This is a genomic window from Streptomyces sp. NPDC007991, assembly GCF_042958445.1.
Lineage (GTDB): Bacteria > Actinomycetota > Actinomycetes > Streptomycetales > Streptomycetaceae > Streptomyces.
The window spans coordinates 398,948-456,618 of sequence record NZ_JBIBJD010000002.1; the positions used below are offsets into that span (position 1 = coordinate 398,948).

General features: G+C 71.8%; 46 protein-coding genes, 3 tRNA genes and 1 pseudogene (1 of these 50 cut by a window edge). 22 read left to right on the plus strand and 28 right to left on the minus strand.

Annotation, left to right across the window (positions count from 1 at the left end; translation table 11 throughout):
* The first annotated feature begins 159 nt into the window (after positions 1–159).
* The 4 genes from ACFZDA_RS05945 to ACFZDA_RS05960 all read left to right on the plus strand — a co-directional run bounded on the left by ACFZDA_RS05945 (position 160) and on the right by ACFZDA_RS05960 (position 3,069).
* On the plus strand, positions 160–306 hold the full coding sequence (locus ACFZDA_RS05945; RefSeq protein WP_391075520.1) for a hypothetical protein: 147 nt from the start codon (positions 160–162) through the stop codon (positions 304–306).
* A 129-nt stretch (positions 307–435) separates the two neighbouring features.
* Positions 436–2,172: a polyprenyl diphosphate synthase gene (gene uppS, locus ACFZDA_RS05950; RefSeq protein WP_391075523.1), complete on the plus strand. Its 1,737-nt coding sequence runs from the start codon at positions 436–438 to the stop codon at positions 2,170–2,172.
* A 229-nt stretch (positions 2,173–2,401) separates the two neighbouring features.
* Positions 2,402–2,659 carry a type II toxin-antitoxin system VapB family antitoxin gene (locus ACFZDA_RS05955; RefSeq protein WP_391075526.1) on the plus strand — a complete coding sequence of 86 codons (258 nt, stop codon included), beginning with the start codon at positions 2,402–2,404 and terminating at the stop codon, positions 2,657–2,659.
* The gene (locus ACFZDA_RS05960; RefSeq protein WP_391075529.1) at positions 2,656–3,069 is read left to right on the plus strand and encodes a PIN domain-containing protein; all 414 of its coding nucleotides are present in this window, start codon (positions 2,656–2,658) and stop codon (positions 3,067–3,069) included. The genes ACFZDA_RS05955 and ACFZDA_RS05960 overlap by 4 nt, the downstream gene beginning before the upstream one ends.
* A gap of 396 nt (positions 3,070–3,465) precedes the next feature.
* On the opposite strand, the gene ACFZDA_RS05965 is transcribed toward ACFZDA_RS05960, so the two are convergent.
* From ACFZDA_RS05965 to ACFZDA_RS05975, 3 genes are all read right to left on the minus strand, one after another.
* Positions 3,466–5,148: an SWIM zinc finger family protein gene (locus tag ACFZDA_RS05965; RefSeq protein ID WP_391075532.1), complete on the minus strand. Its 1,683-nt coding sequence runs from the start codon at positions 5,146–5,148 to the stop codon at positions 3,466–3,468.
* A gap of 742 nt (positions 5,149–5,890) precedes the next feature.
* Entirely contained in the window at positions 5,891–6,067 is a 177-nt protein-coding gene (locus ACFZDA_RS05970; protein ID WP_391075534.1) for an AbfB domain-containing protein, read from the minus strand.
* A 27-nt stretch (positions 6,068–6,094) separates the two neighbouring features.
* Positions 6,095–7,660 (minus strand): sigma-70 family RNA polymerase sigma factor, encoded by a 1,566-nt coding sequence (locus ACFZDA_RS05975; RefSeq protein ID WP_391075537.1) that lies wholly within the window; start codon positions 7,658–7,660, stop codon positions 6,095–6,097.
* Positions 7,661–8,068: 408 nt separating this feature from the next.
* Between ACFZDA_RS05975 and ACFZDA_RS05980 the strand changes: the two genes are divergently transcribed.
* Both ACFZDA_RS05980 and ACFZDA_RS05985 read left to right on the plus strand, forming a co-directional pair.
* Entirely contained in the window at positions 8,069–9,502 is a 1,434-nt protein-coding gene (locus ACFZDA_RS05980; RefSeq protein ID WP_391075539.1) for an AbfB domain-containing protein, read from the plus strand.
* Between the two features lie 94 nt (positions 9,503–9,596).
* Complete coding sequence (locus ACFZDA_RS05985) at positions 9,597–11,090, plus strand: family 43 glycosylhydrolase (protein WP_391076778.1); 1,494 nt, start codon at positions 9,597–9,599, stop codon at positions 11,088–11,090.
* Positions 11,091–11,620: 530 nt separating this feature from the next.
* Here ACFZDA_RS05985 and ACFZDA_RS05990 read toward each other — a convergent pair.
* The gene (locus ACFZDA_RS05990) at positions 11,621–11,989 is read right to left on the minus strand and encodes an MmcQ/YjbR family DNA-binding protein (protein WP_391075542.1); all 369 of its coding nucleotides are present in this window, start codon (positions 11,987–11,989) and stop codon (positions 11,621–11,623) included.
* Positions 11,986–12,381, minus strand: a complete 396-nt coding sequence (locus ACFZDA_RS05995) for an MmcQ/YjbR family DNA-binding protein (protein WP_391075544.1) — start codon at positions 12,379–12,381, stop codon at positions 11,986–11,988. The genes ACFZDA_RS05990 and ACFZDA_RS05995 overlap by 4 nt, the downstream gene beginning before the upstream one ends.
* Before the next feature lie 236 nt (positions 12,382–12,617).
* Between ACFZDA_RS05995 and ACFZDA_RS06000 the strand changes: the two genes are divergently transcribed.
* Complete coding sequence (locus tag ACFZDA_RS06000; RefSeq protein WP_391075547.1) at positions 12,618–13,454, plus strand: helix-turn-helix domain-containing protein; 837 nt, start codon at positions 12,618–12,620, stop codon at positions 13,452–13,454.
* Positions 13,455–13,484: 30 nt separating this feature from the next.
* On the opposite strand, the pseudogene ACFZDA_RS06005 reads toward ACFZDA_RS06000, so the two are convergent.
* The 6 genes and pseudogenes from ACFZDA_RS06005 to ACFZDA_RS06030 form a co-directional block, all read right to left on the minus strand.
* Positions 13,485–14,531: pseudogene (locus ACFZDA_RS06005) on the minus strand (alpha/beta hydrolase fold domain-containing protein).
* A 135-nt stretch (positions 14,532–14,666) separates the two neighbouring features.
* Positions 14,667–15,689, minus strand: a complete 1,023-nt coding sequence (locus tag ACFZDA_RS06010) for an alcohol dehydrogenase catalytic domain-containing protein (RefSeq protein ID WP_391075550.1) — start codon at positions 15,687–15,689, stop codon at positions 14,667–14,669.
* 63 nt (positions 15,690–15,752) lie between these two features.
* Positions 15,753–17,189 carry a carboxylesterase family protein gene (locus ACFZDA_RS06015; RefSeq protein WP_391075553.1) on the minus strand — a complete coding sequence of 479 codons (1,437 nt, stop codon included), beginning with the start codon at positions 17,187–17,189 and terminating at the stop codon, positions 15,753–15,755.
* 710 nt (positions 17,190–17,899) lie between these two features.
* Positions 17,900–17,973, minus strand: a tRNA-Ile gene (locus ACFZDA_RS06020).
* Positions 17,974–18,161: 188 nt separating this feature from the next.
* A tRNA-Asn gene (locus ACFZDA_RS06025) sits at positions 18,162–18,234 on the minus strand.
* Between the two features lie 5 nt (positions 18,235–18,239).
* Positions 18,240–18,312 (minus strand) — tRNA-Asn (locus ACFZDA_RS06030).
* Between the two features lie 159 nt (positions 18,313–18,471).
* Here ACFZDA_RS06030 and ACFZDA_RS06035 point away from each other — a divergent pair.
* The 4 genes from ACFZDA_RS06035 (at position 18,472) to ACFZDA_RS06050 (ending at position 24,138) form a co-directional block, all read left to right on the plus strand.
* Positions 18,472–18,777 carry a YtxH domain-containing protein gene (locus tag ACFZDA_RS06035; protein WP_086560002.1) on the plus strand — a complete coding sequence of 102 codons (306 nt, stop codon included), beginning with the start codon at positions 18,472–18,474 and terminating at the stop codon, positions 18,775–18,777.
* 147 nt (positions 18,778–18,924) lie between these two features.
* Positions 18,925–20,373 carry an FGGY family carbohydrate kinase gene (locus tag ACFZDA_RS06040; RefSeq protein WP_391075556.1) on the plus strand — a complete coding sequence of 483 codons (1,449 nt, stop codon included), beginning with the start codon at positions 18,925–18,927 and terminating at the stop codon, positions 20,371–20,373.
* A 103-nt stretch (positions 20,374–20,476) separates the two neighbouring features.
* Positions 20,477–22,210: an ABC transporter transmembrane domain-containing protein gene (locus tag ACFZDA_RS06045; protein WP_391075559.1), complete on the plus strand. Its 1,734-nt coding sequence runs from the start codon at positions 20,477–20,479 to the stop codon at positions 22,208–22,210.
* Positions 22,210–24,138, plus strand: a complete 1,929-nt coding sequence (locus tag ACFZDA_RS06050) for an ABC transporter transmembrane domain-containing protein (protein ID WP_391075562.1) — start codon at positions 22,210–22,212, stop codon at positions 24,136–24,138. Before ACFZDA_RS06045 ends, ACFZDA_RS06050 begins: the two co-directional genes overlap by 1 nt.
* A gap of 157 nt (positions 24,139–24,295) precedes the next feature.
* Here ACFZDA_RS06050 and ACFZDA_RS06055 read toward each other — a convergent pair whose 3' ends face one another.
* The 5 genes from ACFZDA_RS06055 to ACFZDA_RS06075 all read right to left on the minus strand — a co-directional run bounded on the left by ACFZDA_RS06055 (position 24,296) and on the right by ACFZDA_RS06075 (position 31,280).
* Complete coding sequence (locus ACFZDA_RS06055) at positions 24,296–25,588, minus strand: sigma-70 family RNA polymerase sigma factor (RefSeq protein WP_391075565.1); 1,293 nt, start codon at positions 25,586–25,588, stop codon at positions 24,296–24,298.
* 86 nt (positions 25,589–25,674) lie between these two features.
* Positions 25,675–27,597 (minus strand): DNA primase, encoded by a 1,923-nt coding sequence (gene dnaG, locus ACFZDA_RS06060; protein ID WP_391075568.1) that lies wholly within the window; start codon positions 27,595–27,597, stop codon positions 25,675–25,677.
* 116 nt (positions 27,598–27,713) lie between these two features.
* Positions 27,714–28,979: an FAD-dependent oxidoreductase gene (locus tag ACFZDA_RS06065; protein WP_391075571.1), complete on the minus strand. Its 1,266-nt coding sequence runs from the start codon at positions 28,977–28,979 to the stop codon at positions 27,714–27,716.
* A gap of 165 nt (positions 28,980–29,144) precedes the next feature.
* Complete coding sequence (locus tag ACFZDA_RS06070; RefSeq protein WP_391075574.1) at positions 29,145–30,455, minus strand: deoxyguanosinetriphosphate triphosphohydrolase; 1,311 nt, start codon at positions 30,453–30,455, stop codon at positions 29,145–29,147.
* A gap of 54 nt (positions 30,456–30,509) precedes the next feature.
* Entirely contained in the window at positions 30,510–31,280 is a 771-nt protein-coding gene (locus ACFZDA_RS06075) for a CbiX/SirB N-terminal domain-containing protein (protein WP_391075577.1), read from the minus strand.
* Between the two features lie 215 nt (positions 31,281–31,495).
* Between ACFZDA_RS06075 and ACFZDA_RS06080 the strand changes: the two genes are divergently transcribed.
* Positions 31,496–32,185, plus strand: a complete 690-nt coding sequence (locus ACFZDA_RS06080; protein WP_391075580.1) for an ElyC/SanA/YdcF family protein — start codon at positions 31,496–31,498, stop codon at positions 32,183–32,185.
* 194 nt (positions 32,186–32,379) lie between these two features.
* On the opposite strand, the gene ACFZDA_RS06085 is transcribed toward ACFZDA_RS06080, so the two are convergent.
* From ACFZDA_RS06085 to ACFZDA_RS06095, 3 genes are read right to left on the minus strand one after another with little or no spacing between them, the layout of a single operon-like run.
* The gene (locus ACFZDA_RS06085; RefSeq protein WP_391075583.1) at positions 32,380–33,147 is read right to left on the minus strand and encodes an enoyl-CoA hydratase-related protein; all 768 of its coding nucleotides are present in this window, start codon (positions 33,145–33,147) and stop codon (positions 32,380–32,382) included.
* Positions 33,148–33,168: 21 nt separating this feature from the next.
* Complete coding sequence (locus ACFZDA_RS06090; protein ID WP_391075586.1) at positions 33,169–34,437, minus strand: hypothetical protein; 1,269 nt, start codon at positions 34,435–34,437, stop codon at positions 33,169–33,171.
* On the minus strand, positions 34,434–35,954 hold the full coding sequence (locus ACFZDA_RS06095) for an amino acid adenylation domain-containing protein (RefSeq protein WP_391075588.1): 1,521 nt from the start codon (positions 35,952–35,954) through the stop codon (positions 34,434–34,436). Before ACFZDA_RS06095 ends, ACFZDA_RS06090 begins: the two co-directional genes overlap by 4 nt.
* 373 nt (positions 35,955–36,327) lie before the next feature.
* Here ACFZDA_RS06095 and ACFZDA_RS06100 point away from each other — a divergent pair, with 373 nt between their 5' ends.
* Complete coding sequence (locus ACFZDA_RS06100; RefSeq protein ID WP_391075591.1) at positions 36,328–38,508, plus strand: molybdopterin-dependent oxidoreductase; 2,181 nt, start codon at positions 36,328–36,330, stop codon at positions 38,506–38,508.
* Here ACFZDA_RS06100 and ACFZDA_RS06105 read toward each other — a convergent pair.
* Genes ACFZDA_RS06105 through manD form a run of 5 tightly spaced genes read right to left on the minus strand, consistent with a single transcriptional unit; the run spans position 38,468 to position 43,974 of the window.
* Complete coding sequence (locus ACFZDA_RS06105; RefSeq protein WP_391075594.1) at positions 38,468–38,860, minus strand: PfkB family carbohydrate kinase; 393 nt, start codon at positions 38,858–38,860, stop codon at positions 38,468–38,470. The genes ACFZDA_RS06100 and ACFZDA_RS06105 overlap by 41 nt on opposite strands.
* A gap of 52 nt (positions 38,861–38,912) precedes the next feature.
* Positions 38,913–39,956 (minus strand): alcohol dehydrogenase catalytic domain-containing protein, encoded by a 1,044-nt coding sequence (locus ACFZDA_RS06110; protein ID WP_391075597.1) that lies wholly within the window; start codon positions 39,954–39,956, stop codon positions 38,913–38,915.
* Positions 39,953–41,347, minus strand: coding sequence for an MFS transporter (locus ACFZDA_RS06115; RefSeq protein ID WP_391075600.1), 1,395 nt, complete (start codon positions 41,345–41,347; stop codon positions 39,953–39,955). The genes ACFZDA_RS06110 and ACFZDA_RS06115 overlap by 4 nt, the downstream gene beginning before the upstream one ends.
* A gap of 48 nt (positions 41,348–41,395) precedes the next feature.
* Entirely contained in the window at positions 41,396–42,769 is a 1,374-nt protein-coding gene (locus ACFZDA_RS06120) for a mannitol dehydrogenase family protein (protein ID WP_391075603.1), read from the minus strand.
* Positions 42,766–43,974, minus strand: coding sequence for a D-mannonate dehydratase ManD (manD, locus tag ACFZDA_RS06125; protein WP_391075606.1), 1,209 nt, complete (start codon positions 43,972–43,974; stop codon positions 42,766–42,768). Before manD ends, ACFZDA_RS06120 begins: the two co-directional genes overlap by 4 nt.
* Before the next feature lie 134 nt (positions 43,975–44,108).
* Between manD and ACFZDA_RS06130 the strand changes: the two genes are divergently transcribed.
* Complete coding sequence (locus tag ACFZDA_RS06130) at positions 44,109–44,819, plus strand: GntR family transcriptional regulator (RefSeq protein ID WP_391075609.1); 711 nt, start codon at positions 44,109–44,111, stop codon at positions 44,817–44,819.
* Between the two features lie 46 nt (positions 44,820–44,865).
* Here ACFZDA_RS06130 and ACFZDA_RS06135 read toward each other — a convergent pair whose 3' ends face one another.
* A complete protein-coding gene (locus tag ACFZDA_RS06135; protein ID WP_391075612.1) occupies positions 44,866–46,512 on the minus strand; it encodes a M4 family metallopeptidase in 1,647 nt (548 codons plus the stop codon).
* Between the two features lie 139 nt (positions 46,513–46,651).
* Between ACFZDA_RS06135 and ACFZDA_RS06140 the strand changes: the two genes are divergently transcribed.
* The gene (locus ACFZDA_RS06140) at positions 46,652–47,068 is read left to right on the plus strand and encodes a gamma-glutamylcyclotransferase (protein ID WP_391075614.1); all 417 of its coding nucleotides are present in this window, start codon (positions 46,652–46,654) and stop codon (positions 47,066–47,068) included.
* A 29-nt stretch (positions 47,069–47,097) separates the two neighbouring features.
* Here the strand turns inward: ACFZDA_RS06140 and ACFZDA_RS06145 are convergent, their stop codons facing one another.
* Entirely contained in the window at positions 47,098–47,715 is a 618-nt protein-coding gene (locus ACFZDA_RS06145; RefSeq protein ID WP_391075617.1) for an NAD(P)H-dependent oxidoreductase, read from the minus strand.
* Positions 47,716–47,985: 270 nt separating this feature from the next.
* Between ACFZDA_RS06145 and ACFZDA_RS06150 the strand changes: the two genes are divergently transcribed.
* From ACFZDA_RS06150 to ACFZDA_RS06180, 7 genes are all read left to right on the plus strand, one after another.
* Positions 47,986–48,507 (plus strand): hypothetical protein, encoded by a 522-nt coding sequence (locus tag ACFZDA_RS06150; protein ID WP_391075620.1) that lies wholly within the window; start codon positions 47,986–47,988, stop codon positions 48,505–48,507.
* Between the two features lie 159 nt (positions 48,508–48,666).
* A complete protein-coding gene (locus tag ACFZDA_RS06155) occupies positions 48,667–49,353 on the plus strand; it encodes a class F sortase (protein WP_391075623.1) in 687 nt (228 codons plus the stop codon).
* Positions 49,354–49,560: 207 nt separating this feature from the next.
* Positions 49,561–50,778, plus strand: a complete 1,218-nt coding sequence (locus ACFZDA_RS06160) for an FAD-dependent oxidoreductase (RefSeq protein WP_391075626.1) — start codon at positions 49,561–49,563, stop codon at positions 50,776–50,778.
* Entirely contained in the window at positions 50,778–53,375 is a 2,598-nt protein-coding gene (nirB, locus tag ACFZDA_RS06165) for a nitrite reductase large subunit NirB (RefSeq protein WP_391075629.1), read from the plus strand. The genes ACFZDA_RS06160 and nirB overlap by 1 nt, the downstream gene beginning before the upstream one ends.
* On the plus strand, positions 53,372–53,722 hold the full coding sequence (gene nirD, locus ACFZDA_RS06170; protein ID WP_391075632.1) for a nitrite reductase small subunit NirD: 351 nt from the start codon (positions 53,372–53,374) through the stop codon (positions 53,720–53,722). The genes nirB and nirD overlap by 4 nt, the downstream gene beginning before the upstream one ends.
* A 90-nt stretch (positions 53,723–53,812) precedes the next feature.
* Positions 53,813–54,658, plus strand: a complete 846-nt coding sequence (locus tag ACFZDA_RS06175; protein WP_391075635.1) for a maleylpyruvate isomerase family mycothiol-dependent enzyme — start codon at positions 53,813–53,815, stop codon at positions 54,656–54,658.
* Between the two features lie 127 nt (positions 54,659–54,785).
* Positions 54,786–55,727 (plus strand): SMP-30/gluconolactonase/LRE family protein, encoded by a 942-nt coding sequence (locus ACFZDA_RS06180; protein ID WP_391075638.1) that lies wholly within the window; start codon positions 54,786–54,788, stop codon positions 55,725–55,727.
* A gap of 3 nt (positions 55,728–55,730) precedes the next feature.
* On the opposite strand, the gene ACFZDA_RS06185 is transcribed toward ACFZDA_RS06180, so the two are convergent.
* Positions 55,731–56,657, minus strand: coding sequence for an oxidoreductase (locus ACFZDA_RS06185; protein ID WP_391075641.1), 927 nt, complete (start codon positions 56,655–56,657; stop codon positions 55,731–55,733).
* A gap of 98 nt (positions 56,658–56,755) precedes the next feature.
* Positions 56,756–57,671, minus strand: partial view of a SulP family inorganic anion transporter gene (locus ACFZDA_RS06190; protein ID WP_391075643.1) — the 3' portion only. Its footprint extends 791 nt past the window's final position; 916 of the gene's 1,707 nt are visible here — the last part of the coding sequence; its start codon lies off the right edge, out of view; its stop codon occupies positions 56,756–56,758.

Genomic DNA, 57,671 nt, shown 5'->3' on the forward strand with positions numbered 1-57,671 from the left:
CGTCCCGCCCGCGCGGGGCCGCCCACCCTGGCCCGCCGCCCCACCCGGCCCGCCGCCCCGGCGCGGTGCACCGTGGCCCATCGGGGTACTCGGCTCCCCACGGCCGGAGCGCGGCGCGCGGCCGTTCCGGTTCCAGCGGCACCGGAGGGAGGCACCCCGATGAGCGACCACACCCCGTCCCAGGCCGAGGGCGAACGCGACGACCGGCAGGACACGCCCGACCGCACGACGCCGTCCCAGGCGGAGGGCGAGCGCGAGGACACCGACACCGACACCAACACCGAGGACGACGACACCGGCTCCTGACCGCGCCCCGACCCACATGCACCAGCCCGCTCGCGCGTCGCACAACCTGGACGTGCCGTCCTCGTTGTCAGCGATGTGCCTCGCGCGAACACACGACCGGCCGACCGACGAGCGACTTCCGCGCGGTCGGTGATCGGCGACGAACCGGCGCTGCGGGCGGCCTACGGGCTGTGCCGGCGCCGGACCAGGGAACAGGACCCGGCGGAGTACGCGCTGATCCAGCTCGTGCCCGCGACGCTGCGCCCGGCCTGCTGGGCGCTGTGGGCGGCGGCCAACGCACTCGACGACCTCGGCGACGACCGCACCGCGCCCGCCGAGCAGCGGGCCGCCCGGGTCGAGGAGTGGATCACCGCCCTGCACCGCGAACTGCCCGCCGGCACCAGCCCGGACCCGATCCGCCACGCCCTGGTCGACACCGCGGCACGCTGGCGCCTGGACCTGTCCGAACTGCACGGCGCCATGGTCCAGGTCCAGGACGACACCCACGGCAGGCACTTCACCGACTGGGCCGCGTGGCGCACCTGGGGCCGGGACAACCTGCTGCCCTGGTTCGGCCAGGTCCGTACGCTCTTCGACCGGGCGGGCGTCCCCGTGGCGCTCCGGCTGGACGCCCGGGAGAGCTACGAGGAGTTCCTCGACGGCGTCCGGCTCACGGACATCCTCACCGACCTGTCCGCCGACCTCGCCCAGGGCGACCTCCTCCTGCCCGACGAGGCCCTGCGGCCCTACCCGGGAGCCGCCGACGACCTGGCGCACCGGCGCTGGAGCCCCGCCGTCGCCGCCCTGGTCACGCAGCTGACCGACCTGGCCCGCCAGTGGGTGACCCAGGACGGCCTCAGCCGCGGCATGCACCCCGGACCGGCCACCGTCCTGCACACCATGGCCGCCCTGCTGCGCGCCCAGCTCGACGCGATCGGCTCCGCCGGCCCGGCCCTCCTGCGGCGCCCGCCCCGGCCCGCGCTGCGCACCCGGGCCCGCATCCTCGTCCCCGCCCGGGCCCGCGCCGCCCTGGCCTGGAGCCTCACTCCGCCGACGGTGCCGCCCCCACCGCCCGACGGCCACGGCAGCCCGCCCCCGGCCGGACGGACGACACGCACCCGGAGTTTCCGGCCCCCGCCACCGCACCCCGGCGGGCATCGGCCCCCGCACATCCCGCCGGACCGCCTCCCCGCCCATGTGGCCGTGATCATGGACGGCAACGGCCGCTGGGCCCAGCAGCGCGGCCTGCCCCGGCACGAGGGACACCGGGCCGGCGCCGCCGCCGTCCGCGAAGTGGTGCACGGCGCCCTGGACATCGGCCTGCGGCACCTGACGCTCTACACGTTCTCCACCGAGAACTGGCACCGCGACCCGCGGGAGGTCGACGCGATCCTGGACCTCCTGCGCCGCGAGGTCGTCGACGACCCCTTCCGCGACCTCGACGTCCGGCTGCGCTGGCACGGCCGCACCGGCCGGCTGCCGCCCGACCTGGCCGACCTGCTCCACCTGCGGGAGCGCACGACCCGGACACGCACCGGCCTGACCCTGACGATGTGCATCGACTACGGCGGCCGCGACGAACTCACCCGCGCCGCCGCGTCCCTCGCCCGCCGGGCCCGGGCCGGCCGGCTGGATCCCGACCTGATCGGCGAGGAGGACTTCGCACGACACCTGCCCCACCCGGACATGCCCGACGTCGACCTGCTCTGGCGCACCGGCAACGAGCAGCGCACGTCCAACTTCCTGCCCTGGCACACCGCCTACGCCGAGCTGTACTTCACGCCGGACCTCTGGCCCGACACCGACCGCCGCCACCTGTGGCAGGCGATCACCACGTACACCCACCGCCAACGCCGCCACGGCACCGCCCCGACGTCCACGCCCTGACCCGAACACCGATGAGGCCTCTGCCGAAGCCCTTTCACGTGCCAGGTGCTCGTAGGCGCGGTCCCCGTCGGCTCCTTCGACCGCTCTACCAGCCGCAGGTACACGCCGAGAGCCTCGGCCGGGCGCGTTTCGCCCGACAGATCGGCGAGCTGCTCCCACTGCCGGTCACCCCTATACAAAAGATCTTGTATCTTGATATACTCCAGTTGATATACACAGGAGGGCACCCATGAGTCGCACCGTGATCGACCTCGACGACGAGGCCTTGGAAGAAGCGGCCAAGGAACTCGGCACCACCACCAAGCGCGAGACCATCAACACCGCCCTGCGGGAAGTCACGGCCCGTTACCGGCGTCTGCGCGCGCTCGACGAAGCTCGCGAACTGGTGACCGACGGCGCGCTGGACATGGACCTTCTCCTGGACAAGAGCAAGTACCGGCCCACGAGCACAGCCGACGGCGCCTCCGGCACCGGAGCGCATGAGTGACCGTCGCCGATTACCTCATCGACACCTCCGCGCTCGCCCGCGTCCTGCTCCGCCAGAACACGGCCGACTGGGATGACAGGATCGGCGCCGGCCTCGTCGCGATCTGCGACATCACCGAACTCGAGGTCCTCTACTCAGCCCGTTCGGCCGCAGACCGTAGGCGTTTGAAGGCGGCGCTCGACGCCCACTACGTCTGGTGCCCCATGCCGGACGGCGTCTACCGCCGCTCCCGCGTCGTCCAGGAACAGCTGACCGCCAAGGGTGAGCACCGCAGCGCGGGCCCCGTCGACCTCCTGGTGGCTGCCGCCGCCGAGGAAGCGGGGCTCACACTGCTCCACTGCGACCACGACTTCGACACCATCGCCCGCACCACGGGACAGCCGGTCCGCACGATCGACCTCAGGCAGTAGAGCCTCCACAGCCGCACAGTTGACCGCAGGTCACAGCCCTGCACTGGTGGGGCGGGTGGGACTCGAACCCACTGCCGAAGGATTAGAGTCCTTCTTGGATCTTCCGATCTATGTCTGATCTTGCCTCGAACTTGCCATAATTGCAGGTCAGAGACCCTGCGCAGTTCTGGCTCCGCGTCGGCCTTCGTGATCCTTCCAGGTCCTTCCTCCCCTGCGTGTCCCCTGGCGGTCAACAGAGCCCCCCGCGAACAGGGGGCGTCGGGCGGCATCAGCCCAGGTCGAGTAACGGGGGCCCTCTTTCACCACCTCCGGCAGCGGAAATGCCTTCCGACGGGAAGAGCCGGCCCCTGTCCCTGTCGTTCTCCCCTCGCCGATGAGGTCTCTGCCCGAGCCCTTTCACAACCCGTGCCGGTCGAGGATGCTCATCAGCTTGCGTCGGCGTTTGAGTTCCGCCCGCAGGCCTGCGAGATACCCGGTGAACGCGTCCTCGGTCCCGAGCGCGCGATGGCAGTCACGGGCCGCCAGGAGCAACCCGGCCAGGTGCTCGTAGGCACGGTCCCCGGTCGGCTCCTTCGACCGCTCGACCAGCCGCAGGTACACGCCGAGCGCCTCAGCCGGACGTATCTCGCGCGACAGGTCGGCGAGTCGCTCCCACTGCCGGTCGTCCGCGCGGTCGGCCGCCTCGTGCCAGGCGGCGTCCAGGTCGCCGTCGTCGAGCAGCGCGTCGATCAGCACGGGCCCGCCGTACCGGCCGCCGCGCTCACGACGGGCGTCCTCCCTCAAGATGGCCAGCGCCGCCGCGCGTTCGCTCTCCCAGCAGTCTGCCGCCCGGGCGGCGGAGCGCAACTGCCGGTAGGCGGCGAGAGACCGCTCGACACGGAACCGGTCCCGGCGCACCGCGAACGCGTCCGCCACCCGCCCCGTCGTCGCGTACCGGCCGCACACATGGTCGACCAGACGGCTGTCGATGTGCGTCTCGGCGGCACAGTCCCGCAGTCCCCGCTCGGCCCAGGCGAGTGCCTCTTCCGTGCGGCCCGCCGTCTCCAGTTCCTCGGCGATGAGCAGATGGGTGGCACCGGACGGATCGAGGTCCTGCTCATACAGGGCGACCAGTGCGTCGACGTCGCCCTCCGCCTTGACCAGGCGCTCCATCAGATACCGCTCCGCCCAGCCGGACGACCCGCGCCTGAGTGCCTCAGCGGCCAGTTGCCGCATGCGGGCCAGCCCGCTCGGCCCCAGCACGTCGGCATAGTCGAGCGGATCCAGGTCCGTCACATCACTGTCGTCGGTGAGCAGACGTTCTACCAGCCACTCCGCCAGCCGCTCCGGATCGGGGCGCGCGACCCCGCAGGCCTCCAGATGGACCTCCGCCACTGCGGCGGCGGCCTCCCCGACCGCGCCGTCCGAGTCGTCGATCTCCCCGTACGTCTCTCTCAGCACCCGGAGCGCCTCCTCCGCCAGAGCGACCGCCTGCGCGGCCTCCCCGTCGGCGGTCAAGGCGCGCAGGGCACTCGCCGCCTCGGCGACCTGTCGTCCATACCCGGAGGCATCCGCGTACTCGATGTACCCGTACCGGGCGAACGGCCGCGGATCGATCAGCGAGATGATCCGGTCCCGGACCGTACCGAGGTCAGTGCGAGCAGCGGCTGCCCGCAGCTCCAAGCGTCGGCGCAGTTCCCGGTCCTCGGCGATCTGCTCCCGCACCAGCGCCAGGAGTTGATCGCGTGACAGCGCGGAAAGCCACGCTTCCAAGCCGGAGGACCGTGCCCGCGCCGCGGCGCGCTGCTGCGGAATCGTGTTCGCACGCCGCAGCACGGTCAACCCGACCGCCACACAGTGCTTGCAGAAGTTGCCCTCCTGCCCGTACGGGCAATCGCACCATCCTGAGATCCCGTCACCCCCGCCGAGGGTGAGCTCCACCTCGTAGACATCCGTACCGTGCACCACGGCGGTGACCGAGCCGTCCCCCACATCCAGACCACTCACCGCGTCCAGATACCCCAGCCCCCGCTCGAAGGACCGAGCCCCGGCCAGCGCCCTCAGATCGTCCTCGCCGAATCCCACCACTTTCCGTGCCACACCGTTCTATATCGCCGCAGGTCAGATCCTTGACATCGGCGCCCAGGACCCCCGTCGGCCGACATTCCCTCCGCCGCCTCGACGATGACACCGTACGAGCTGTCCCCGCGTAGGCGGGGACAGGTCGTAGTGATGCGCCCCGGAGACATCGATCACCGAGGTCAGAAGCCGACAGACGTGATCCTGCCTCCGGAGTTCAGGCTCGTGCGTCCCGCTGCTGGACTTCCTTGAGGGCTCCGGCCACCGTCGCGAAGTCATTGTCCATGTGGAACACCCCGGCGGCGATGTGTCCCTCCCAGGGGCGCCAACATTGCAGGAGGCCGAGGCGTTTCCATTCGGACCACTCCCGACATAGGACGGATCAGCGGGGCCTACTGCACCCCGACCGCCTAGTTGCTGGTCAGATCGATTCTTCTCGCGTAGCGAGTGCCCGTTCGTCGGCACGTCCGGCTCGTGCAGGCCGTACAGCGCCCCGGAGGCACCGCCGCGGAACGGTGCTGCCCAGGTCGACGGTAAGGGTGGGGTTGGCGGCCGCGAGGCGGGCGTCACTGTCGCTGTGGTGACGCCCGCCATGACGGTCAGCGGGAGCAGCGTCGTGGTGACGCCGCGCAGAAGGCAACGTCTTGTGGCCGAGCGTCTTTGCTTGTGCCCGTGCCGCCCGAGCCGGAGGAGCACGCGGTGCCGGCGACGGCCACGTCGGCCGACGACGGTGCCACGACAGGACCGAGCCAAGGTGCACGGGTCAGGCCCAGGGGCTGACCGCCCTGAAGGAACTGTCGGCGCGGAAGGTGGCGTCCTTGTTGAAGAGCGTCGTGCCGTTGCTCGCGTCGGCGCGGATCCGGAGGTCCTTGTGGCGCAGGTAGCGGCCGGAGGAGTCACGGAAGGAGTAGCAGCTGCCGTCGGCCAGACCCCACGTCACGGGGTCTTCTGGCAGGGCCCTTCCGTGTCAGGTCCAGGGCTCCACGAGGACAAAGGAGCGGCTGGCCCGGTACGCGGCCGTGTTCTCGGAAGGGTCGAGCCACAACTGGAGGTCGTCCCGGTGGCGGAGGTAGCGGCCGGGGTAGTTGTACGACTCCAGGGAGACCGAACCGGCCGTGGAACCGGAACGGGGGCAGAAGGTGGCGTCCTTCTGGAAGATGGCGGATCCGTCGTCGGGGTCCAGCCGAATGCGGAAGGCGTAGTGCCGCAGGTACCTGCCCGTGGCGTCCCTGAGTGAGTAGCAGCGGGGGTCGGCCAGGCCGGGAACGAAGGTGAAGGTGGCCGCCTGCCGGGCGGCCGCGGAGCTGGTGGCGCCGACCGGGCCCAGGATGCCGAGTCGGCCGGACTGGCTCACGTAGTCGCCGGGGTGGTCGACCGACCGTAGGGCATGCCGCCCCGAAACCCGCGCCTTGGCCGTCGTCGCCGGGGCTGCTGTCGGCGTCGATGTCGATGTCGGCGTCGATGTCGGTGAGGCGGACGTTCTCGGGGACGGCGGCACGGACGGGGCGGTCGGCGACAGCGGGGCCGCGACGGCAGGCCGCGGGGCCGGCTCGTGCGATCCCGTGGCGGTGTACCAGGCAACTGCGGCAGCCGCGAGCGTGACGGCACCTGCGGCTGCCGTCGCCACGGGCTTGGCGGCCAGCCTGCCGATCGTCCGCGCCGTACGGCCTGCACCGCTCGCCGTACGCGTGCCGGCGCCGCCGGTCGCCCCGGCCGAGCCCGCCCCCAGCGCCCTGGCCAGTACCAGTCCGGCCAGGCCGACGGGCACCGGCACCAGCGCGAGGCCGGCCAGCAGCCCCTCCGCCGGTATCAGGTCGGACGAGCTCAACAGGCACTGCGGACAGTCGCGGACATGGCGTGCCAGCCGCTTGCGCCACAGCCCGGACGGCCGCCCGTCCCACGAGGCGAGCACGGCGGCCAGGTCCGGGCAGCGCGGCGTGGCCGTCACGGCTCGTACGACGGTGCGCGCCGTCTCCAGCCGTTCCTTGACCCGCTGGACCCGGACCGCGGCATGCTGCGGTGTGAGGCCGCAGGCGGCCGCGAGCTCGCCGCGGGTCAGTTCACCGGCGCTCTCCATCCACCACAGCGCGAGTACCTCGCGTTCCTCGTCCTCCAGCCAGCGGGTCGCCTCCACCGCCTCACGCCGCTGGCCCGACAGCGCAAGCCGAAGAATCGCCAGGTCGGAGAAGTCGGCCTGCGCGACTGTGTCCTGGGCGGTCTCCTCAAGGGGCTCCGCGGTGAGCCAGGTGCGCCCTCTGCGCCACCGGTCGCGGATCTGTCGCACGGTGATGGCGACGAGCCAGGACCGGAACCGATCCGGTTGCTCCAGCTGGGGCAACCCGTCCAGGACCCGCATCATCGTTTCCTGGACCACGTCGTCGACGTCGCTGTGCCCGTCCAGCGCCCGCCCGACGATGTTGTAGACCAACGGCAGACAGTCCCGTATCAGCTGTTCCGAGGCCTGCCGGTCCCCGGCCCGCGCCGCCATGACGACGGCGATGTCCGGCCGTTCCTGCGTATCCTGCGAGCGCACCCCGCCTCACCTGTCCCGTCGCCTTGCCGATGTGTCGAGGGCGACAGTGTGTCAGGAGCGAATCCGGAGGATTTGCGTGGGTCGTTTCCCAGGTGCAGCCCCACGCCTCGTCCGTTCGGTGTTTTCCGTTATGCGCGACGCGCCGGTGCGTCTCCAGTGCGTACGACTCCTGCGGACGACCCCAGACCGAGGACAGACGGAGGCAACGTTGCTTCTCTTGGCTTCTCCCTCTTGACACCCGCTCTTACCCCCCTCTAACTTTTGGCCGATTTCACGAACAATGTTCGACATTTCGAACAGAGCGTGTGTTCGCCGGACCCTTTGGCTCGCCTCCGCTCCCGCTCCGCGGCGCGAAACAAGGATGTCTTTCACCCCGTCCCGGCACCCGAAGAAAGACAGGAAACCCACATGGCAAGGTTTCTCAAACGGCTCGCGGCGATATTGGTCGCCGTCGGCCTCTTCTTCACCTCCCAGTCCCTGACCACACCTCAGCAGGCAGCCGCCGCCGACCCGGGCTACCTGATGGTGCACTTCACCGGGGAGGGGTCGACCAACCAGCAGATGTACCTCTCGCACAGCACGGACGGCCTGCACTGGAACGACCTCAACGGCGGCGGCATGGTCCTGCGCTCCACGGTCGGCACGCAGGGAGTGCGCGACCCCGCATTCGTGAGATCCCCCGACGGCAGCAAGTACTGGATCATTGCCACCGACCTGTGCATCAGCTGCGGACAGAACTGGGACACCGCCATCAACAACGGCAGCCGCAACCTGGTGGTGTGGGAGTCCACCGACCTGGTCACCTGGTCGAAGCCGTGGCTGCTCAACGTCGCCGGCGCGATCCCCGACGGCCGCAACGCCTGGGCGCCGGAGGCCATCTGGGACCCCGAGACCAACGACTACGTCCTCTACTGGGCGACGAACGTGCCCCTCAACGGCGCAACGAAGCACCGCATCTTCTACGCCCGCACCAGCGACTTCCGCACCATCACCACCCCGCAGATCTACATCGACCGCCCCGGCAGCCAGGAAATCATCGACACCCAGATCATCGAGATGCCCTCCGGAGTGGGTAACTACCGCTACGTGCGGGCCTCCGGCGACGGGCAGATCACGCTCGAAGGCAGCAACTCCATCCTGGGGACCTGGACGAGACTCGGTGACCTCTCCGGTATCGGACTGACCGGCTCCCAGGTCGAGGGCCCGATGTGGATGAAGTTCAACGGCACCAACAAGTGGGCGCTCTACCTCGACCAGTACGCCACCAACGGCGGCTACATGCCGGTCGTGACGACCGACCCGTCCAACCCCGCGACCTACCAGAGGCAGGCGTCGGGAACCTACAACATGGGCGGCACGAAGAAGCGCCACGGCTGGATCATGAACCTGACGGCCGCCGAGGAGAGCCGCGTGCTCGCCCGCTGGCCCAACACGGCGATCAACCGGCTCCAGTCGTTCAACTACCAGGACCGGTATGTGCGGCACGCCAACTACGACGTGCGCATCGACCCGAACGTCAGCCCTCTTGACGACTCCCGGTTCCGGCTGCGGCCCGGTCTGGCGGGCACCGGCACCGTCTCCTTCGAGTCGGTGAACTACCCCGGGTACTTCCTGCGGCACACCAACTACGACTTCCAGCTGGTCCACAACGACGGCACCGCCCAGTTCGCCGCGGACGCCAGTTTCTTCAAGGTCGCGGGGCTCGCCGACTCGTCCTGGTCGTCGTTCCAGTCGTACAACCACCCGGACCGGTACATCCGCCACTACGCCTACTACCTGAAGCTCGACCCGATCACCACCGCGACAGCGCGCGGCGACGCCACCTTCCGCGTGACGAACTGACCTGAAACCGGGATGCCGGCGCCTCCATGGGAGAGCGCCGGCATCCCCTTCCTCCGCCTCCCCATGCCCTCCGCATCGGAAGGGAAGTTCCGTGATCCTTCGCCATCTCAGGTTGTGGTTGGCGGGCGCCGTGGCCCTGCTCACTGCGCTGGTCTGTACACAGGGGCCCGCGTCCGCGGTCGACGGCCGCCCCTATACGAACCCGCTCAAGTCGGTGAAGGGCGCCGATCCCTGGCTGGAGTACTACGACGGCAACTACTACCTCGTCACGACGACGTTCACCGGCGTCCTGGGCATGCGCAAGTCGCCCACCCTCGCCGGCCTCGCCACCGCTCCCAACGTGCAGATCTGGTCGGACACCACCCCCACCCGCAACTCCAACATATGGGCCCCGGAGATCCACTTCTCCGACGGCCACTGGTACCTGTACTACAGCGCGGGGCAGAGCGGCACCCCGTGCTGCGGGGCGAACGGCACCCAGCGCACGCACGTCCTGGAGAGCGTCGGCACGGACCCGATGGGCCCCTACACGTACAAGTCCATGATCAACGGCCCCAACCTCTACCCGACCAACTGGCTGATCGACGCGAGCGTCCTGCAGGTGAACGGTCGGAGTTACCTGGTCGGCAGCGGAAGAACGAACAGCAGCACGCCGCCCAGCCTGGTCATCGCCCCGATGACCAACCCGTACACCGTCAGCGGCAATTGGACGGTCATCTCCACGCCGACCCTCAGCTGGGAGACCCAGGGGGCAGCCATCAACGAAGGCCCGGAAGCTCTGCAGCGTGACGGACGCACCTTCCTCATCTACTCCGCGAGCGCCTGCGACACCCCCAACTACCAGCTCGGCCAGCTGGAACTGACCGGTGCCGACCCGCTGAACCCCGCCGCGTGGACGAAGAAGCCGTCACCGGTCTTCAGCCGCAATGACGCGGCCGGCGTCTACGGCCCCGGCCACAACGGCTTCTTCACCTCGCCCGACGGCACCGAGAACTGGATCGTCTACCACGCCAACGACTCCACAACCGACCGCTGCGGCAACGAACGCACCACCCGGGCCCAGAAGTTCACCTGGAACGCGGACGGTACGCCCAACTTCGGCACCCCGGTGGCGCTCGGTACGACGCTGGCGGGTCCCTCCGGGGAGACGGCGGCCACCCCGACCGCGTACACGCTGGTGAACCGCAACAGCGGCAAGTGCCTGGACGTCGCGGGCGGCAACACCGCCGACGGCACCAACATCCTCCAGTGGACCTGCAACGGCGGCGCCAACCAGAAGTGGCGGATCGAGGACCTGGGCAGCGACACCAACCGACTGGTCAACGTCGCGACCGGCAAGGTCATGGACACCGCCAACTGCGGCACGGCCGACGGCACGGACATCCGGCAGTGGTCCTGGCTGAACAACAACTGCCAGAAGTTCCGCCTGGTGTACACGGCCACCGGTGACTACGTGCGGATCGTGAACGAGAACAGCGGCAAGGTCGCCGACGTCGCCAACTGCGGTACCACCAACGGGACCGACGTCCGCCAATGGACCTGGCTGAACAACAGCTGCCAGCAATGGCGGCTGGTACCGACCACCTGACCGCCGTCAGCCGACACTGCTGACCGCCACCGTCTTGGCAAGCAGAAGGGGGGTGCCGGCGCTCTCCTGGAGGCGCGGGCACCCCGGTCTGGTCAGCTCGTCACGCGGAAGGTCGCGTCGCCGCTCCCCGTCACCCTGGTGATCGGCGGCCGTGCGGTTGTACGACTGGAAGGCCCCGGCGGAACCGCGCTCGTCCACAGCGCACGCAGACCCGAGAGGCCGTGGACGTACCGGGGCCCCCGCACTGGAACGACATCACGAAGGTGCCTGAGCCCGCAGAGGTGTGGGGGTTGCCGGTTCTCCTCCTGCTCCCCGGCCCCAGGGGGAGCGCACCGGCAAAACCATGGTCAAGCGCAGGCAGCACCCGCCCGATTTCCCGTGCCGTCAGACGGCGCCATACCCGACCGGCGACGGGCCAAGGCGCCTCCAAAGCCCGATGTGGTCCAGTGCGCCTTCTTGGCGTCCGGGTGAGCGAGCCGGAACTCCTCGGGACGGCGCCGCGCAGCCGTTCGTGGGGAAGTTCGCGGCGTTCATCGGGCACCAGGGCGGTCTCGCCGCGGCAGCCGCTCGACGGCCAGGTCGTAGGAATCCTCGACCACGTCGATGATCAGCCGCTCGGTGATGCCGGGTCCCGGCCCCAGTGAGATCCAGTGGCGTTTGTCGAGGTAGCGGCCCGGTGTGATCGAGGTGTGGCCGCGTTCTTGCGCGCGGGCGTGTTCGGGTTCGCACTTGACCGTGATGATCTGTTCGTCCGGGTCGTCGGTGACGATCAGGAACACTTTGCCCGCGACCTTGTACACGTCGAGTCCCGGGGTGAAGGGGTAGCCGTGGCTGACGTCGGGGAGGGCCAGGGCCGCCTGGCGGGCGGTGTGCTGGAGCCGGTCACCGGCCGCGCTCACCGGGCCGCCCGCGCGCCGGTGCCGTAGGTGTTCGGGTCGACGGGCTGCTCGGCCCTGGGCAGATGGGCGACGACGAGCCGGTAGGAGTCGGTGACGAGTTCCCTGATGAGCCCCTTGTCGACGCCTTCTCCGCTCTCCAGCGTGATCCAGTGCTTCTTGTTCATGTGATAGCCGGGGGTGATGTGGCGGTACTGCTCCCGCAGGGCCTGAGCCTCACCGGGATCCGCCTTGAGGATCACCACGGGTCGCCCCGGGACTTCGGTCATCAGCATGAACACCTTGCCGCGCACCTTGAAGACCTCCCAATCAGGACCGAAAGGGTGTTCCAGCTGAGCTCCGGGGAGCTCCTCCGCGCAGTCGGCGGCGGTCTTGTGCAGGGCCGGTCCGTTCATGGGCGTTCCCTTCCTCAAGTGGTGACGGCCTGTGGCATCGAAAGACGTGGAGGGCGCGCCGCGCGGGCGCGGCGGCACGTCCCATCCTTCCGCCGCAGCCAACCACAAAGGCAGTAGGCTGCGGACACGTGATGGTCGACAGGCGACACCCTGACACGAGCGGAAGCGCAGCCGGTCCGGCTGCGGTACCGCTGTACGGTTTCCAGCCCCCGGTCGGTACTCCCTACGGCCTTGAAGTGAGCACCGTCGAGGACTTCTTCACCCACCACGACGACTGGCCGTGGAACCCACCCCGGCCGGGCCGCGCCACCTTCCACTACCTCATCGCCGTCACTGAAGGTGAGCTGCGGCACGACGTCGACCACGTCACGCGGACCGTCGCCCCCGGCCAGTGGCTGTGGGTGCGTCCCGGGCACGCGCAGTGCTGGCATCCGCCCGGCGCGGCCCGCGGCCCGTTCATCCTGTTCGAACCGGACGTACTGCGGCCCGACCTCGCCCGTCTCCTGGCCCCGCTCACCGCGCACGAGGCCCCTGCCGTGCTCAGCCCGCACCCCGACGACACGGCCTGGCTCCAGCAGACGGCACTCCAACTCCTGGACGAACACCGCGCACTGGGGCGCCGCCCCCTCGACATACACCACGCCCTGCGGCGCAGCCTGCTCGAATCACTGCTGCTGCGCCTGGCCAACTCCCCCGGCATCGCCCCCATCGGCACAGCCACGACCACGGCCGGCGCCGGCCGCGCCGACAGGTACGGGCGCTTCCTGGACGCCCTGGAGCTGCACTTCCGCGAACTGCACCAGGCCGCGGACTACGCCGAACTGCTCGGCTGCTCGGTCCGCACCCTCAGCCGCACCGCCAGGGACGCCACCGGCAAGGGAGTACGCGACCTCATCGACGAGCGGCGCCTCCTCGAAGCCCGGCGCCTGCTGGGAGCCGCCCGGTGGGACGCCCGGACCGTGGCCGTCCACCTCGGCTTCACCGACCCCGCGAACTTCGGCCGCTTCTTCCGCGACCGCACCGGCCTCACCCCGGCCGCCTACGCGGCCCACGAAGCGAGGACCGACGCTTGACGGAAACGCGGCGAACGCCGGGCTTGCCCGTCAGGAGGCAATGGCTGTCTTCGCAGTCTGCGCGTTGTCGCACCGCTCCCTGTCAAGGGCCCGCCGGATGAACTCCTCACGCGTCGCGCTGGAAGCGCGCGACGCAGCCGCATGATCCACCGTTATGTCGAACCCGTGGAAGCTCCCGCCCCACATGTGCAGATCGACGCTCACTCCCGCCTCGGACAGGCGGCCGGCGTAGCTCAGGATCTCGTCGCGGAACCCCTCGGCCGAGCCGGCGTCGATGTAGGTGCGCGGCAGCCGGCTGGGGTCCTCGGCGCGGGCCGGCGCGGCGTACTGCGACACGTCCGGGCCGCCGCGCCGCTCGCCCAGTACGGAGATCCACGCGTACAGGTTGCTGTGGCGGTCCCATACGCCTTCGCGGTCCACCATGCGACTGCTGTGCGTCTCGAAGCGGTCGTCGAGCATGGGGCAGATCAGAATCTGGTGGCTGAGCGAGGAAAGGCGCGGTCCCGGGCGAGCAGCGCGGTCCCCGCCGCGAGGCCGCCGCCACCACTGACTCCGGCGATCATGAGGCGCTCGGGGTCGATACCGAGCTCGGCCGCGTTCTTCGCCATCCACACCAGGCCCGCGTAACAGTCCTCGACCGGCGCGGGATCGGGGTGATCCGGCACCAGTCGGTACTCGACCGACACGACGACCGCACTCCCCTCGATCACATGGGGAAGGAGATGACTCACGTGGTCCCGGCGCCCCCCATGATCATCCCGCCCCCGTGGAGGCTGAGGATGCCTCCCTTGGGACCTCGGTCCTCGACGGGGCTGAGGATCAGCACAGTGATGTCCGGCTCGCCTTCCGGCCCGGGTACCTGGCGCTCCTCCACCCGCACTCTGCCGCCCACCGTCAGAGCCTCCGAATCCACCCCGGGGGAACCCACGGCGATCTGCCGTCGGATCTCGCGGAGGGTCTCATCCGTCAAGGCCGGAAAAACAGCGCCCCGCGCCTCCTCGACGGGCGCGAGCTCCGGGTCCAGCGGGGGCCGGAGGTCGTGGCACCGAAACAGTCTACTGCTGTCTGGTCTGTCATCTGTTCTCTCCTTCGGGAACGACGGGGGGCGGAGGCGTTCTCCTCCGGGCTGAAGAACTCACTGCGCACGATGTGCGGGTGCGAGCAGGTCGAGTCGAGGTGTGCGATGACCTCGTCGCGTCCCGTGATCGGTTCTCAGTCGTCCAGGACGACGACGTGCTTGCCCGGCGTGGTGCCGGACTCGACGTCGGCCTGGGCGTCACGGACCTGTTCCAGGCCCTGGTAGACCTTCGCGACCGGGACCTTGAGCCGTCCCTCCGCAATGGCCTGGAGTTGATGGGCGAAGACGTCGGCTGGGAGGTCGGCGGCCTCGCCCGCGTAACTGGTCAGCCGCACCCCGCTGGGGATCATGAACGGGATGAAGTCGGGGATCATCCACGCGCCGCCCAAGGCGCCGGTGAAGCAGACGGTGCCGTGCACGCGCACGCATCCGAAGGTGTCCGGCAGGGCTGTGCAACCCACCAGTTCCAGCGCGGCGTCCACGCCCTGCGGTGCGAGGTCCCGGACCTTCTCGGCGATGTGTCCGTCGTCCACGATCGGATGGTCGACACCCATGACCCGCAGTTCATCGGCACGCCCGGCGTGACGCGTGGTGGAGATGACGGTGGCGCCGATGTCCTTGGCCATCGCCGCCGCGCTCAGCCCGACCGTGGAGGTGCCGCCGCGGATCAGCAGCGTCTGCCCGGCCTTGAGGTCCAGGCCGCGGGTCAGGGATCCGTAGGCGGTCTGGAACATCTCGGGCAGGGCGCCGACGACGTCCCAGGGCAGGGTGCTCTCGAACGGGATGACCTGTGCCGCGGGGACGGTCACGTACTGGGCGTACGCGCCGTCGTACGAGCGGCCCATGTTGCCCATCATGGTGGCCACCTGCCGGCCCGGGCGCAGCTCGCTGTCCTCGTCGGCCTCATCGACCACGCCGACGCCTTCGATGCCGGGAACCCGCGGGTAGGTGACCTCCGCGTCCGACTCTCCCTTGCGGGTGGTGACCTCGGACTCGTTGACGCCGAACGCCTTCACCCTGATCCGCACCCAGCCGGGCTTGCGTACCGGCACCGGCACATCCTTGATCTGAAGTGCGTCCAGGCCGCCGGGCCGGGTGACGACGACGGCCCGCATCGTCGCCGGTACGGCGTCGCCGACTGCTGTCGATTGGCTCATACCGAGTTCCTCACTCTGATTCGCCCCCCTGGTGCGCTATTCCGGATGGCGTCCCGCCAGCCGTCAAGGACGGTCGATGCCCTCCCACAGGCCGAGGGACTGCTGGTAGTGGGCCGTGGCTTCGAAGGGCGGGTTGCCGACGCTTCCCGAGGTGGGTTTGTCCGTGACAGCGGGCCACAGACGGGACTGCTCGCCGGTGGCGAAGTCGAGCACGATGTCGCGGATCCGCGTGTCACGCTCGGCCTGCTCGGCGCTGCGACGCGGCTGTTCCTGGCCGACCAGGGCGTACATCTCGGTGCCGTGCACGGCGGGCGCACCCTCGGCGGGCCCGATCAGAAGGAGATGAGCGTTGCCGCCCGCGGCGGCGTGCGCCAGGGCTCCGCGGGCGGCCGGGAGCGCGAAGAGGTAGTCCGCCATGACCGCGGCGCGGACCTCGGCCGGGGTACGGCCGCCCTGGTCGTAGGCGTCGACGATCTTCTTCGCGCGGGAGCGGGAGATGCGCCACCCCGCGACCTCGTCGACGACGCGGTCGACGGTGCCCGGGTCGAACCGGTCGAGGTCGTTCGCCACCCACCAGCCCATGTCGTCGCTGGCCATGCTCAGCAGGATGTCGACGTCGCGGTGCGCGCCCGAGGCGAGGACGTCCATGGGGTGGGCGTGCACCACCGCGCCCGGCTGCCCGATGTCCAGGACCACGCCGGTGGCCTTGTTGTCCACCCCGCCGCGGACTCCGAGGTCCGTCGGGGCGACCTTGCGCAGGGCGTCCCTCAGGGAGACCGCGTCGAGGTCGAGCAGCTTCTCCGGGTTGTCCGCCACGCCGAGTTCGGTGACGAACAGGTGCGCGAGCTCCTCGGCCCACCAGGCCGGGACGCTACGAGCGGGCCCGCCGGAGAACCCGGCCAGCCGCCGGTACAGGCCGTCGGCGGAGGAGGCGCCGAGCAGACCGAAGGTGGAGTAGGCGCCGGCGCTGTGTCCGTAGACCGTGACCTGGTCGGGGTCGCCGCCGAAGTGGGCGATGTTCCGCTTGACCCAGGTCAGCGCGGCGATGACGTCCTGCAGGAAAAGATTGCTGGCCTCGGCGAGCCGCCCGCCGTACTGCGAGAGCGAGAGCGCGCCCAGGGCGCCGAGCCGGTAGTTGACCGACACGCTCACCACGCGTCCCGTGACGGCGAGACCGGCGGCGTTCGAGGTGATCTGCGTGTTCGCGCCGTACTCGAATCCGCCGCCATGGATGTACACGGCCACGGGCAGCGTCTTCCCGGCCGGCTGCTCGGGGGCCCACACGTTCAGGTTCAGGCAGTCCTCGCCCATCCCGCTGTCCGCTTCGAGCCAGTCGCCGCTGTCGGGCTGGACAGAGACGACGCCCTTGCGGTCATAGGGGCGGTCCGGATCGAAGTCCGCGACTACGGGGCGGCGGTATCGCTCAGCGGTGGCAAACGGGATCCCCCACCAGGACCGCACCCCTGGTGCAGTCGGAGCCTTGGGCGCGGTCGTAGTCATGGCGTGAGATTCCTTCCGGAGTGTTTCGGGTGTTTTGCGCGGCGTGTCGGCAGCTGATCGCTCGCGGTGGCGCTCCCCAAGCATTCCCTGGACTCCGGTACATCGCCGGGCGGACAGCGGTCACCTGATGGTCATCAGGCGACACCTGCCTGCTCGTCCGCTTCTCCTGGCCCGTCACCAAGCAGGCGAGGGCGACCTGAGACCCTGCCGTCAGCGGGCCCCTGACTCGACACGCCGACTTGCCCAGGTAAGCCGGCGCAGCTCGCGGGCCCGAGCATGCCCGCTGATCATGCTGCTGCATCGGACGGTGATCTTCCTGGCCTCACCCAGGGGCGCGAGTCGGCTACAGAAGGCGACGGGTGTGGTGTGACATGACGGGGGAGGGCTTCGTTGATCTTCTGAGGTTCGTTCTCGGGGGCCGTACCTGCCCTGGAAACAGTGCAGGTTCGGCCGTCACACCGGCCTGACGGCCGAACCGCAGGGCTCTGCCCAAGAGGGGTCCCTGGGGCTTGACATCGCCCCTCAGAGCAGTGGCCCGAACGACGACCGGTAACCGCGAGCACCTACTCCGCCGCAGGTCAGAGGGGTTGAAACTCCCCCGACCTCCGCCGGACTCCAAACCCACGAGCAGCGGATTCAGCCCGTTCAGGCGAAGTTGACGATCCGACAGGACAAAATGAACGTTTCCGCAGGTCAGAAGCCTGCGCAGGTGGGGCGGGTGGGACTCGAACCCACGGCCGACGGATTATGAGTCCGCTGCTCTAACCGGCTGAGCTACCGCCCCATAGCGGCGTGTCGCGTACACGTGTGCGCGCCGTCTGCCGCAGCATAGCCGCTCATACGATCTCCTGCTTCGGCTGGGCGGCTGCGCACGGCCTTCGTGACCATGAGGACTGCGACCGGCGCCGCGCGGTTCCCGGAAGATCGGAACGGACATGAAAAAGGACCCCTGAGGGGCCCTCGTTCAGCGTGCTCCCCCGACTGGACTCGAACCAGTAACCTGCCGGTTAACAGCCGGCTGCTCTGCCAATTGAGCTACGGAGGACCGAGCTCCCCGGACTGGACTCGAACCAGTAACCTGCCGGTTAACAGCCGGCTGCTCTGCCAATTGAGCTACCGAGGAAGGTCTCGTGTGCATCGAACGTACCTACCTGGGTATTCGCCAGGGGGCGCGCGCTCGCTGCGACACATACATTAGCGCAAGCAGGGGGGTGCTCCGCCAATCGGCACTCCGCGGCGCCGACACCGCACCGGAGACCTACGCAAAGGAAGGGTGGCCGCCATGCGTTACCGGCTCACGTTCGTCGCCGGAGTCGTCCTGGGTTACGTGCTGGGCACGAGGGCCGGCCGCGAGCGCTACGAACAGCTGAAGAAGTCGGCCCGCCAGTTCGCGCAGAACCCCGCCGTCCGCAACACCGCGGAGTCGGCGGCCCACCAGGGCCGGGAGTTCGCGGGCAAGGCGTACCACGTGGTGAGCGACAAGGTCGGCGACCGCGTCCCCGACTCGGTGGCCGACCGAGTCCGCCACCTCAAGGAGCGCGCCACCCACAACGGCGGCGAGGACGACTGGGGCACAAGCAATACCTGATCTTCTGACGCCGACTAGGACCGTGCCTCTGAAAGAGGCGCGGGGAACTGCGCGACCAGCCACAACGAGCCCGTACCCGAAACCCGGCACCAAGATCCACGGCGCCCACGGCCCAAGCCAGGGCGGCGGTACGGCAGAATTTTGGCCATGGGGATAGTCGCCGGGTTGGACAGTTCACCCGATTTCACTCGTATCGTCGTCTGTGACACGGACTCCGGGGCCGTGCTCAGGCAGGGATATGCACCGCATCCGGTGGAGAACCCCGACAGCGGTGGCCGACCGTCCGACGTCGACCCGCAGGCCTGGCTGCTGTCCCTGGGCGAGGCCGCGGGCGGCGGACTGCTGGAGGGCGTGCAGGCCATCGGTGTCTCGGCGCAGCAGAACGCCGTCGTGCCGCTGGACGCACAGGGCAACACCGTGCGGCCGGCCATGGTCGGCAGTGACAAGCGGACGCAGGTCGCGGCGGCCGACCTGATCGACGCGCTCGGGGGGCGCGAGGCGTGGGCGCAGGCCGTGGGGTGTGTGCCGCAGGCCGCGCAGCCGGTGACGAAGCTGCGCTGGCTGGCGCGGACCGAGCCCGAGAACGCACAGCGCACCGCGATCCTCCTCCAGGCGCACGACTGGCTGGTGTGGCAGCTGCTGGGCCGGCCGGTGCGCAGGACCACCGACCGGGGCGGGGCGTCCGGCACCGGGTACTGGTCCGCGGCGACCGGCGCCTACCGGCCCGACCTGGTCGAGCTGGCGCTCGGGCACCAGGTGATGCTGCCGGAGGTGATCGGCCCGGCGGACGCGGCCGGTACGACGCCGGAGGGGCTGCTGATCTCCGTGGGGACCGGCGAGACCATGGCGGCGGCGTTCGGGCTCGGCATCGGGCTGGGCGACGCGGTGGTGTCGCTGGGCGCGTCCGGGTCCGTGATGGCCGTGCATCCCGAGGCGCTGGTCGACGGCTCCGGGATGATCACCGCGCTGGCCGACGCGACCGGCATGCACCTGCCGGTCGTCACCACGCTGAACGCCGTACGGGCGCTGCGCGGGACCGCCGAGCTGCTGGGGCTGCCCGATCTGGAGAGCCTGTCCGACCTGGCGATGAAGTCGACGCCGGGGGCGCACGGGCTGGTGCTGCTGCCCTATCTGGAGGGTGAGCGGACGCCGAACCTGCCGCACACGGCGGGCACCCTGGCGGGGCTCAGGCGCGAGTCGATGAAGGCGGAGCACCTGGCGCGGGCGGCGTTCGAGGGCATGCTGTGCGGGCTCGCGGACGCGCTGGACGTGCTGCGTGCCAGGGGTGTGGAGGTGCGGCGGGTGTTCCTGCTCGGTCCGGCCGCCGAACTGCCCGCCGTGCAGGCGGCCGCGCCCTCGCTGTTCGGGACGCAGGTCGTGGTGCCGCAGCCGGCGGACTACGCGGCGATCGGCGCCGCCCGGCAGGCGGCCTGGGCGCTCGGGGCGTCCCAGGGCACGCTCGACGCACGGACCCCGCCGGCCTGGCAGGGCGCGGTCGCGCAGGTCCTGGAGCCCGGGGAGGAACTGGCCGTGGGGCAGGCGGTCCGGCAGCAGTTCGTGTCGGTACGGGAGCAGACGCACCCCGGAGCGTTTTGACCGCCTGTTGGGTTAATTCGGTTGAGGTAACGCCGGTGGAGTGTTCGACGATAGGGGCCAGGGGCAACCAACCGCCCCCGCCACCCACTCCGAGAGAAGCAGCGTGCTCACCCGACTTCTGCGGACCTATCTCAGGCCCTACAGGAAACCCATCACTCTGCTGGTGCTGCTGCAGTTCCTGCAGACCTGCGCCACGCTCTACCTGCCCACGCTGAACGCGCACATCATCGACCAGGGTGTCGTGAACGGCGACACCGGCTACATCCTCGGCTACGGCGCCCTGATGATCGGCATCTCGCTGGTCCAGGTCGTGTGCAACATCGGTGCCGTGTACTACGGCGCCCGTACGGCGTCGGCGCTCGGGCGGGACGTGCGGGCCGCCGTCTTCGACCGGGTGCAGTCGTTCTCCGCGCGTGAGGTCGGTCACTTCGGGGCGCCCTCGCTGATCACCCGTACGACGAACGACGTCCAGCAGGTGCAGATGCTGGCGCTGATGACGTTCACGCTGATGGTGTCGGCGCCGATCATGTGCGTGGGCGGCATCGTGCTGGCGCTCGGTCTGGACGTGCCGCTGTCCGGGGTGCTGGTGGCGGTCGTGCCGGTGCTGGGCATCTGCGTGACGCTGATCGTGCGGCGGCTGCGGCCGCTGTTCCGGGCCATGCAGGTACGGCTGGACACGGTGAACCGGGTGCTGCGCGAGCAAATCACCGGCAACCGCGTCATCCGGGCCTTCGTCCGGGACGAGTACGAGCAGCAGCGCTTCCGGAAGGCCAACACCGATCTCACGGACTTCGCGCTGGGCACCGGCAACCTGCTCGCGCTGATGTTCCCGATCGTGATGACGGTGGTGAACGTGTCGTCGATCGCCGTGGTGTGGTTCGGCGCGCACCGGATCGACAGCGGGGGGATGCAGATCGGTGACCTGACCGCGTTCCTCGCCTATCTGATGCAGATCGTCATGTCCGTGATGATGGCCACCTTCATGTTCATGATGGTGCCGCGCGCGGAGGTGTGTGCGGAGCGCATCCGGGAGGTGCTGGACACCTCCTCCAGCGTGGTGCCGCCGTCGGCGCCCGTGCGGGAGCTGCGCCGGCACGGGCATCTGGAGCTGCGCGGGGCGGGCTTTCGGTATCCGGGCGCCGAGGAGCCGGTGCTGAAGGCCGTCGACCTGGTCGCCCGGCCGGGTGAGACGACGGCCGTCATCGGCTCGACCGGCAGCGGCAAGTCGACCCTGCTCGGGCTGGTCCCGCGGCTGTTCGACGCGACCGAGGGGCAGGTGCTCGTGGACGGTGTCGAGGTGGCGGAGCTCGACCCGGAGCTGCTCGCGAAGACCGTCGGGATGGTGCCGCAGAGGCCGTATCTGTTCGCGGGCACGGTGGCGACCAACCTGCGCTACGGCAACCCGGACGCCACCGACGAGGAGCTGTGGCAGGCGCTGGAGGTGGCGCAGGCCAAGGAGTTCGTGGAGCGGCTGGAGGGCGGGCTCGACGCGCCGATCGCGCAGGGCGGGACGAACGTCTCGGGCGGACAGCGGCAGCGGCTCGCGATCGCCCGGACGCTCGTGCAGCGCCCGGAGATCTACCTCTTCGACGACTCCTTCTCCGCGCTCGACTACGCCACGGACGCCGCCCTGCGGGCCGCCCTCGCGCAGGAGACCGCGGAGGCGACCGTGGTGATCGTCGCCCAGCGGGTGGCGACCATCCGGGACGCCGACCGGATCGTCGTCCTCGACGAGGGCCGGGTCGTCGGCGCCGGACGGCACCACGAACTGATGGCGGACAACCAGACCTACCGGGAGATCGTGCTCTCCCAGCTCACGGAAGCGGAGGCTGCCTGATGGCGGGGCCCATGGGGCGGATGATGGCCGGGGGCGGCCCCGACCAGCGCTCGCTGGACTTCAAGGGGTCGGGCAAACGGCTCCTCGCGCGGTTCCGGCCGGAGCGGGTCACCCTCTGCGTGCTGCTGCTGTGCGTGGTGGTCAGCGTCGGCCTCAACGTGGTCGGGCCGAAGATCCTCGGCAAGGCGACCGACCTGGTGTTCGCGGGCATCGTCGGGCGGGGCATGCCCGAGGGGGCGAGCAAGGAGCAGGTCCTGGACCAGATGCGGCAGCGCGGGGACGGTGATGTCGCCGACATGCTGCGCAGCACCGACTTCACGCCCGGCGAGGGCATCGACTTCACCTCCGTCGGTCAGGTGCTGCTGCTCGCGCTGGGCGTGTTCCTGGTGGCCGGCCTGCTGATGGCGGTGGCGACGCGGCTGGTCAACCGGGCCGTGAACCGCACCATGTTCCGGATGCGCGAGGACGTGCAGACGAAGCTGTCGCGGCTGCCGCTGTCGTACTTCGACAAGCGCCAGCGCGGTGAGGTGCTGTCCCGGGCGACGAACGACATCGACAACATCGGGCAGACGCTCCAGCAGTCGATGGGGCAGCTCATCAACTCGGTGCTGACCATCGTCGGCGTCCTCGCGATGATGTTCTACGTCTCCTGGATCCTGGCGCTGGTCGCGCTGGTGACCGTGCCGCTGTCGTTCGTCGTCGCCACGCGCGTGGGCAAGCGGTCGCAGCCGCACTTCGTGCAGCAGTGGCGCTCGACGGGCAAGCTGAACGCGCACATCGAGGAGATGTACACCGGGCACGCGCTCGTGAAGGTGTTCGGGCGGCAGGAGGAGTCGGCGCAGCAGTTCGCCGAGCACAATGCGGCGTTGTACGAGGCCGGGTTCCGGGCGCAGTTCAACAGCGGGGTCATGCAGCCGCTGATGTTCTTCGTGTCGAACCTCAACTACGTGCTGGTGGCGGTCGTCGGTGGGCTGCGGGTGGCCTCGGGCTCGCTGTCCATCGGTGATGTGCAGGCCTTCATCCAGTACTCGCGGCAGTTCTCCATGCCGCTGACGCAGGTCGCGTCCATGGCGAACCTGGTGCAGTCGGGTGTCGCCTCGGCGGAGCGGGTCTTCGAACTGCTGGACGCGGAGGAGCAGAGCGCCGATCCGGTGCCGGGCGTGCGGCCCGAGGAGCTGCGCGGGCAGGTGGCGCTGGAGCGTGTGTCGTTCCGCTACGACCCGGAGAAACCGCTGATCGAGGACCTGTCGCTGAAGGTCGAGCCCGGGCAGACGGTGGCCATCGTCGGTCCGACGGGGGCCGGCAAGACGACGCTGGTGAACCTCTTGATGCGGTTCTACGACGTCACCGGCGGGCGCATCACCCTCGACGGGGTCGACATCGCGCGGATGTCCCGGGACGAACTGCGCGCCGGGGTCGGCATGGTGCTCCAGGACACCTGGCTGTTCGGCGGCACGATCGCGGAGAACATCGCGTACGGGGCGTCCCGGGAGGTGACCCTCGGGGAGATCGAGGAGGCGGCCCGGGCCGCGCACGCGGACCGGTTCATCCGTACGCTGCCGGACGGCTACGACACGGTGATCGACGACGAGGGGTCGGGGGTCAGCGCGGGTGAGAAGCAGCTGATCACCATCGCGCGGGCGTTTCTGTCCGACCCGGTGATCCTGGTGCTCGACGAGGCGACGAGTTCCGTCGACACCCGCACGGAGGTGCTCATCCAGAAGGCCATGGCGAAACTCGCCCACGGGCGGACGTCCTTCGTCATCGCGCACCGGCTGTCGACGATCCGGGACGCGGACGCGATCCTGGTGATGGAGAACGGGGCGATCGTGGAGCAGGGCGCGCACGAGGAACTGCTGGCGGCGGGCGGGGCCTACGCCCGGCTGTACAAGGCGCAGTTCGCTCAGGCGGCGGCGGAGGTGGACTGAGTCGCGATTCGGGGATGCCAAGGAGTGTCGTGGGGCGACTGCGGGCCGGTGGGGGCGGATCGCGCAGTTCCCCGCGCCCCTTGAGTACGTGCAGCTGACGCCCTTTCAGGGGCGCGGGGAACTGCGCGACCAGCCCCCACCGGGCCCGCGGACGCCGTCAGTCCAGATAGCCCCGCAGCTGGTCCGCGAAGGCGTGGTCCCGCAGCTTGTTGAGAGTCTTGGACTCGATCTGCCGTATCCGCTCCCTGGTGACGCCGAAGATGCGGCCGATCTCCTCCAGGGTGCGGGGGCGGCCGTCGGCCAGGCCGTAGCGGAGCTGGACGACCTTGCGCTCCCGCTCCCCCAGTGTCGACAGGACCGCTTCCAGGTGCTCCTTGAGGAGGAGGAACGCGGCGGATTCGACGGGACTGGTGGCGTCGCCGTCCTCGATGAGGTCGCCGAGGGCGACGTCGTCCTCCTCGCCGACGGGCGCGTGCAGCGACACCGGCTCCTGGGCGAGGCGCAGCACTTCGCTGACGCGCTCCGGGGGCAGGTCCAGGTGGGCGGCGACCTCTTCCGGTGTCGGCTCGTAGCCCCGCTCCTGGAGCATGCGGCGCTGGACGCGGACGACCCGGTTGATGAGCTCCACGACGTGCACGGGGACCCGGATCGTGCGGGCCTGGTCGGCCAGGGCGCGGGACATGGCCTGGCGGATCCACCAGGTGGCGTAGGTGGAGAACTTGTAGCCCCGGGCGTAGTCGAACTTCTCGACGGCCCGGATGAGTCCGAGGTTGCCCTCCTGGACGAGGTCGAGCATGGTCAGGCCGCGCCCGACGTAGCGCTTGGCGACGGAGACGACCAGGCGCAGGTTGGCCTCGATGAGGCGGCGCTTGGCCATCCGGCCCATGACGACGAGCCGGTCGAGGTCCAGCGCCAGCTGGCTGTCCAGGTCGGAGGCGAGCCGCAGCTTCTCCTCGGCGAACAGGCCGGCCTCGACGCGGCGGGCGAGTTCGACCTCCTCGGCGGCGGTCAGCAGGGGGATGCGGCCGATCTCCCGCAGGTACTGGCGGAACAGGTCGGAGGAGGGGCCGCCGGTGTCGGGGCGGGCCCGCGGCGGTTCGACGGCCTCGGGAGCCTCGGCCGTCTCGATGGCCTCGGCGGGCGGCTCCTCCGGTTCCGTCTCGGGGCGGAGCTCGACGCGGCCTTGCGCCGGGACCGCGGGCAGGACGTCGTCCTGAGCGTCCGGGGCGGTGCCGTCAGCGCCGATGGCGCCGCTGACGTCGGTCTGGGTGAGGGTCTGGGTCTGCACGGGGGCGACCTCCAGGATGATCGCTGCCAAGGCGGACGGCAGCGGTACTTCGGGAGCGGAGCAGGCGGCCTCGCCGCTGTCCGTCCCGTACGCGATGAGCGGAACCGCGGGGGTCTGTGACCCGTCGGGGACGGATCGGCCGCGCTCCGAGGACTCAGGCACCGCAACCCAGTGTGGGGGAAGACACATCGTCGCCACGAGGGGCGTGCGATGACTTTTTGCTTCCGGTCCGTGACCGCGCGGTGACCTCAGAGCGCGGCGGCGCCGTGCTCCCGGAGGGCCTGGTCGTACTGCTGGAGGACCCAGAGTTCGTTCTGTACGGCGGCCAGCTGCGCGGGGTCGCCGTGGGTGCCGAGGCGGGTGAGCTGGCCGGTGATGTCGCGGATGCGGCGTTCGACGGCGCGGCGGCGGACGGTGACCAACTGGGCGCCCGCGTAGGTCTCGTCGACGCCCTTCACGCCCTTGTGCAGCAGGATCGCCTCGACGGCCAGTTCCGTCACCATCGCGCGGACCGCGTCGTCCGGGGCGGCCTCGCGGACCTTCACCAGGTAGTCCTGGGGGTCCGCGACGCCCGGTTCGGCGCCGCCGGCGTCCAGGATGGCCTGGCGTACGGCGGCGTAGGGCGGGGCGGTGAACTCGTCGACGCCGTACGCGTCGAAGGCCGGGGAGACCAACTCGGGGCGCTGGAGGGCGAGTTTGAGGAGCTCGCGTTCGGTCGCGTAGACCGGGTTGCGGAGGTTGAGGGCCGGGCCGCGGGGGGCCGCGGGCGGCTGGGCGGCGGCGTACTGCTGCGATCCGTGCTGGTGCCGGTCCGGGGCCGGGCCCTTGCCGCCGCGGTCGCGGGCCCAGCGGGCGAGCTGGGCCACGCGCTTGACCACGAACTGGGTGTCGAGGATGCCGAGCATGCCGGCGAGCTGGACGGCGACCTCGTGCTGGGCGCCGCTGTTCTTGATGCGGGCGACGATCGGGGCCGCCTCGTCCAGGGCGGCGGCGCGGCCGGCCGGGGTGTCGAGGTCGTAGCGGCTCACGATCTGGCGCAGGGCGAACTCGAAGAGCGGGGTGCGGGGTTCGACCAGGTCCGCCACCGCCTCGTCGCCCTTGGCCAGGCGCAGGTCGCAGGGGTCCATGCCGTCGGGGGCGATGGCGATGTACGTCTCGGCGGCGAACTTCTGGTCGTCCTCGAAGGCACGCAGGGCCGCCTTCTGGCCGGCCGCGTCGCCGTCGAAGGTGAAGATGACGCGGGCCGAGCCGTTGTCCATCAGCAGGCGGCGGAGGATCTTGATGTGGTCGCCGCCGAAGGCCGTGCCGCAGGTGGCGATGGCGGTGGTCACCCCGGCCAGGTGGCAGGCCATGACGTCCGTGTAGCCCTCGACGACGACCGCGCGGCTCGTCTTCGCGATCTCCTTCTTCGCCAGGTCGATGCCGTAGAGGACCTGGGACTTGCGGTAGATCGCCGTGTCGGGCGTGTTCAGGTACTTGGGGCCGTTGTCCGCCTCGTAGAGCTTGCGGGCGCCGAAGCCGACGACGTCGCCGCCGATGTCGCGGATGGGCCACATCAGCCGGCCGCGGAAGCGGTCGATGGGGCCGCGGCGGCCCTCCTGGGCGAGGCCCGAGAGCAGGATCTCCTTGTCGGTGAAGCCCTTGCCGCGCAGATAGCGCGTCAGGTGGTCCCAGCCCTGGGGGCTGTAGCCGACGCCGAAGTGGACGGCGGCGGCCTGGTCGAAACCGCGCTCGGCGAGGAAGACCCGGCCGGTGTCGGCCTCGGGGGAGGTCGCGAGCTGTTCCGCGTACCACTCGGCCGCGATCTTGTGGGCCTCGACCAGGCGGATGCGTTCGCCGCGCTGGTGGGAGGGGTTGTACCCGCCTTCCTCGTAGCGCAGGGTGATGCCCGCCTGGCCGGCCAGGCGCTCGACCGCCTCCGAGAAGGAGAGGTGGTCGATCTTCATCACGAACGTGATGGTGTCGCCGCCCTCCTGGCAGCCGAAGCAGTGGAAGAGTCCCTTGCCGGGGCTGACCTGGAAGGACGGTGACTTCTCGTCGTGGAACGGGCACAGACCCTTGAGGTTGCCGCCGCCCGCGTTACGCAGCTGGAGGTACTCGGACACGACGGCGTCGATCGGGACCGCGTCCCGTACCGCCTTCACGTCCTCGTCATTGATCCGTCCAGCCACGCAGCGATTCTACGGGGCAGAACTGACACTCCTGCGGCGGTGAGCGCCCCCCTGCCGGGGGTCCGGGGGTTGCCCCCGGGGATTGCAGCACGGGGGAAGAGTGACAGTCCTGACGGCTACGAGGCGAGGCTGTCCAGCGGTGCGTGCGGGTCCGCCAGCGCCTCCGTGCTCACCCGGGCCCTGGAGCGGATCAGCTGCTGGATCTTGTCTGTGACATCCCACACGTTCACGTTCATCCCGGCCAGCACCCGGCCCTCCTTCACCCAGAAGGCGATGAACTCGCGCCGGCTCGCGTCCCCCCGGATCACCACCTGGTCGTACGAGCCCGGCGGCGCCCAGCCGGAGTACTCCATGCCGAGGTCGTACTGGTCGGAGAAGAAGTAGGGCACCCGGTCGTACGTCACGTCCCGGCCGAGCATGCAGCGGGCGGCCGCCGGGCCGCCGTTCAGCGCGTTGGCCCAGTGCTCCACACGCATGCTGGTCTCGAAGAGGCTGTGGGGGAAGGAGGCCACGTCGCCGGCCGCGTAGATGTCGGGGTCGGAGGTGCGCAGCCGCTCGTCGACCACGATGCCGCCGCCGCGCGCCCGCTCGGCGATCTCCAGCCCGGCCGCCTCCGCGAGGGCGACCCGCGGGGCCGCGCCGATCGCGGCCAGGACGTCGTGCGCCGGGTGTTCCTCGCCGTCGTCCGTGCGGGCCGCGAGGACCATGCCGTCCTGGCCGACGATCTCGGTGAGCCGGCTGCCGAAGTGGAAGCGGACGCCGTGGTCGCGGTGCAGGTCGGCGAAGAGCTGGCCGAGCTCGGGGCCGAGGACGTGGTGCAGCGGGGTCGGCCCGCTGTGGACCACGGTGACCTCCGCGCCGTACTCGCGGGCCGCCGCCGCGACCTCCAGGCCGATCCAGCCGGCGCCCGCGATCACGAGGTGGCCGTTGTCCCGCCCGAGGCTGGTCAGGACGTGCTTGAGCCGCTCGGCGTGGGCGAGGCGGCGCAGGTGGTGGACGCCGGCCAGGTCCGTGCCCGGGATGTCCAGGCGGCGGGGCTCGGCGCCGGTCGCCAGGAGCAGCTTGTCGTAGCGGGCGACCGTGCCGTCCTCGCCGAAGCGGACCGTCCTGGCCGCGCGGTCGATCGCGTCGACGGTCTGGCCGAGGTGCAGTTCGATGTCGTTCGCCGCGTACCAGGCGGGCTCGTGCACGAAGACGCTGTCGCGTTCCTCCTTGCCCAGGAGGTAGCCCTTGGACAGCGGCGGACGCTCGTAGGGGTGGTCGCGTTCGTCGCAGATCAGTATCACCCGGCCGGTGAAGCCCTCCGCCCGGAGCGTCTCGGCCGCCTTGGCGCCGGCGAGTCCGCCTCCGACGATGACGAATGTCTGATCCGCGTCGACCACTTGATGCCTCCTCGTAAGGATGTCGCCACTTGAGCGTCCCGCACGGAGCGTGATGCGGGAAGAGGGAGTGACCCGATCAGGCCACGGAGGGTCACGATCGGGCGTGCTCCGGTCCCCTGTCCGCCGGGTGTTGTCCCCTGTTTCCCGCTGGTTCTCGCATCAGTCTCATGCGTGACCTGTCAGACGGGCGTGAAGCGAGCGGGCGGAGGTGTCGGTGAGGGAGGCGATCTGGTCGACGATCACCCGTTTGCGGGCCCGGTCGTCCGGCGCACGGTCGAACAGGGCGCGGAACTGCGGGTCCAGGCCGTCCGGGGCGCGGACGGTGAGGGCCTCGGCCAGTTCGGCGACGACGACGCGCTGGTCGGCGCGCAGGCGTTCCTGCTCGGCGCGCTGCATGACGTAGAGGTCGGCGACGGCCTTGAGGACGGCGCACTCCAGACGGGCCTCGCGCGGCACGACCAGTTCCGCGGCGTACCGGGTGAGCCGTCCGGCGCCTCCCCCAGTGCCTGAACGGCCTGGGTGGTACCCCCACGCGGTGCGGGTCGCGGTCTCGGCGGCCAGGCAGAAGCGGCCGATGAGCTGGCTGGTGGCGTCCTTCAGACGGGCCTGGGCGACGGCGGTGCCGTCGTAGCCGTGCGGCCACCACTCCTGGGCGAGGAGCCGGTCGAGGGCCTCGGCGAGTTCGGCGGGGTCGGTGTCCGCCGGTACGTACCGGTCCCGGGCGACCTGGAAGACGTCCTGCCGTTCGGGTTCGGCGTGCAGGCAGTTGGGGTCGATGTGGCCGGCGTGCAGGCCGTCCTCCACGTCGTGCACCGAGTAGGCCACGTCGTCCGACCAGTCCATGACCTGCGCCTCGAAGCAGGCGCGGGTGCCGGGGGCGCCCTTGCGGACCCAGTCGAAGACCGGGCGGTCGTCCTCGTAGACGCCGAACTTGCGGGACGCCGGGTCGGTGGGGTGGGCGCCGCGGGGCCAGGGGTACTTGGTGGCGGCGTCGAGGGTGGCGCGGGTGAGGTTGAGGCCGACGGAGCCTTCGGGAGTGAACCGTTTGGGCTCGATGCGGGTGAGGAGTCTGAGGGACTGGGCGTTGCCCTCGAAGCCGCCGCAGTCCGCCGCGAACTCGTTGAGGGCCTGTTCGCCGTTGTGGCCGAAGGGCGGGTGGCCGAGGTCGTGGGAGAGGCAGGCGGCTTCCACGAGGTCCGGGTCACAGCCGAGGGCCGCGCCCAGTTCGCGGCCGACCTGGGCGCATTCGAGGGAGTGGGTGAGGCGGGTGCGGGGGCTGGCGTCCCAGGCCGGGCCCAGGGTGCCGGGCGTCACCACTTGGGTCTTGCCGGCGAGGCGTCTCAGGGCGGCGCTGTGCAGGACTCGGGCTCGGTCGCGTTGGAAGGCGGTGCGGCCGGGGCGTTTGTCGGGTTCCGGGGCCCAGCGGTCGACTGACGTCGGGTCGTAGGCCGGGGGGAGGTGTGAGGTGCCTGCCATGTGTCGACAGTATGCGGCCCCGCGCCCCTTGGGTGAGTGCAGTACCCCCGCGTCCTAAGCCGATGCCAAGTGCAGCTGTGTCCCCCGGGTCGCCAAGGCCTCGTCGTAGCGGTGGAGGAGGAGGTGGGCCATGGCGGGGTGCGTGCCGAGGGGGGCCGCCGCAATCCAGGGGGCCGACTGGGCGCACTCCGTGGCGAAGCGGCCGGGGGCCGTGAAGTAGGAGGCCAGGGCGATGTGGTGGCGGCCCCGCGCCAGGAGGGTGCGCACCGCCGTCTGGACCGTCGGGGTCGCGGCGGAGGCGTAGGCGGGGATGACGGGGACGCCGAGGCGGGCGGCGAGGAGGTGGGCCGTGCGGGCGGTGTCCGTCTTCGCGTCCGGGTCGCGGGAGCCGGCCGCGGCGAGGACGACCGCGCTGCTGCTGCGGGGCGTGCCGCCCCAGCCGGCCTCCGTCAGGCGGGCCTGGAGGGCGTCCACCAGGAGGGGGTGCGGGCCCAGGGGGGCCGCCAGGTGGGTGCGGGCCCTGGATGCCGCGGCCATCTCGGGGATGTCCTGCTTGACGTGGTAGCCGCGGCTGAGGAGGAGGGGGACCAGGACCGCCTCCGTGTCGCCCAGGGCGGCGAGCGTGTCGGGGAGCAGCGGGGCGTTCAGTTCGATGTGCCCGAGGTACACCGGCACGTCGGGACGCAGCGCGCGGACGCGGTCCAGGAGCGCGCGTACGGTGCTCAGCGCGCGGGGGTCGCGGCTGCCGTGCGCCACGACCACGAGGGCGGGCGGGGCCGGGCGGCGCGTGGCGGGCGGCGGGACGAGACTGAGCTGGCTGGGCATGCCACCGATGGTCGCCGCCGCACGTTGCCTTCCCGTTGCGCGGGCGTCACGGGTGTTTTCCGGCGGTTCACGATGTGGGACGGGTGGAGTGTGAGGCGGCTTGCGCCGGCAGTTCCGTGCAGCGCGTGAAGCTGGTCACGCGCAGGCGGATGAACCGGGCGGTCCGTGTGGGCGTCCCTGACAGTCGAGGGGCCGGCCTGGGGAGGGAGCGTCCGATGCGTCCTGTGACGTTGCGCAGACCGCGGCTGCCGCGTACCCGGCGGGGGCAGCGGCGGCTGGTGCAGGCGGTGATGGCCGGGTGCGTGCTCGCGTTGCTGCCGGCGACCTGGATGTACGTGGCCGCGGGTGACCGGCTGCGGACGGCGGCGGACGTGCCGCGGACCGAGGTGGCCGTGGTGTTCGGCGCGGGGCTGTGGGACGGGGAGCCGTCGCCGTACCTCGCGCACCGGCTGGACGCGGCGGCCGGGCTGTACCGCGAGGGGCGGGTCGAGGTGGTGCTCGTCACCGGGGACAACAGCCGCGAGGACTACGACGAGCCGGACGCGATGCGGGCGTATCTGACCCGGCACGGGGTGCCCGACGGGCGGATCGTCAGCGACTACGCGGGGTTCGACACCTGGGACTCCTGCGTGCGCGCGAAGAAGATCTTCGGCGTGGACGAGGCCGTGCTGATCAGCCAGGGCTTCCACATCCGGCGGGCGGTGGCGCTGTGTCAGGCGGCGGGCGTCGAGTCGTACGGGGTGGGGGTGGACGCCGTGCATGACGCGACTTGGTACTACGGCGGCACCCGGGAGATCTTCGCGGCGGGAAAGGCGGCGCTGGACGCGGTGGTCCGGCCGGATCCGCGGTTCCTCGGGCCGAAGGAGCCGGGCGTGGAGCGGGCGCTGGCGACAGCGGCCAGGTGACGTGGCGCAGGTGCCCATGGTGTGCGGCGGCGGATCGGGCCGCCGCCGCGGCCTTGGGGGAAAGGACACCCGATGACTGGACTTGGCTCCGTGTTCGCGGCCCCGGGTGGGCGGACATCTGAACGCGGCCGGGGACGGGAGCACGGCCGGTGCCGCTCCGCGCGTCCCGCCCCCGGCTGTCTGTCCTGTGGCCGTCAGCGTCCGTGGAAGCGCGGGGGGCGCTTCTGAAGGAACGCCGTCATTCCCTCCTTCTGGTCCTCGGTGGCGAACAGGGCGTGGAAGACGCGGCGTTCGAAGCGGATGCCGTCGCGCAGGCCGGTTTCGAGGGCCCGGTCGACGCATTCGCGGGCCGCTCTGACCGCCGTACGGCCGTACGAGGCGATGGCCGCCGCCGCTTGCGCCGCCTCGGCGAGGACCCGGTCGTCGGGGACCACGCGGGAGACCAAGCCGCAGCGCTCGGCCTCCCCGGCGTCCATCGTGCGGCCGGTGAGGATCAGGTCCAGGGCCTTGGCGCGGCCGACCAGACGGGTCAGCCGCTGGGTGCCGCCGATGCCCGGGATCACGCCCAGTTTGATCTCCGGCTGGCCGAAGAGGGCCGACTCGCCCGCGACGACCAGGTCGCACATCATGGCCAGTTCGCAGCCGCCGCCGAGCGCGTAGCCGGAGACCGCGGCGACCTTCGGGGTGCGCAGGTCGGCGAAGTCCTCCCAGGCCGCGAAGTAGTCCTCGGACATCATGTCGACGGCCGACCGGGCCGCCATCTCCCGGATGTCCGCCCCGGCCGCGAAGACCTTCTCCGAGCCGGTGACGACGAAGCAGCCGACGTCCGGGTCGTCGTCCAACGGGCCGAGGACACCGAGGAGTTCGGCGAGCAGTTCGGAGCTGAGCGCGTTCAGGGCGTGCGGGCGGTGCAGGCGGACGGTCACCACGCGGCCGTCCCGTTCGACTTTCAGGTGGTTCATCTTCACTCCCTGGAGGGTGGGTTACGAGTCCCAGATGGCGCCGTACGCCGGAACGCCGCGCCGTTCCAGGCCGTGCACCACCTGCCAGGTCAGCCGCTTGTTGGAGATGCAGATGACCGCCTCCGCGCCGAAGTCCCGGTACGCGGCGTGGGCGAGCCGGACCATGTCGGGCTTGCCGTGCCGGGAGGTGTCCCAGACCAGGGCGTGCGGCTGGACGGCGAGGATCTCGTCGACGAGGGCGTCGCCGTAGGTGGCGCGGGGGTCGCGGGTCGCCCAGACCAGGCGCGAGGGGACCTCCGCGGCGAGCAGATGGGGCAGGCAGGGGCCGATGCCGCTGCCGGTCGCGACGTAGATCACTTTTCTGAACAGGACCTCGATGTTGGCGACTCCGGCCGTGGTGATGCCCTTCACCCACACCCGCGAGGGCAGGTCGTCGATGAAGGAACCGGTCCAGTCACCGGCACGGGAGATGGTGAGCCGGAAGCCGGAGCGGCCGGGGGCGGGGACGTTGGCGAAGGAGTGCCACTCGGTCAGCGGGCTGCGGCTGATCGCGGTCGAGGAGCCCGCGAAGGGGGTCTCGCCGTAGTCGAAGCGGGCCAGCGCCACGTGCGGGGAGGGGCGTTCGGTGCGGACGTCCACCTTGCGCAGCCGCAGCCAGGGCAGGGCCACGCTGAACGTGACGACGGCGAGGACCGCGAGCGGCACCGGACCCTGGCCGGACAGCAGGGTGTGGCTCCACAGCAGCGCGAGGGCGCTCCAGCCGCCGAAGCGGTGGATCTTCTCGAAGTGGTCGTGCCGGCGGGAGCGGAAGGCCGGCAGCGCGGTGGCGACGATCAGGGTGAGGAGGGCCACCAGGGTCCAGCTCAGCGTGATCAGCGGCAGGTCCGTTCCGGCACGGGTCAGCGCGACCGTCAGGGCCAGGAACCAGCCCGACGCGGCCAGCGCCCCACCCACGTGCAGCCCGCCGAAGTGGTACACCTTCCCGAGCGTCCAGCGGATCTTCAGCGGCCAGCTGACGGGGGCCGAAGTCGCCAGCCGGAACAGGAGGTTGATGACGTACTGCTGGCGCACGAGGACGGCGAGGGCGAGGTTGGCGAGGGCGGCGTGCCCGAGGGTGGGCGTGGCCAGGGGGCTTGCGGCCCACAGGAACGCCGCGTTGGCCAGGAGGACCAGGGCCGCGAGGCGGTTGTAGTGCATCAGGCGGGGGTGCTTGAGCAGGCGGCGGGGGGCGGACAGGAGCGGCGGGAGCTCGCCCGTGTCGTGGTGGGTGCGGGCCGGGGACGTGGTCATCGGGCCACCGCCAGGCGCTGTTCGAGCAGGCCCAGCAGGGCCTTTTTGTCGACCTTGCCGCGGTCGGTCTCGGGGAGGAACGCCAGCGGCAGGACCTGCTCGGGGACGCAGTAGTAGGGCAGGGCGTCCGCGACCGCGCGGCGTGCCGTGCCGGGGTCGATGTCGGCCGGGCAGACGAAGGACACCAGGGTGCGGGCGTCGCGTTTCAGGGTGACGGCGCGGGTGCAGCCGGCGGCCGTCTCCAGCACGGAGGAGACGGAGTCCAGCTCGACGCGGAAGCCGCGCACCTTGACCTGGTCGTCGGTGCGCCCGAGGTGCTCCAGTTCACCGCCGGCGGTCCAGCGGCCGAGGTCCCGGGTGCGGAACATGCGCCGGCCGCCGCCGAGGAAGGGATCGGGGGCGTAGCGCTCGGCGTTGAGGGCGTCGTCGCCGAGGTAGCCCGCGGAGACGCAGTCGCCGCCCGCCCACATCTCGCCGGGCTCGCCGATGGGCAGCGGGCGCCGGTCGGCGTCGAGGACGTAGACCGTGTTGTTGGGGGTGGGGCGGCCGATGGTGAGCAGCGGGGCGGCCGGGTCGTGGCGGCTCATGGTGTTGACGATGGTGGTCTCCGTCGGGCCGCAGCAGTTGTGGAAGACGGCCCGCCGGGCCCAGCGGTCGGCCAGCGGGCGCGGGCAGGGCTCCCCCGCGACGGCGACCGTGCGCACGCGCGGGCAGGCGGCGGGGTCGAGGCCGGACAGCACGGTCGGGGTGGCGATCAGCACGTCGGCGGTGCCGGCCGCCGCGGCGATGTCCTTGCCGCGGATGACGAGGGTGCCGCCGTGGGCGAGGCAGCCCAGGATCTCCCAGGCCGCCATGTCGAAGGCGATGTTGAGGAGCTGGGCGACCCGGTCGCCGGGGCGGATGCCGAGGCCGCCCGGCCCGGTGAGCAGGATGTTGGCGACGTTGCGGTGGGTGACCTTCACGCCGTTGGGGCGGCCGGTGGTGCCGGAGGTGAACAGCACGTAGGCGCCGTCGTCGCCGGTGACGCGCGGGCGCGGGGCCGGGGCGTACGGCAGCGGCTCGTCGAGCGCCAGCAGCAGGTGGCCGTCGGGCAGCGGTACCCGGTGGGCGTGTTCGGCGGTGGTGAGGACGATCCGGGTGCGGGCCGTGCGGATGACGTGGGTGAGCTGGGCCGGGGGAGCGAGGCCGACGTCCTGCGGGACGTAGGCGGCGCCTGCCTTCAGGATGCCGAGCAGGCCGACGAGCATCGGGATCGAGCGGCGGACGAACAGGCCGACGTGGTCGCCGGGGCGGACGCCCTCGCGGACGAGGCGGGCGGCGAGGGCGTCGGCGTACCGGTCGAGTTCGCCGTAGGTGAGGTGCGCGCCCTGGTGTTCGGCGGCCACGGCGTGCGGGGTGGCGGCGGCGTGCCGGGCGACGGCGTGGTGCAGGAGCGGGTCGGGGACGGGGACGGTGGGGCCCCGGCCGTACTGGCGGAACAGCTGCCGGTCATGGGGGGTGAGATGGCGCAGAGGCATGGTCGGGTGGCCTCCTGGCTGTGTTCGAGGGTCGGATTGGCCACACGCGGCGGGGCCGCGGGTGGATGCAGCCGTGAGCGGCGGGCATGCCCGGGTGTCGAACGCCGTGCGGAGTCGTGCGAGCGCTGCGCGTAGCGAGAGCGTAGTGCTGCTGCTTCAACTCTCAACGAGGGCGGATCAGCCAAGAAAGGAGAGCAATGAGCCACATGTGACGATTTTCGCCACATGGGCAACGTCCGTGCCGGTCGGCGGCGACCTGAAGGCGGACAGGCGTGTGCCTCACGCGGGCGGGGTGGCGGCGGGGAGGTTGCCGTCCCTGCCGCGTAACAGGGAACCGTCCCGGGCGTAACACGGTGGAAGCAGGCTGAACGGTATGCAGACCACCGCCACGCCCACGCACTGCCCGTACTGCGCCCTGCAGTGCGGGATGAACCTGACGCCCGCGCCCGACGGGACGGTCGAGGTGAGCGAGCGTACGGACTTCCCGGTGAACCGGGGAGCGCTGTGCGGCAAGGGCCGTACGGCGCCGGCGGTGCTGGCCTCGAACGTGCGGCTGACCTCGCCGTTGGTGCGCGAGGGGGGCGCGCTGGTGCCGGCCTCCTGGGACGAGGCGCTGGACCGGATCGCCGAGGGGCTGCGGCGCACGCGCGCGGAGCACGGGCCGGACGGGGTCGGGGTGTTCGGCGGGGGCGGTCTGACGAACGAGAAGGCGTACACGCTCGGCAAGTTCGCCCGGGTCGTGCTCGGCACCTCCCAGATCGACTACAACGGCCGCTTCTGCATGTCGTCGGCGGCGGCGGCCGGGATCAAGGCGTTCGGTCTCGACCGGGGGCTGCCGTTCCCGCTGGAGGACATCCCGAAGACCGGCTGCGTGATCCTGGTCGGCTCGAACCTCGCGGAGACCATGCCGCCGTCGCTGCGGTTCTTCAACGAGCTGAGGGAGAACGGCGGCACGCTGATCGTCATCGACCCGCGCCGCACGAAGACCGCCGAGCAGGCCGACCTGCATCTGGCGCCCCGGCCGGGCACGGACCTGGCCCTCGCCCTGGGCCTGCTGCACCTGGTGATCGCCGAGGGGCGGGTGGACGAGGAGTACGTCCAGGAGCGGACCACGGGCTGGGAGGACGCCCGGGCCGCCGCGATGGCGCACTGGCCGGAGTACGTGGAGCGGATCACGGGGGTGTCCGTCCCCGAACTGCGCCGGACGGTACGGATGTTCTGCGAGCCCGAGTCGGCGATGGTGCTGACGGCACGCGGGCCCGAGCAGCAGTCCAAGGGCACCGACACGGTGGGCGCGTGGATCAACCTGTGCCTGGCGACCGGCCGGGCGGGCCGCCCGCTGTCCGGGTACGGCTGCCTGACCGGGCAGGGCAACGGGCAGGGGGGCCGCGAACACGGGCAGAAGGCCGACCAGTTGCCGGGCTACCGCAAGCTCGACGACCCGGCCGCGCGGCGGCATGTCGCCGAGGTGTGGGGCGTCGACCCGGATTCGCTGCCCGGCCCGGGGCGCAGTGCCTACGAGCTGCTGGACGCGCTGGGCACCGACATCAAATCGCTGCTGCTGATGGCGTCCAACCCGGTGGTGTCGGCGCCGCGTGCCGCGCACATCGAGGAGCGCATCAGGTCGTTGGACTTCCTGGCCGTGTGTGACGTGGTCCTGTCGGAGACGGCGGAGCTGGCGGACGTCGTGCTGCCGGTCACGCAGTGGGCCGAGGAGACGGGCACGACGACCAATCTGGAGGGCAGGGTCCTGCTCCGCCGCCAGGCCATCACCCCGCCCGAAGGGGTCCGCAGCGACCTGGAGGTCCTGCACGAACTGGCCGGCCGCCTGGGCGTGGAGAAGGGCTTCCCGACCGACCCGGAGGAGATCTTCGAGGAACTCCGCCGGGCGAGCGCGGGCGGTCCCGCGGACTACTCGGGGATCACGTACCGCAGGCTGGTGGAGGAGAACGGGGTGTTCTGGCCGTGCCCGACGGCGGAGCCGGAGGGTCTGACGGGGGCCGAGGACGGGGCGGGTGGCCCCGGCGCGCAACGGGGCGCGGCGGGGCACCCGGCCTCCACCGGGACGGGGGACACGGCGGGCGTCGCCCACCCCGGCACCCCACGCCTCTTCCTCGACCGTTTCGCCACCCCCGACGGACGCGCCCGCTTCGTCCCCGTCTCGCACCGGGCCATCGCCGAGGAACCGGATGACGAGTACCCCGTGCTGCTCACCACGGGGCGGGTCGTGGCGCAGTACCAGTCGGGGGCGCAGACCCGGCGGGTGGCGGAGCTGAACGCCGCCGCGCCCGGGCCGTTCGTGGAGCTGCATCCGCGGCTCGCGGCCCGGCTCGGGGCGGCCGAGGGCGATCCCGTGGCCGTCGTGTCCCGGCGGGGCCGGGCCGTGGCGCCCGCCCGGATCACCAGCACGATCCGCCCCGACACCGTCTTCATGCCGTTCCACTGGCCGGGCGAGGGCCGCGCCAACTCCCTCACCAACCCCGCGCTCGACCCGACCTCCCGGATGCCGGAGTTCAAGGCGTGCGCGGTGCGGCTGGAGGCGGTGCGGGGCTAGGTGTGCTGTCCCGGGACTTTGCGGACATGCCCTGCTCCTGGGGCTGCTGCCGGGTCGCGTCCGGCCCCGGGTCCTTGAAGTACACGCCCGTCGGATGCACCGGATCGATGCCGACGGCGCCCACCTCGACTCCCCGCGCCGCGAGTTCGGCGCGGATACGCCGCCCGAACGCGTCGCCGCCCACCCGGCTCAGCCGGGCCACGCGGTGGCCGAGCGCGGACTGGTCGGCGAGCGGCCGGTCGTCCGGCGGGCGGAGGACGGCCATGGTCTCGCCCAGGCACCCGACGTCCGCCGCGGTGTGCCCGTCGCGAGCCGGTCCGGCGGGCGGGGAACCGGCGGCCGGGTGGGGCAACGTGCTCCCCCGTTCTCCTGGCGGGTGGCCCGGGGGTGGCGTACGCAGGGGGTCAGTCCGTGACCGGTTCGCCGAGCCGCAGCATCACCTTGCTGCTCGCGCTCGCCGGGTCCGCCGCGACCGCGAGGGCCCGCTCGGCCTGGTCCAGCGGGAAGCGGTGGCTGATGACCGGTGAGACGTCCAGGCCGTCGCGCAGGGCGCGCAGGGCGTCGTCGATCTCGTCGACGAAGCGGTAGGAGCCGATCCAGGTGATCTCGCGGGTGACGAGGTCGCCGAGGACGGCGGGCTCGGCCGTCCCCGGCAGGTTGCCGACCTGCACGAGGGTGCCGCCGCGGGCGGTGGCGCGCAGGACCGCCCCCAGCGCGGCCGGTGCGCCGGACGCCTCGAAGACGACGTCGGTGTCCGGCGGCAGTTCCTCGCCCCGGGAGATGTCGACGGTCGTGTCCGCGCCCATCTCGCGGGCCACGGCGAGCGACGCGCAGGACAGGTCGGCCGCGCACACCGACCGCGCGCCGAGGTGCCGGGCGGCGGCGACGACCAGCGAGCCGATGGGGCCGGCGCCGTTCACCAGGACCGTACGGCCCCGCAGTCCGCCCGCCCGGCCCACGGCGTGCAGGGCGACCGCCAGCGGCTCCGCCAGGGCGCCCGACTGGGTGTCCACGCCGTCGGGCAGCGGCCGGACCTGGGCCGCGGGGACCGTGCGGAACTCGCTGAACCCGCCGTCGGTGTGCGGGGTGAGGGCCGCCGAGCCGAGGTAACGGACGTGTGCGTGGAGGTTGCTGCGTCCGGCGAGCCGCTCGGGGAGCTCGCCGACGAGCTGGGCCGGGTGGACGGTGACGGGCTGGCCCTCGGCGAGGCCGGTCACCCCGGGGCCCAGCCCGGCGACCCGGCCGGCGACCTCGTGGCCGAGGACCAGGGGGTGGGCGAGGGCCGCCGTGCCGGAGGCGCCCTTCCTCCAGTACGCGACGTCGGAACCGCAGATGCCGCCCCACTCCATGGCGAGCAGCACCTCGTCCCGCGCGGGCTCGGGCCGGGGCCGCTCGTCGATCCGGACGTCACCGGCGCCATGTACGACGACGGCTTTCATGGGGGTCATACGGCGTCCTCCAGCCGGACGAGGTCGCGCCCGCGCGTCTCGGGCGAGAGCAGCGCGCTGACGAGGGTGATGAGGGAGTAGACGACGAGCATCGCCGCGATGGGCCACCAGCTCCCGGTGGCGGCGGTGAGGCTCGCGGCGAGCACCGGCCCGATCGCGGTGGCGAGGACGCCGCCGATCTCCTTGGCCAGCGCGAGCTGGGTGAACCGGGTACGGGAGCCGAAGAGTTCGGCCATCGTCACGCTCTCCAGCGCGAACAGTCCGAGGACGCCGATGTTCAGGCCGAGGATCATGCCGGCCATGAGCGCGGGCGTGCTGCCCGAGGTGATCAGCATCATCAGCGGGAAGGCGGCGACGGCCGTGAGCGCGGTGAGCGCCAGATACATCCTGCGGCGTCCGAAGCGGTCGCCGAGCAGGCCGATGGCCGGCACCGTGAGGAAGCCCAGCAGCGACCCGTACACGATGGCGTCGGTGGGGACGGAGCGCTCGGCCGCGAGTTCGGTCGCGATGTAGCCGACGAGGAACGTCTGGATCAGACCGGAGTTGCCCGCCTGCCCGAAGCGCAGTCCGAGCGCCAGGAAGAACGCCCGGCCCTTGCGCTGCTTCAGGCCCGCCTCCAGCAGTCCGGTGTCGCCGCCCTTGCCTTCCGTGACGGCCGACTCCACCTCGCGGCGGCTCATGGCCACGCCGTCCACGACGTCGGGCCGCTCCTCGAAGACCGGGCTCTCCTTGAGGTTGCGCCGCAGCCACACCGCGAACAGCAGCAGGCCGAAGCTCAGCAGGAAGGGCAGCCGCCAGCCCCAGGAGAGCAGTTGCTCCTCGCTGAGCACGGCGAGCAGCACCGCCCACAGCCCGGAGGCGGCCAGGGTGCCCGAGTTGGTGCCGAGCGACACCAGCGAGGAGACCATGCCGCGCCGCCGCGCCGGGGCGTACTCGGCGAGCATCACGGTCGCTCCGGCGATCTCCGCGCCCGCGCCGAAGCCCTGCGCCAGCCGCAGGACGACGAGCAGGACGGGCGCCATGATGCCGATGGTCGCGTAGGTGGGCAGGACGCCGATGAGGGTGGTCGAGGCGCCCATCAGCAGGATGGTGATCGTCAGGACCTTCTTGCGGCCGAGCCGGTCGCCCATTCTGCCGAAGTAGACCGCGCCGGCGAGGCGGGCGACGTAGCCGACGCCGTAGGTGGCCATCGCGGCGATGAGACCGATGGCGGGGCTGACGTCCGGGAAGAAGATCTTGTTGAAGACGATCGCGGCCGCCAGCGAGTACAGCTGGAAGTCCATGAACTCCATGGCCGTGCCCAGCCAGCCGGACACGGCGGCCTTGGTCAGGTCACGTGTACTGCGTCGCACGGCACCGGCCGGCTCGGCCGCGGTCGTGGTGTCCTTCATGGTGAACTCCGTTGTTCGTGAGCGGGGACTTCCTCGGGGGGGTGGCGGTCAGATGTCCACGTGTCCGGCGCGCAGGGCCGGGAGATGCCGTACGACGGCGGTGACGAGCGCGGGGTCGTCGGCGAGGTCGGGCGCGCCGACGGCGGTGAGGAGAGCGCGGACGACGGCCGTGTCGTCCGCCGCGGTGCGCCAGCAGGCGGCGAGTGCCTCCTGGGCGGGGTCCGGGATGTCCTGGTCCCGGGTGAGGTTCACCCAGCCCGCCAGGGCGAGTTCGAGGACGGGTGTGGCCGCGCCGCGCTCGCGCAGCAGGCGCAGGGCCGGCAGCCAGCGCTCGGTGATCTTGAGTGAGCCGTCGGAGGCGATCTGCCGCAGCAGGTGCCCCATGGCCGGGTTGCGGAAGCGGGCGACCAGGTCGTCGGCGTACCGGCCGGGGTCCGGGCCGCCGTCCGGCAGGGTGGGGGCGACCTCGGCGCACAGGGCCTTGACGAGCCGCTCGCCCCAGCCGTCGGCCATCGCGTCGGCGACGGTGGTGCGGCCGGCCGCGATGCCGAGCGGGGCGAGGGCGGAGTGCGAGCCGTTGAGCAGCCGCAGCTTGGTCAGCTGGTAGGGGGCGACGTCGGGGACGAGGAGGGCGCCGTCCAGCTCCCACGCGGGACGCGGGGCGGCGAAGCGGTCCTCCAGCACCCACTGCCGGTACGGCTCGCCGCTGACGGGCAGCGCGTCGTGGACGCCCAGCCGGGTGGCGGTGTCCGCGAGGTCGGCCGTCGTGGTGGCGGGCACGATCCGGTCCACGACGGTGGCGGGAAAGGCCACGGACCGGTCGATCAGCTCCAGGACCCGCTCCTGGTCCCGTGCTCCCGAGGCGCGCACGGCGCCCTGGATCGCGGTGCGCAGCACGGCTCCGTTGTCGGCCATGTTGTCGCAGGACACGACGCTGACCGGGGCGGCACCGGCGCGCATCCGCGCGGCCAGCCCGGCGGCCAGGCGTGCGATCACCGTGTCCGGGCCGGTGGCGCGGTAGCCCTTCTCCGTGATGGTGAGCGTCACCACGGTCACCTCGGGGTCGGTGAGCAGCCCGTCGACGACCGCCCGGTCCCGCCCGAGCAGGCAGGCGCCGGTGAGCGCGCCGACGACCCGGGGGACGCCGCCCTCGGGCCCGCGCTCGGTCACCGAGTACAGGCAGTCCTGGGCGCGCAGGGCGTCGGCGGTCGCCGCCGACCGGGGAGCGACCGCGGCGATGCCCCACGGCTCGCCGGAGCGCGCGGCGGCGTTCTCGGTGTAGAGGGCCTGGTGCGCCCGGTGGAAGGCCCCGATGCCGAAGTGGACGATCCGGGTGCGCAGTCCGGCGGGGTCGACGCGGGGCCGCGAGGCGGGCGGGAGGGCGCCGAGCGCGGCGCGGTTGAGCCGGTGCACACCGCTCACCAGTCGTGCACGGAGCCGTCGAGGCGGCGCGCCACGGGGAGATAGCGCCGCTGGTACGGGAAGCGTTCGGCGGCCTTCTCGTCGTACTCGACGCCGAGGCCGGGCTCGTCCGAGGGGTGCAGCATGCCGTCGGCGAAGGTGACCCCCGTGCGGAACACCTCGCGGGCCTCGTCGGGATGGCCCATGTGCTCCTGGATGCCGAAGTTGGGCACGGCGATGTCGAGGTGCACGGCGGCGGCCATGCTGACCGGGGAGAGGTCGGTGGCGCCGTGCGAGCCGGTGCGGACGTGGTACAGCGCGGCGAGGTCGAAGATCCGGCGCAGGTGCGTGATGCCGCCCGCGTGGACCACGGTGGTGCGCACGTAGTCGATGAGCTGCTCGGTGATCAGGTGCTGGACGTCCCAGATCGAGTTGAACACCTCGCCGACGGCGATCGGTGTCGTGGTGTGCTGCCGGATGAGCCGGAACGCCTCCTGGTTCTCGGCCGGGGTGGGGTCCTCCATCCAGAACAGCCGGCAGGCCTCGACGCTCTTGCCGAAGCGGGCCGCCTCGATCGGTGTCAGCCGGTGGTGCACGTCGTGCAGGAGGTGGAAGCCGAAGCCGAAGCGCTCCCGTACGGCCTCCAGGTACGTCGGCGCGAAGCCGAGGTAGGCCTCGGTGTCCCAGGGCTGCTCGTCGGGCAGGTCGGTGGCCGCCGGTTCGTAGAGCTTGCCCTTGCGGACGCCGTACGTGCCGCCGACGTCGGGCACGGCCGCCTGCGCCCGTACCGCCTTGTAACCCAGCTCCAGGTAGCGCTCGACGTCGTCGAGGAGGGAGGGCGCGTCGGTGCCGCTGGCGTGCGAGTAGACCAGCACGCCGTCCCGGGACCGGCCGCCGAGCAGTTCGTACACGGGAAGCCGGGCCGTCTTGCCCTTGATGTCCCACAGGGCCGTGTCGACGGCGGCGATCGCCGTCATGGTGACCGGGCCGCGCCGCCAGTAGGCGCCCTTGTAGAGGTACTGCCAGGTGTCCTCGATCCGCGCCGGGTCCCGGCCGATCAGCAGCGGGGCGAGGTGGTCGCGCAGATAGCTCGCCACGGCCAGCTCGCGCCCGTTGAGCGTGGCGTCGCCGAGGCCGGTGACCCCGTCCGTGGTGGTGATGCGCAGGGTGACGAAGGTGCGGCCCGGGGAGGCGACGAAGACCTCGACGCGCTCGATCTTGCTCACTGGGGCTCTCCTTACGGCGGCTGAGAGCGGGCGGGGGCCGACGGGAGCGGGCGGCTCCTGTCGTGCAGTGCTTGTATACAAGCACCTGTCGTGCAGGCGAGCAAGACCCCTGCTGCGATACGTAGGATGTGCACATGGCCCAGACGAACCGGCGGACCAGCCGGCGCTCCATCTACCTGAAGCTGCGTCAGATGGTGCTGACCCTCGAACTCCCCCCGGGCGCGGCCCTGTCGGAGAACGAGCTCGCCGCATCCCTCGGCGTGAGCCGCACCCCGGTGCGGGAGAGCCTGATCCTGCTGGCCCAGGACGGGCTGGTGCAGATCTTCCCCAAGATCGGCTCGTTCGTGTCCCGGGTGGACCCGGCGCAGGTCGCCGACGCGCAGTTCCTGCGGGAGGCCGTCGAGCTGGCCTCACTGGACGCCCTGCCGCCCGACCCGGACCACGCGGTGATCACGGAACTGCGGGACAACCTCGCACGCCAGCAGCGCCCGGGGCTGGATCTGGAGGAGTTCTTCGAGCTGGACGAGGCCTTCCACCAGGGCCTGATGCGGCTGAGCGGCCATGGCAACGTGTGGACCACGGTCGCCGCCGCCAAGGGCCACCTGGACCGGGCCCGGCGCCTGGGCCTGCACGAGAACGTCTCCCCCGCGGTCTTCGCCGACCAGCACCGGGAGATCTTCGATGCGGTCGTCGGGGGCGACCTGGCGTCGGCCCGGACCGCCATGCGCACGCATCTGCGCGCCGTCTTCAGCGACATCGAGCGCATCCGGGCCCATTCGCCCGAACTCTTCGCGACCGGCTCGACGTCGGTGCCGGTGCGGCGCAACGTGGTGGTCTGGGAGTAGCGGAACGGGCGCGCCTGAGGCGCGCCCGTCATGTGTCTCGTGGGGCTCAGCCCACGTTCACCGCGCTCCAGGCCGCCGCCACGGCCTTCTGCTCGGTGCTGCCGCTGCCGTACAGGTCCTTCGCCGCGTTCAGGGTGGCCGTACGGGCACCCGCGTAGTTGGTCGAGGACGTCATGTAGACCGTCAGGGCGCGGTACCAGATCTTGCCCAGCTTGGCCCGGCCGATGCCCTGCACCGTGGAGTCGTCGCAGGTCGGGGAGGTGTGGGCGACGCCGTTGATCGTCTTCGCGCCGCTGCCCTCCGCGAGCAGGTAGGCGAAGTGGTTGCCGACGCCCGAGGAGTAGTGCACGTCGAGGTCGCCCAGACCCTCGCTCCAGCAGTCGGCGGACTTCCCGTCCGTCGAGGGCTTGTCCATGCGGCGCAGGGCCTCCCGGCCGAGCCCGGAGCGGACGACGTTCTCGCCGATCAGCCAGTCACCGGGGTCCTCGGCGTTGTCCGCGTAGAACTCCACCAGTGTGCCGAAGATGTCGGAGGTGGCCTCGTTCAGACCGCCGGACTCGCCCGAGTACCGCAGCGCCGCCGTCTTCGACGTCACGCCGTGGGACATCTCGTGCCCGGCCACGTCCAGCGACACCAGCGGGCCGAGCTGCTTGCCGTCGCCGTCGCCGTACGTCATGCAGAAGCAGTTGTCGTCCCAGAAGGCGTTGTTGTAGTCCTTGCCGTAGTGGACGCGGTTGTACGAGCCCTTGCCGTCGCCGGCGATGCCGTTGCGGCCGTGCGCGTTCTTGAAGTAGTCCCAGGTGACGTCCGTGCCATACTGGGCGTCCACCGCGACCGTCGCACGGTCGGAGGCCGCGCCCGTCGCCCAGTGGTTGTCGGCGTCCGTGAACACCGTCGCGGGGGCGCGCGTCAGACAGACCGTCAGCAGGCACTTGTCCGTCTTGTTCGCCGCGTCGCCGGTGTACGTGCCGCCGCGCGTCGCGTCCTTCAGCCGGTACGACGACCCGGACTTCGTCGTCTCCAGCGGGACCGTGCCGCCGTAGAGGGACTTGCCGTCGCCCGACGCCGACTCCAGGGTGTTCCAGGCGTCGATCCGGTCGCCGGTCGTCGCGTCGGTCAGCACCGTGCGCCCGACCGGGTTGCCGAGCCCGTCGTGCGCCACCGCGTCGGTCTGCCAGGCCAGCTTCGGGGCGCCGTGCAGGGCGTCGACGACCAGCCGCGGCTTGGCGGTCAGCTGCTTCAGGGTCTCGCCGAGGTGCGCGGCGCGCAGCAGGCTCGCGGCGAGGTCGGCGGCCTTCGGGGCGGTCACCTTCGGGGTGACGCTCTTGAGGGACAGCGCCGACCTCGTCGCCCGGCTCGTGCCGCGGTAGGTGCCGTCCGGGTTCAGATGGAGGACGAAGTCACCGCCCAGGACCGGGAGTCGGTGGTACGTGCGGTCGTAGCGGACGTGCCGGGTGCCGTCCTCGTCGACGACCACGTCCCGGACCTTCGTCTCCTGGGCGGAGGTGAGGCCCAGGTCCGCGGCCCGGTCGGCGAGGACCGTCTCGGCGCTGTCGATCGCGTCGGACCGGGTCGGCCGTTCGTCCGCCAGGGCGGTCGGCGAGAGCGCGGCGGCCAGCAGGACGGCGGTGCCGGTGGCGGCACCGCCCGCGAGGGCGAGACGGGAACCCCGGACGTGACGTATCCGACTCATCGGTCTCCTCATACGGGCGCACCCGGTCGCGTGGGGTCGACCGGGGGCGGCGTTGATGTTGACCGCGAGTTAAGGCGGCCCGGACATGTCATGTCCATAGGCCCGGTGTGGAGGTGTGTGAGGGTGGAGAATCGTTCCTGTGACCTTCCCTTTCTTCGTCTACGGCACCCTCCGTCCCGGCGAGGTCAACCACGACCTCCTCCTGCGCGGCCGCACCCGCTCCGAGGTGCCGGGGCGCCTGTTCGACGCGGTGCTGTACGAGGGACCGGGCTATCCCTACGCGGTCGAGGAGCCGGGCGGCGGGGTCGTGTACGGGGAGCTGGTCACCGCGCACCCGGAGACGTACGCGGAGCTGCTCGCCGAGCTGGACCGGCTGGAGGACTACGTGCCGGGCGACCCGCGCAGCCTGTACGAACGCGTCGAGCGCAAGGTCGTACGCGACGCGGACGGGGCGGTCGTCCGGGCCTGGGTGTACGTGGCCGCGCCCGCCGTCGCCGCCCGGCTGCGGACCAGCGGGAGGCCGGTCGCGGGCGGCGACTGGCGGGCGCGGGGCTGACAGGGGGCGGGCAGGGCCGGGGCCGGGGCTCAGCCCGCGTACGGCCGCTTCGCCCTGGCCTCGCGCAACGCCAGGCCCCACCACACCAGTTGGTCCAGCATGGCCTTGGCCGCCGCGTCCGGGCCGGACCGGTCGCGCAGGGTGCCCTCGTCGTCGAAGGACGCGCCGGCGTTGTGGAAGGAGACGGTGTCGCGGACCGTCACGGCATGCAGTTCGGCGAAGACCTGCCGGAGGTGCTCGACGGCGCGCAGGCCGCCGGCCCGTCCGCCGTAGGAGACGAGGGCGACGGGCTTGGCCCGCCACTCGCCGAAGTGCCAGTCGACGAGGTTCTTCAGACCCGCCGGGAAGGAGTGGTTGTACTCGGGGGTGAGGACCACGAAGGCGTCGGCGCCGTCCAGTCTGGGGGTGACGCCGGACAGCGCGGCGGTCGCCTCGGGGGTCCTTTCGAGGGACGTCGGCAGGTCGGTGTCGGCGACGTCCACGACCTCGGCGACCAGGTCGTCCCGGCCCTGGAGGTGGTCCAGGAGCCAGCGGGCGACGACCGGGCCGAAACGGCCGTGGCGGTTGCTGCCGACGACGAGGGTCACCCGGAGGGGCTCGGTGGCGGGCCGGTCGCGGGTGGATGCGTTCGTAACGGCTGTGTTCATGCCGCACAGCCTCATACCTCAACCTTTCTTGAGGTCAAGCCCGGCCCGCGTGGTACCCGGGTCACCCGTTCACACGCCCGCCCGGCTCTTTTCCGCGATCCGTCCGCCGATCGCCCGTGACCTGCCCGAACACCTCCGAAGCCCGCCCGGTCCACCTCCCCCTGACACCCATTCACCCCAATTCTGACGACCCCTCAGAAAGCGCGGGCGCCCCGCTGCCCGTTACCTCGGAAGGGCAGGTGCACGACCGAACCGCTCGAAGGAGCACCGATGCGACGTACCGCCCGGCCGCTGACCGGCACCGCGCTCGCCGTCGCCGCCGCGGCGCTCGCCGCCGTCCCGGCGTACGGCGCGCCCGGCGGTGACGTGGAGGTGGAGCCGTCCTCGGCCGTCCCGGGCGGACAGGTCACGGTGCGCACGGCGGCCTGCGGCGACGGCGGTACGGCGACGGGTGACGCGGGCGCGGTCGGGGCCGGTTCCCTCAGCCTCGCGCCGGGCCCGCACGAGCAGGACGCGACCGGGCGGTTCCGGGTGCCGCCGAGCGCGCAGCAGGGGACGTACGAGATCACGGCGACGTGCGCCGGGAGCGGCCGGCGGGTCACCGGTGACCTGGTGGTGACGCCGGCCTCCGGGCGCCCGGAGGTCCGTCCCAGAGGGAGTGTGAAGACGGGGGTCGGCGGCGCCCTGGGCCCCGATCCCGTGCAGACCGCGGCCGGTGTGACGGCCCTCGCCGTCGCCGCCGCGGGCGGTACCTGGCTCCTGCATCGCCGGGCGAGAGGCGACGGGATCTGACGGACACCCTCCGCTGTCCGTCGCCGGTACCGCGTCCCCTCCCCCTCCGGGTCCGACGCCCCTCGCGGCCCGGAGGGGGGTACGGGGCGCACCCCGGACGAGAGCCGGGGTCGCGGGCCGGAGACCGGACGGCCGTTCGGGAATCAGGAAAGGTCGGCCATGCGCAGGTTTCCCAGGTACGGCACCAGGTTCGGCAACCCGGCCGACGCCGCCATGGCGGCCCTCACGGTGTTCGCCCTGTGCTCCGGGGTCTGGCTGCTGCGCGACGGCGCCCAGACGCACGCCCCGCCGCAGCCCTCCGCCGCGCAGGCCGGCGCCGGGCGGGACGGGCAGGACGGCCGGGCGGGACAGGACGGCCGGGCCGGTGAGCGGCCCGCCGTGGCCGCGCTGCCGCCCTCGCCGCCCGACCGCGTCCGCATCCCGGCGATCCGCGTGAACGCGCCCCTGACCGGCCTCGGCCTGACGAGGACCGGCGGTCTCGACGTACCGCCCGCCGAGCGGAAGAACCTCGCCGGCTGGTACGAGGCCGGCGCCACACCCGGCGAGCGGGGCACCGCGATCGTCGCCGGCCACGTCGACAACGCCGACGGCCCGGCCGTCTTCTACCGCTTGGGCTCCCTGGCCAAGGGCCGCACGATCGAGGTGGACCGGCGGGACGGCACCGTCGCGGTGTTCACCGTGGACGCCGTCGAGGCGTACGCGGCGAAGGACTTCCCCGACGAGAAGGTCTACGGCGCCGCCCGCCGCCCCGAACTGCGGGTCATCACCTGCGGCGGCGGCTACTCACGCGGCTCCGGATACCAGGGGAACGTCGTCGTCTTCGCGCATCTGACCGGCAGCCGGTGAGCGGCACACCCCTCACGGGACGGCTCTCTGTGTCGGGCGAGGTCCCGGCGGCGGCCCATCGGGACCGTGCGACGCCGTCCTCACAGCCCGCCGTCGCCGCACCCCAGGAACCCTCACATCCACCCCCGGCCCCCGCTGAGGGCAGCGTTCCCCGTGGGAAACAGTCGTGATGCTGCCGGGAAACACCGGCACCGCACGCTCAAGGACATGACCTCGAATGAGCGTGTGGTGGTGATCGGCACCGGCCTCGCGGGCGTACGGCTCGCCCGGCGGCTCGGTGAGCTCGGCACGCCCGCGTCGCTGATCGGCGAGGAGGAGCACCGGCCGTACAACCGGGTGCTGCTCGCCGAGGTGCTGGCCGGACGTTACAGCCCCGAGGTGATCGCCCTGCCCGCGCCCGCGCACACCACACGCGGCCGGGTCGTCGGCATCGACCGCGGCGAGCGCACCGTCGAGTGCGCCGACGGCACGGTGATCGCATACGACCGGCTCGTCCTCGCCACCGGATCCAACCCCGTCCTGCCGCCCCTGCGCGGCCTGTTCACCCCCGACCACGTGCTGCCCGAGGGCGTCCACGCCTTCCGGACCATGGACGACTGCCTGGGCCTGTCCAAGGCGGTCCGGCCGGGGGCACGGGCGGTCGTCATCGGCGGCGGGCTCCTCGGGGTCTCCGCGGCCCGCGCGCTCGCCCTGCGCGGCGCCCAGGTCGTCCTCGCCCAGCAGTCCGAGCGGCTGATGGAACGCCAGCTCGACCCGGCCGCCTCCCAGCTCGTCAAGCGGCACCTGACCGACCTGGGCGTCGAGGTGCACACCGAGTGCCGCGTACGGGACGTGCGCTGCGTCGGCGGCGCCGTCCGCTCCGTGGAGATGGCCGACGGGTACGCGCTCGACGCCGACCTCGTCGTCGTCGCCTGCGGCGTCCGCCCCCGGGTGGGCCTCGCCCAGGCCGCCGGGCTGGACGTCCGCAAGGGCGTCGTCGTCGACGACGAGCTGCGCACCTCCGACCCGTACATCCACGCCATCGGCGACTGCGCCCAGCACGACGGCGTCCTCTACGGCCTCGCCGCCCCCGCGCTCGAACAGGCCGACGCGCTCGCGGAACTGCTCGCCGGCGACACGGCCGCCCGCTACACCGGCACCCGCTCCCTGACCCGACTCACCCTGAACGGGCACGACAGCCCCTTCGACCTCGCCGCGTTCGGCGAGACCGAGGCGCTGCCGGGCGACGACGTCGTCCAGCTCACCGACGCCACCCGCGGTACCTACCGGAAGGTCGTCGTCCGCGACGACCGCCTGGTCGGCGGGGTCCTCGTCGGCGAACTCGGCACCGTCGGCGCGCTGGCGCGCGCCTGGGAGGGAGCAGAGCCGCTCCCCTCCGACGGCGGCCCACTGCTCCACCTGCTTACCAATGACGGAGGCTCCTGATGTCCAAGGACACCCCCACGATCGTGCTCGTCGGCCATGGCATGGTCGGCCAGCGCTTCCTCGAAGCGCTCGCCGAGCGCGGCATGACCGCCACGCACCGTGTGGTCGTGCTCTGCGAGGAGCCGCGCCCCGCGTACGACCGTGTCCAGCTCACCTCGTACTTCTCGGGCAAGACGCCCGAGGACCTGTCCATGACGGACCTGCGGTTCATCGAGGACCACGGCATCGAGCTGCGCGTCGGCGACCCGGCGGAGACGATCGACCGCGAGACGCGCACGGTGACCGCCCGCTCCGGTCTCGTCGTCGACTACGACGTGCTCGTCCTGGCCACCGGCTCGTACCCGTTCGTGCCGCCGGTCCCGGGCAAGGACGCCGAGGGCTGCTTCGTCTACCGCACGATCGAGGACCTCCTCGCCATCGAGGAGTACGCCAGGAAGGCGACGACGGGTGCCGTGGTCGGCGGCGGTCTGCTCGGTCTGGAGGCCGCGGGCGCGCTGAAGGGTCTCGGACTCACCTCGCACATCGTGGAGTTCGCACCGCGTCTGATGCCCGTCCAGGTCGACGAGGGCGGCGGCGCCGCCCTGCTGCGCACCATCGAGGAGATGGGCCTGAGCGTCCACACGGGCGTCGGCACGCAGGAGATCGTGGTCGGCGAGGACGGCGCCGTGACCGGCATGAAGCTGTCCGACGGTTCCGAACTCGCCACCGACCTGGTGGTGTTCTCCGCCGGTGTCCGCCCCCGCGACCAGCTGGCCCGCGACTGCGGCCTGACGGTCGGTGAGCGCGGCGGCATCGCCGTCGACGAGCAGTGCCGCACGGTGAACGACCCGCACGTGTTCGCGATCGGCGAGTGCGCGCTGGCCGCCGACGGCCGGGTGTACGGCCTGGTCGCCCCCGGTTACGAGCAGGCCGAGACGGCCGCCGCGACGATCGCGGCGGACGAGGCCGCCTTCACCGGCGCCGACCTGTCCACCAAGCTGAAGCTGCTCGGCGTGGACGTGGCGTCCTTCGGCGACGCGCACGGCACCGCCGAGGACTGCCTGGACGTCGTCTACTCCGACTCCCGCGCGGGCCTGTACAAGAAGCTGGTCATCGGCCGCGACGGCACGCTGCTCGGCGGCATCCTGGTCGGCGACGCGGAGGCGTACGGCACGCTGAAGGCGTTCACCGGCTCCATCCCGCCGGTCGCGCCCGAGGCCCTCGTGCTGCCCGCCGGCGCCGGCGCCCCGGCCCAGCTCGGCCCGTCCGCGCTGCCGGACGACGCGATCATCTGCTCCTGCCACAACGTCTCCAAGGGCGCGATCCGCGGCGCGGTCACCGACCACCAGTGCACGACCGTGCCCGAGGTGAAGAAGTGCACCAAGGCCGGCACCGGCTGCGGCTCCTGCGTCAAGGTCCTCGGCCAGCTCGTCAACGCCGAGCTGGAGGCCGGCGGCATCGAGGTCGACAAGGGCCTGTGCGGCTGCTTCTCGCAGACCCGCGAGGAGCTGTACGAGATCGTCCTCGCCCTGCGCATCAACAGCTACCAGGAGCTGCTGGACCGCCACGGCCGCGAGGAGGCCAGGGGCGGTGACGGCTGCGAGGTCTGCAAGCCGGCGGTCGGCTCGATCATCGCCTCCCTCGCTCCGGCGATCGGCGCGAGCGGCTACGTCCTGGACGGTGAGCAGGCCGCCCTGCAGGACACCAACGACCACTTCCTGGCCAACCTCCAGAAGAACGGCTCGTACTCGGTCGTCCCGCGCATCCCCGGCGGTGAGATCGCCCCGGAGAAGCTGATCGTGATCGGCGAGATCGCCCGCGACTTCGGCCTCTACACGAAGATCACCGGTGGTCAGCGGATCGACATGTTCGGCGCCCGCGTCGAACAACTGCCCCTGATCTGGGCCCGCCTGGTCGACGCCGGCTTCGAGTCCGGCCACGCCTACGGCAAGTCGCTGCGCACGGTGAAGTCCTGCGTCGGCCAGACCTGGTGCCGCTACGGCGTCCAGGACTCCGTCCGCATGGCGATCGACCTGGAGCTGCGCTACCGGGGACTCCGGTCGCCGCACAAGCTGAAGTCGGCCGTCTCCGGCTGCCAGCGCGAGTGCGCCGAGGCCCAGTCGAAGGACTTCGGCGTGATCGCCACCGCCAACGGCTGGAACCTGTACGTCGGCGGCAACGGCGGCGCCACCCCGCGCCACGCGGACCTGCTCGCCCAGGACCTGTCGGACGCGGAACTGGTCCGGCTGATCGACCGGTTCCTGATGTTCTACATCCGTACGGCCGACCGCCTGGAGCGCACCTCGACCTGGCTGGAGCGGATCCCCGGCGGCCTGGAGCACGTACGGGACGTCGTCGTCCACGACTCGCTCGGCATCTGCGACGAGCTGGAGAAGCTGATGCGGGCGCACATCGCGCACTACCGCGACGAATGGGCCGAGACCATCAACGACCCCGAGAAGCTCGCCCGGTTCGTGTCCTTCGTGAACGCCCCGGACACCCCGGACCCGGTCGTCGCCTTCGTGCCCGAGCGCGACCAGATGAAGCCCGACCTGCCGCTGCTGTCCATCGGCATGCGACCCGCCGAAGAGGTACTGGAAGGAAGCACCCAGCGATGACCCTGGCTCCTGAGACCACCGATCTGAAGGTCGAACTCGCTCTGGAAGGCGACTGGTTCGCCGTGTGCGACCTCAGCATGCTGCTCCCGGGCCGCGGGGTGGCGGCACTGCTGCCGGACGGCCGCCAGGCGGCGATCTTCCGGGACCGCACCGGTGAGCTGTTCGCCATCGACAACCGTGACCCGTTCACCGGCGCGGCCGTCCTCTCGCGCGGCCTGACCGGCACCCACCAGGGCCGCCCGTTCGTCGCCTCCCCGCTGCTCAAGCAGCGCTTCGACCTGGCGTCCGGGCAGTGCCTGGACGACGAGGAGGCCCAGGTGACGACGTACAAGGTGCGCACCGCGTAGGAACCACGGACACGCGGCTCGGAGAACACCCCTCCCCGGAGGGGTGTTTCCGTGTGCCCCGGCAGGCTTGCCGCCTGGCAGGCTTGGGTCATGGTTGCGCAGCCGAACGACAGGCCCGGATTCTCCTGGCTCGGCCCCCCGATCGACGCCCGCCCGCTGTTCGAGCCCGAACTCGGGGCGCTGCTCGGCCTGTTGCGGGGCCTGCGGCCAGGGCAGTGGCAGGCGGCGGCCGTGCCGGGCTGGACCGTGCACGACGTCGCCGTACACGTCCTCGGGGATTGCTCCGCCCGCCTCGGCCGCCGCGAGTTCGGCGCCTTCGCGCCGGGAGAGACCCTGGAGGCGTTCATCCACCGCGCGAACCAGGAGTGGGTCGACCGCCACCGGGACATGGACCCGGCCTCGCTCGTCGACGCCCTGGAAGAGGCCGGCTCCGAGCTGGCCCGCCGCTTCGCGCACGCCGACCTGGACGCGCCGGCCCTGGGCGTGTCCTGGGCCGGTGCGGACCCGGCCCCGATGTGGCTGGACTGTGCGCGGGAGTACACCGAGTACTGGACGCACCGCCAGCAGATCCGGCACGCGGCCGGGCTGGGCACCGACCCCGAGCCGCGGGCCCTGTCCCTGGTCCTGGACACCTTCATGCGGGCCCTGCCCCACACGCTGCGCGACACCGCCGCACCGGACGGCACGCGCGTGGAGGTGGCGGTCCCCGGGCCGGGCGGGGGCACCTGGAGCGTGACCGCCGGGCCGGACGGCTGGTCCCTGGCGGAGGAGTCCGGCGGCCGGCCGGCGGCAGCCGGCGTGGAGCTGGACGCGGAAACCGCCTGGCGGCTGTGCACGCGGGGTGTGCAGCCGGCCGACGCTCTCGATCGGGCCCGGCTCACGGGGGACCGGCGGCTGGCCGGTGCCGTGTGCCGGATCGTGTCGATCGTCTATTGACCAACTGATCAACTGCCGTGCTCGGCTGTCGAGTTGCTGTCGAGTTCACCGACTCGGCTGCCGGTCCGGGGGGCCTTGGCGTTTCATCGGGTCACACCCCCACCTTCCTTCCCACGGAGGCCCGACCATGACCCGGAACCACTCCCGGCCGTCCCGGCGGAGCGTGCTCGGCGGGGCCGTCGCCGCGCTCGCGGTGGCCGCCGGCGCCACCGGAACGGCGCAGGCCGCCCCCCGGACCGGCCGGCCGACCGAGTTCCCGTTGCCCGACGGCTGGCTCCCCGAGGGGATCACCATCGGCAGCAGGCCGTACGCGTACATGGGCTCACGCGCCGACGGCGCGATCTACCGCACCGACCTGCGCACCGGCCAGGGAGGTGTGCTGCACGAGGGCACCGCCGGACTCGCCTCCATCGGGCTGAAGCTGGACCGTGACGGCCTGCTGTACGTGGCCGGCGGCGCCGGGGGCACCGCGAGGATCGTCGACGCGCGCACCGGCGAGCTGCTCACCACCTACCAACTCACCCGGGATCCCGCCCCGTTCATCAACGACGTCGTCCTGCACGAGGACCGCGCCTGGTTCACCGACTCCCGTGCGGCCGTCCTCCACGGTGTGCCGCGCGGCCGGCGGGGCGAGGTCCGCGCGCTGCCGCTCACCGGCGAGTGGGTGCAGGCGCCCGCCGGGACCAACAGCGCCAACGGCCTGGTCGCCACGCCCGACGGCCGCGGTCTGATCGTCGTCAACGCAGGTCAGCTGTACCGCGTGGATCTCGCGACCGGCCACGCCGTCACGATCGCGCTGCGGGGCGCGCCGGACGTGGCGGGCGGCGACGGTCTGGTCCGCCTCGGCCGCACGCTGTACGTCGTCCAGAACCGTCTGAACAAGGTCACGGTCTGGGACCTCGGCCGGAAGGCCACCACCGCCACGCTGAGCAGGACGATCACCGACCCCCGCTTCGACGTTCCCACCACGGCCGCACGGTACGGCGACCGTCTCTACCTGGTCAACGCCCGCTTCACCAGCCCGCAGACGCCTCAGACGACGTTCAACGCGGTGGCCGTGCCCCTGTGAGTGTCATGCCGTCAGGGCGCCGTACGTCACCCCGGTCAGCTCCTCGGACGCGGCCCACAGCCGCTGCCCCGCCGCGTCGTCGAGGGTCCAGGGCGCCCGCCAGGACGGTGCGGGCGCCCCGCGCCACATGGCGACGCGCGGGCCGGTGAAGGAGTCGGGCCGCGCGCCGGGGTCCGTCGCCGCGTAGAGGATCGGGAGCGCGCCGGCCTCGGCCGGCTGGGCGACGACCCGGTTGCCGATCCGCACGAGCCGTTCGGCGGCCCGGCGGCCCTCGGCGAGCGGCCCGGTGGTCTGGAGGTTGGTGGCCGCGTACCCGGGGTGGGCCGCGGCCGCCACCAGGTCGGTGCCGTGCGCCGCCGCCCGGCGCGCCAGCTCGTGCGTGAACAGCAGGTTGGCCGTCTTGGAGCGGGCGTAGGCGATCCAGCGCCGGTAGCGCCGCTCGCTGTTGAGGTCGTTGATGTCGATGTTGGCGAGGGCGTGCATCCCGCTGGAGACGACCACGACCCGGGCCCCGGGCGCCGCCAGCAGGGCGGGCAGCAGCAGGCCGGTGAGGGCGAAGTGGCCAAGGTGGTTGACCCCGAACTGCGTCTCGAAGCCGTCCGCCGTCGTCCCGTACGGCGGCGCCATCACCCCGGCGTTGTCGACGAGCACGTCCAGCCGCTCGTACGGGAACCCGGCCGCGAACTCCCGTACGCAGGCCAGGTCCCCGAGGTCGAGCCGCCCCAGCTCGACCCGGGCTTCGGGCAGTTCCGCCCGGAGCCGGTCCACGGCCGCGTTCCCCCGGGCCTCGCTGCGGCATGCGAGCACCACCCGCGCGCCCTTGCGGGCCAGCTCCCGTGCCGTGACGAACCCGATCCCGCTGTTGGCGCCGGTGACGACCGCGACGCGGCCGCTCTGGTCCGGGATGTCCTGTGTGCTCCAGCCCGACATGGCAGGCTCCCTTCGCCGGTGGCCGTGATCCAGCCTACGAGGAGGACTGCGGGCGGGGCGGGGCGGGCCCGGGCCACCGGCTCCACCGGCCCGGTCGGTCAGCCCACCGGGCTCGACCGCTGGTCGTCGGGGACGGGCCGGGTGTCGAGGTAGAACCACTCGGCGTCCGCGGTGGGCCAGGGAGAGGGTTCCCCCGCTGCTTCGTCCCATGGTTCTTCGGCCATCGCCGGGACAGGCCGTTTGGGCAGCGGTGCCTGGGCGTTGCCGGCGGGCGGCGCGACCCGCTCTCCGGCCGGCTTCGCCTCCCCCGGCATCAGCAGTTCCACCCGCAGCCCCAGTCCCCGCTGCTGGGCGGTGAACTCCTCGACCTGATTGCGGCATGCGTGGTCCAGATGGGTCACGCCGGTCAGGTCGAGCCGGATCCTGGGCTTCCCCGACGCGGCGGCGGCCTCCAGCGCCTCGATCACCTTCGGCAGCCGCAGGAACGTCGCGTTGCCGGCCATGACGACCTTCGCCGTGTCGTCCTCGACGTGCTGGCGGATCGCGGTCCGGGACATGCGCAGCGCGGCCAGCACGATGCCCGCGGCGAGGCCGATCAGCACGCCCTCCAGCAGCGCGGTCACCACGATGACCAGGGTGGTCAGCGTCATCACGGCGAACTCGCCCTTGTCCTGCCGCCACATCTTCGGGAACTCGGCGGGCCCGAACAGCTTCCAGCCGCTGTGCACGAGGACACCGGCCAGCACCGAGATCGGGATCAGCGCGAGCACCTGCGGCAGCAGCAGCGCGAACGCGAGCAGCCACAGGCCGTGCAGGGTGCGCGAGAGCCGGGTCTTGGCCCCGGCCTGGACGTTGGCCGAGCTGCGGGCCACGACCGCGGTGATCGGGAGCGCGCCGAGGATGCCGGCGACGGTGTTGCCGGCGCCCTGGGCGATCAGCTCGGTGTTGTAGCGGGTGCGCGGGCCGCTGTGCATACGGTCCACCGCGGCGGCCGTGAACAGGCTCTCGGCGGAC

Excerpts from the sequence above, each read along its gene's own strand:
- ACFZDA_RS06185 (WP_391075641.1), bottom strand. The coding sequence starts at position 56,657 with ATGTCGGGCTGGAGCACACAGGACATCCCGGACCAGAGCGGCCGCGTC.
- ACFZDA_RS06155 (WP_391075623.1), top strand. The coding sequence starts at position 48,667 with ATGCGCAGGTTTCCCAGGTACGGCACCAGGTTCGGCAACCCGGCCGAC.
- ACFZDA_RS06135 (WP_391075612.1), bottom strand. The coding sequence starts at position 46,512 with ATGAGTCGGATACGTCACGTCCGGGGTTCCCGTCTCGCCCTCGCGGGC.
- ACFZDA_RS06130 (WP_391075609.1), top strand. The coding sequence starts at position 44,109 with ATGGCCCAGACGAACCGGCGGACCAGCCGGCGCTCCATCTACCTGAAG.
- ACFZDA_RS06050 (WP_391075562.1), top strand. The coding sequence starts at position 22,210 with ATGGCGGGGCCCATGGGGCGGATGATGGCCGGGGGCGGCCCCGACCAG.
- ACFZDA_RS06015 (WP_391075553.1), bottom strand. The coding sequence starts at position 17,189 with ATGACTACGACCGCGCCCAAGGCTCCGACTGCACCAGGGGTGCGGTCC.
- ACFZDA_RS06175 (WP_391075635.1), top strand. The coding sequence starts at position 53,813 with ATGGTTGCGCAGCCGAACGACAGGCCCGGATTCTCCTGGCTCGGCCCC.
- nirB (WP_391075629.1), top strand. The coding sequence starts at position 50,778 with ATGTCCAAGGACACCCCCACGATCGTGCTCGTCGGCCATGGCATGGTC.
- ACFZDA_RS05945 (WP_391075520.1), top strand. The coding sequence starts at position 160 with ATGAGCGACCACACCCCGTCCCAGGCCGAGGGCGAACGCGACGACCGG.
- ACFZDA_RS05980 (WP_391075539.1), top strand. The coding sequence starts at position 8,069 with ATGGCAAGGTTTCTCAAACGGCTCGCGGCGATATTGGTCGCCGTCGGC.
- ACFZDA_RS06085 (WP_391075583.1), bottom strand. The coding sequence starts at position 33,147 with ATGAACCACCTGAAAGTCGAACGGGACGGCCGCGTGGTGACCGTCCGC.
- ACFZDA_RS06115 (WP_391075600.1), bottom strand. The coding sequence starts at position 41,347 with ATGAAGGACACCACGACCGCGGCCGAGCCGGCCGGTGCCGTGCGACGC.
- ACFZDA_RS06080 (WP_391075580.1), top strand. The coding sequence starts at position 31,496 with ATGCGTCCTGTGACGTTGCGCAGACCGCGGCTGCCGCGTACCCGGCGG.
- ACFZDA_RS06035 (WP_086560002.1), top strand. The coding sequence starts at position 18,472 with ATGCGTTACCGGCTCACGTTCGTCGCCGGAGTCGTCCTGGGTTACGTG.
- ACFZDA_RS06100 (WP_391075591.1), top strand. The coding sequence starts at position 36,328 with ATGCAGACCACCGCCACGCCCACGCACTGCCCGTACTGCGCCCTGCAG.
- ACFZDA_RS06040 (WP_391075556.1), top strand. The coding sequence starts at position 18,925 with ATGGGGATAGTCGCCGGGTTGGACAGTTCACCCGATTTCACTCGTATC.
- ACFZDA_RS06150 (WP_391075620.1), top strand. The coding sequence starts at position 47,986 with ATGCGACGTACCGCCCGGCCGCTGACCGGCACCGCGCTCGCCGTCGCC.
- ACFZDA_RS06090 (WP_391075586.1), bottom strand. The coding sequence starts at position 34,437 with ATGACCACGTCCCCGGCCCGCACCCACCACGACACGGGCGAGCTCCCG.
- ACFZDA_RS06075 (WP_391075577.1), bottom strand. The coding sequence starts at position 31,280 with ATGCCCAGCCAGCTCAGTCTCGTCCCGCCGCCCGCCACGCGCCGCCCG.
- ACFZDA_RS06180 (WP_391075638.1), top strand. The coding sequence starts at position 54,786 with ATGACCCGGAACCACTCCCGGCCGTCCCGGCGGAGCGTGCTCGGCGGG.
- ACFZDA_RS06070 (WP_391075574.1), bottom strand. The coding sequence starts at position 30,455 with ATGGCAGGCACCTCACACCTCCCCCCGGCCTACGACCCGACGTCAGTC.
- ACFZDA_RS05995 (WP_391075544.1), bottom strand. The coding sequence starts at position 12,381 with ATGAACGGACCGGCCCTGCACAAGACCGCCGCCGACTGCGCGGAGGAG.
- ACFZDA_RS06145 (WP_391075617.1), bottom strand. The coding sequence starts at position 47,715 with ATGAACACAGCCGTTACGAACGCATCCACCCGCGACCGGCCCGCCACC.
- nirD (WP_391075632.1), top strand. The coding sequence starts at position 53,372 with ATGACCCTGGCTCCTGAGACCACCGATCTGAAGGTCGAACTCGCTCTG.
- ACFZDA_RS06160 (WP_391075626.1), top strand. The coding sequence starts at position 49,561 with ATGACCTCGAATGAGCGTGTGGTGGTGATCGGCACCGGCCTCGCGGGC.
- ACFZDA_RS05955 (WP_391075526.1), top strand. The coding sequence starts at position 2,402 with ATGAGTCGCACCGTGATCGACCTCGACGACGAGGCCTTGGAAGAAGCG.
- ACFZDA_RS06110 (WP_391075597.1), bottom strand. The coding sequence starts at position 39,956 with ATGACCCCCATGAAAGCCGTCGTCGTACATGGCGCCGGTGACGTCCGG.
- ACFZDA_RS06010 (WP_391075550.1), bottom strand. The coding sequence starts at position 15,689 with ATGAGCCAATCGACAGCAGTCGGCGACGCCGTACCGGCGACGATGCGG.
- ACFZDA_RS06095 (WP_391075588.1), bottom strand. The coding sequence starts at position 35,954 with ATGCCTCTGCGCCATCTCACCCCCCATGACCGGCAGCTGTTCCGCCAG.